The sequence below is a fragment of the Kitasatospora sp. NPDC057015 genome (assembly GCF_042673745.1).
Taxonomy (GTDB): Bacteria; Actinomycetota; Actinomycetes; order Streptomycetales; family Streptomycetaceae; genus Kitasatospora.
The window spans coordinates 212349-268363 of record NZ_JBHUSG010000007.1 but is presented as its reverse complement, the minus strand read 5'-3'; the positions used below and the strand labels follow the sequence as shown (position 1 = coordinate 268363).

50 protein-coding genes, 1 tRNA gene and 1 riboswitch (1 of these 52 only partly in view) are annotated in these 56015 nt (G+C 73.8%); of the genes, 23 read left to right on the top strand and 28 right to left on the bottom strand.

All coding sequences use genetic code 11. The features are described from left to right. From ACFTWP_RS10090 to ACFTWP_RS10075, 4 genes are all read right to left on the bottom strand, one after another. Window positions 1-725: the 5' portion of a tyrosine-protein phosphatase gene (locus tag ACFTWP_RS10090; RefSeq protein ID WP_380263866.1), read on the bottom strand. 34 nt of this gene lie to the left of the window's left edge; the window shows 725 of its 759 coding nt (coding positions 1-725); it begins with the start codon at window positions 723-725; its stop codon lies beyond the left edge, outside the window. 11 nt (window positions 726-736) lie between these two features. Next, window positions 737-1474 carry a hypothetical protein gene (locus tag ACFTWP_RS10085; protein WP_380263865.1) on the bottom strand — a complete coding sequence of 246 codons (738 nt, stop codon included), beginning with the start codon at window positions 1472-1474 and terminating at the stop codon, window positions 737-739. Between the two features lie 130 nt (window positions 1475-1604). Continuing rightward, on the bottom strand, window positions 1605-2345 hold the full coding sequence (locus ACFTWP_RS10080; RefSeq protein WP_380263863.1) for a sensor domain-containing protein: 741 nt from the start codon (window positions 2343-2345) through the stop codon (window positions 1605-1607). A 119-nt stretch (window positions 2346-2464) separates the two neighbouring features. Then, window positions 2465-3028: a GNAT family N-acetyltransferase gene (locus ACFTWP_RS10075; protein ID WP_380263861.1), complete on the bottom strand. Its 564-nt coding sequence runs from the start codon at window positions 3026-3028 to the stop codon at window positions 2465-2467. A 34-nt stretch (window positions 3029-3062) separates the two neighbouring features. On the opposite strand from ACFTWP_RS10075, the gene ACFTWP_RS10070 reads away from it, so the two are divergent. After that, complete coding sequence (locus tag ACFTWP_RS10070; RefSeq protein ID WP_380263860.1) at window positions 3063-4025, top strand: hypothetical protein; 963 nt, start codon at window positions 3063-3065, stop codon at window positions 4023-4025. Window positions 4026-4094: 69 nt separating this feature from the next. Here ACFTWP_RS10070 and ACFTWP_RS10065 read toward each other — a convergent pair whose 3' ends face one another. Continuing rightward, a complete protein-coding gene (locus tag ACFTWP_RS10065; RefSeq protein WP_380263858.1) occupies window positions 4095-4952 on the bottom strand; it encodes a M23 family metallopeptidase in 858 nt (285 codons plus the stop codon). A gap of 12 nt (window positions 4953-4964) precedes the next feature. Beyond that, window positions 4965-5127, bottom strand: a riboswitch (cyclic di-AMP (ydaO/yuaA leader). A 231-nt stretch (window positions 5128-5358) separates the two neighbouring features. On the opposite strand from ACFTWP_RS10065, the gene ACFTWP_RS10060 reads away from it, so the two are divergent. The 12 genes from ACFTWP_RS10060 to ACFTWP_RS10005 all read left to right on the top strand — a co-directional run bounded on the left by ACFTWP_RS10060 (window position 5359) and on the right by ACFTWP_RS10005 (window position 16779). Further along, window positions 5359-5649 (top strand): YiaA/YiaB family inner membrane protein, encoded by a 291-nt coding sequence (locus tag ACFTWP_RS10060; RefSeq protein ID WP_380263857.1) that lies wholly within the window; start codon window positions 5359-5361, stop codon window positions 5647-5649. Between the two features lie 192 nt (window positions 5650-5841). Further along, entirely contained in the window at window positions 5842-6669 is an 828-nt protein-coding gene (locus ACFTWP_RS10055; RefSeq protein ID WP_380263855.1) for an alpha/beta fold hydrolase, read from the top strand. 101 nt (window positions 6670-6770) lie between these two features. Next, window positions 6771-7340, top strand: a complete 570-nt coding sequence (locus ACFTWP_RS10050; RefSeq protein ID WP_380263853.1) for a TetR/AcrR family transcriptional regulator — start codon at window positions 6771-6773, stop codon at window positions 7338-7340. A gap of 221 nt (window positions 7341-7561) precedes the next feature. Further along, window positions 7562-8722: a PP2C family protein-serine/threonine phosphatase gene (locus ACFTWP_RS10045; RefSeq protein WP_380263851.1), complete on the top strand. Its 1161-nt coding sequence runs from the start codon at window positions 7562-7564 to the stop codon at window positions 8720-8722. Between the two features lie 75 nt (window positions 8723-8797). After that, window positions 8798-11071 carry a SpoIIE family protein phosphatase gene (locus tag ACFTWP_RS10040; protein WP_380263849.1) on the top strand — a complete coding sequence of 758 codons (2274 nt, stop codon included), beginning with the start codon at window positions 8798-8800 and terminating at the stop codon, window positions 11069-11071. Window positions 11072-11227: 156 nt separating this feature from the next. Further along, window positions 11228-12541, top strand: a complete 1314-nt coding sequence (locus ACFTWP_RS10035) for an ATP-binding protein (RefSeq protein ID WP_380263900.1) — start codon at window positions 11228-11230, stop codon at window positions 12539-12541. Further along, complete coding sequence (locus ACFTWP_RS10030) at window positions 12525-12938, top strand: roadblock/LC7 domain-containing protein (protein WP_380263847.1); 414 nt, start codon at window positions 12525-12527, stop codon at window positions 12936-12938. The genes ACFTWP_RS10035 and ACFTWP_RS10030 overlap by 17 nt, the downstream gene beginning before the upstream one ends. After that, complete coding sequence (locus ACFTWP_RS10025) at window positions 12935-13279, top strand: DUF742 domain-containing protein (protein WP_380263845.1); 345 nt, start codon at window positions 12935-12937, stop codon at window positions 13277-13279. Before ACFTWP_RS10030 ends, ACFTWP_RS10025 begins: the two co-directional genes overlap by 4 nt. After that, entirely contained in the window at window positions 13257-13874 is a 618-nt protein-coding gene (locus ACFTWP_RS10020; RefSeq protein ID WP_380263843.1) for an ATP/GTP-binding protein, read from the top strand. The genes ACFTWP_RS10025 and ACFTWP_RS10020 overlap by 23 nt, the downstream gene beginning before the upstream one ends. Next, the gene (locus ACFTWP_RS10015) at window positions 13871-15367 is read left to right on the top strand and encodes a cytochrome P450 (protein WP_380263841.1); all 1497 of its coding nucleotides are present in this window, start codon (window positions 13871-13873) and stop codon (window positions 15365-15367) included. Before ACFTWP_RS10020 ends, ACFTWP_RS10015 begins: the two co-directional genes overlap by 4 nt. Continuing rightward, entirely contained in the window at window positions 15256-16437 is a 1182-nt protein-coding gene (locus ACFTWP_RS10010; RefSeq protein ID WP_380263898.1) for a cytochrome P450, read from the top strand. Before ACFTWP_RS10015 ends, ACFTWP_RS10010 begins: the two co-directional genes overlap by 112 nt. Before the next feature lie 114 nt (window positions 16438-16551). Continuing rightward, window positions 16552-16779 (top strand): hypothetical protein, encoded by a 228-nt coding sequence (locus ACFTWP_RS10005; RefSeq protein WP_380263840.1) that lies wholly within the window; start codon window positions 16552-16554, stop codon window positions 16777-16779. Between the two features lie 13 nt (window positions 16780-16792). On the opposite strand, the gene ACFTWP_RS10000 is transcribed toward ACFTWP_RS10005, so the two are convergent. Next, the gene (locus tag ACFTWP_RS10000) at window positions 16793-17629 is read right to left on the bottom strand and encodes an isocitrate lyase/phosphoenolpyruvate mutase family protein (RefSeq protein WP_380263839.1); all 837 of its coding nucleotides are present in this window, start codon (window positions 17627-17629) and stop codon (window positions 16793-16795) included. Between the two features lie 119 nt (window positions 17630-17748). After that, a complete protein-coding gene (locus ACFTWP_RS09995; RefSeq protein ID WP_380263837.1) occupies window positions 17749-18246 on the bottom strand; it encodes a carboxymuconolactone decarboxylase family protein in 498 nt (165 codons plus the stop codon). A 50-nt stretch (window positions 18247-18296) separates the two neighbouring features. Here ACFTWP_RS09995 and ACFTWP_RS09990 point away from each other — a divergent pair, with 50 nt between their 5' ends. Continuing rightward, entirely contained in the window at window positions 18297-19724 is a 1428-nt protein-coding gene (locus ACFTWP_RS09990; protein ID WP_380263836.1) for a PLP-dependent aminotransferase family protein, read from the top strand. Between the two features lie 112 nt (window positions 19725-19836). On the opposite strand, the gene ACFTWP_RS09985 is transcribed toward ACFTWP_RS09990, so the two are convergent. From ACFTWP_RS09985 to ACFTWP_RS09950, 8 genes are all read right to left on the bottom strand, one after another. After that, window positions 19837-20820 carry a hypothetical protein gene (locus tag ACFTWP_RS09985; protein WP_380263835.1) on the bottom strand — a complete coding sequence of 328 codons (984 nt, stop codon included), beginning with the start codon at window positions 20818-20820 and terminating at the stop codon, window positions 19837-19839. Window positions 20821-20861: 41 nt separating this feature from the next. After that, entirely contained in the window at window positions 20862-21452 is a 591-nt protein-coding gene (locus tag ACFTWP_RS09980) for an RNA polymerase sigma factor (protein WP_380263833.1), read from the bottom strand. A 326-nt stretch (window positions 21453-21778) separates the two neighbouring features. Beyond that, window positions 21779-21970 (bottom strand): DUF6126 family protein, encoded by a 192-nt coding sequence (locus tag ACFTWP_RS09975; protein ID WP_380263831.1) that lies wholly within the window; start codon window positions 21968-21970, stop codon window positions 21779-21781. A gap of 73 nt (window positions 21971-22043) precedes the next feature. Beyond that, on the bottom strand, window positions 22044-22649 hold the full coding sequence (locus ACFTWP_RS09970; RefSeq protein ID WP_380263830.1) for a helix-turn-helix domain-containing protein: 606 nt from the start codon (window positions 22647-22649) through the stop codon (window positions 22044-22046). 78 nt (window positions 22650-22727) lie between these two features. Continuing rightward, window positions 22728-24476: a pyruvate dehydrogenase gene (locus ACFTWP_RS09965; RefSeq protein ID WP_380263828.1), complete on the bottom strand. Its 1749-nt coding sequence runs from the start codon at window positions 24474-24476 to the stop codon at window positions 22728-22730. Window positions 24477-24567: 91 nt separating this feature from the next. Then, window positions 24568-26979 (bottom strand): glycoside hydrolase family 65 protein, encoded by a 2412-nt coding sequence (locus tag ACFTWP_RS09960; protein ID WP_380263827.1) that lies wholly within the window; start codon window positions 26977-26979, stop codon window positions 24568-24570. After that, a complete protein-coding gene (locus tag ACFTWP_RS09955) occupies window positions 26976-27725 on the bottom strand; it encodes an HAD family hydrolase (RefSeq protein ID WP_380263825.1) in 750 nt (249 codons plus the stop codon). Before ACFTWP_RS09955 ends, ACFTWP_RS09960 begins: the two co-directional genes overlap by 4 nt. 141 nt (window positions 27726-27866) lie before the next feature. Continuing rightward, on the bottom strand, window positions 27867-28652 hold the full coding sequence (locus tag ACFTWP_RS09950; protein ID WP_380263824.1) for a VOC family protein: 786 nt from the start codon (window positions 28650-28652) through the stop codon (window positions 27867-27869). 692 nt (window positions 28653-29344) lie between these two features. Here ACFTWP_RS09950 and ACFTWP_RS09945 point away from each other — a divergent pair. The 6 genes from ACFTWP_RS09945 to ACFTWP_RS09920 all read left to right on the top strand — a co-directional run bounded on the left by ACFTWP_RS09945 (window position 29345) and on the right by ACFTWP_RS09920 (window position 37207). Beyond that, window positions 29345-30904: an ATP-binding protein gene (locus tag ACFTWP_RS09945; protein WP_380263897.1), complete on the top strand. Its 1560-nt coding sequence runs from the start codon at window positions 29345-29347 to the stop codon at window positions 30902-30904. Continuing rightward, on the top strand, window positions 30901-31308 hold the full coding sequence (locus tag ACFTWP_RS09940; RefSeq protein WP_380263823.1) for a roadblock/LC7 domain-containing protein: 408 nt from the start codon (window positions 30901-30903) through the stop codon (window positions 31306-31308). The genes ACFTWP_RS09945 and ACFTWP_RS09940 overlap by 4 nt, the downstream gene beginning before the upstream one ends. Next, window positions 31305-31664: a DUF742 domain-containing protein gene (locus tag ACFTWP_RS09935; RefSeq protein WP_380263822.1), complete on the top strand. Its 360-nt coding sequence runs from the start codon at window positions 31305-31307 to the stop codon at window positions 31662-31664. Before ACFTWP_RS09940 ends, ACFTWP_RS09935 begins: the two co-directional genes overlap by 4 nt. Continuing rightward, window positions 31645-32262 carry an ATP/GTP-binding protein gene (locus ACFTWP_RS09930; protein ID WP_380263821.1) on the top strand — a complete coding sequence of 206 codons (618 nt, stop codon included), beginning with the start codon at window positions 31645-31647 and terminating at the stop codon, window positions 32260-32262. Before ACFTWP_RS09935 ends, ACFTWP_RS09930 begins: the two co-directional genes overlap by 20 nt. Window positions 32263-32438: 176 nt before the next feature. Beyond that, window positions 32439-33878 (top strand): cytochrome P450, encoded by a 1440-nt coding sequence (locus ACFTWP_RS09925; protein WP_380263820.1) that lies wholly within the window; start codon window positions 32439-32441, stop codon window positions 33876-33878. Window positions 33879-34315: 437 nt separating this feature from the next. Continuing rightward, the gene (locus ACFTWP_RS09920; RefSeq protein ID WP_380263818.1) at window positions 34316-37207 is read left to right on the top strand and encodes a discoidin domain-containing protein; all 2892 of its coding nucleotides are present in this window, start codon (window positions 34316-34318) and stop codon (window positions 37205-37207) included. A gap of 144 nt (window positions 37208-37351) precedes the next feature. Here the strand turns inward: ACFTWP_RS09920 and ACFTWP_RS09915 are convergent, their stop codons facing one another. Beyond that, window positions 37352-38335 (bottom strand): helix-turn-helix transcriptional regulator, encoded by a 984-nt coding sequence (locus tag ACFTWP_RS09915; protein ID WP_380263816.1) that lies wholly within the window; start codon window positions 38333-38335, stop codon window positions 37352-37354. Window positions 38336-38397: 62 nt separating this feature from the next. Between ACFTWP_RS09915 and ACFTWP_RS09910 the strand changes: the two genes are divergently transcribed. Further along, window positions 38398-38877, top strand: coding sequence for a hypothetical protein (locus ACFTWP_RS09910; RefSeq protein WP_380263814.1), 480 nt, complete (start codon window positions 38398-38400; stop codon window positions 38875-38877). Continuing rightward, a complete protein-coding gene (locus ACFTWP_RS09905; RefSeq protein ID WP_380263812.1) occupies window positions 38874-39329 on the top strand; it encodes a hypothetical protein in 456 nt (151 codons plus the stop codon). Before ACFTWP_RS09910 ends, ACFTWP_RS09905 begins: the two co-directional genes overlap by 4 nt. Before the next feature lie 126 nt (window positions 39330-39455). Here ACFTWP_RS09905 and ACFTWP_RS09900 read toward each other — a convergent pair whose 3' ends face one another. The 10 genes from ACFTWP_RS09900 to ACFTWP_RS09855 all read right to left on the bottom strand — a co-directional run bounded on the left by ACFTWP_RS09900 (window position 39456) and on the right by ACFTWP_RS09855 (window position 53911). Continuing rightward, complete coding sequence (locus ACFTWP_RS09900; protein WP_380263895.1) at window positions 39456-43721, bottom strand: discoidin domain-containing protein; 4266 nt, start codon at window positions 43719-43721, stop codon at window positions 39456-39458. Between the two features lie 612 nt (window positions 43722-44333). Next, entirely contained in the window at window positions 44334-45971 is a 1638-nt protein-coding gene (locus tag ACFTWP_RS09895) for a glycoside hydrolase family 13 protein (protein ID WP_380263811.1), read from the bottom strand. Window positions 45972-46087: 116 nt separating this feature from the next. After that, on the bottom strand, window positions 46088-46978 hold the full coding sequence (locus tag ACFTWP_RS09890) for a carbohydrate ABC transporter permease (RefSeq protein ID WP_380263809.1): 891 nt from the start codon (window positions 46976-46978) through the stop codon (window positions 46088-46090). 13 nt (window positions 46979-46991) lie between these two features. Continuing rightward, complete coding sequence (locus ACFTWP_RS09885) at window positions 46992-47969, bottom strand: carbohydrate ABC transporter permease (protein WP_380263807.1); 978 nt, start codon at window positions 47967-47969, stop codon at window positions 46992-46994. 91 nt (window positions 47970-48060) lie between these two features. Beyond that, window positions 48061-49464, bottom strand: a complete 1404-nt coding sequence (locus ACFTWP_RS09880) for an extracellular solute-binding protein (protein WP_380263805.1) — start codon at window positions 49462-49464, stop codon at window positions 48061-48063. Between the two features lie 464 nt (window positions 49465-49928). Then, window positions 49929-51014 carry a LacI family DNA-binding transcriptional regulator gene (locus ACFTWP_RS09875; RefSeq protein WP_380263803.1) on the bottom strand — a complete coding sequence of 362 codons (1086 nt, stop codon included), beginning with the start codon at window positions 51012-51014 and terminating at the stop codon, window positions 49929-49931. Between the two features lie 185 nt (window positions 51015-51199). After that, window positions 51200-52099 carry a S8 family serine peptidase gene (locus tag ACFTWP_RS09870; protein WP_380263801.1) on the bottom strand — a complete coding sequence of 300 codons (900 nt, stop codon included), beginning with the start codon at window positions 52097-52099 and terminating at the stop codon, window positions 51200-51202. Window positions 52100-52186: 87 nt separating this feature from the next. Beyond that, entirely contained in the window at window positions 52187-52468 is a 282-nt protein-coding gene (locus ACFTWP_RS09865) for a hypothetical protein (protein WP_380263799.1), read from the bottom strand. Between the two features lie 129 nt (window positions 52469-52597). Continuing rightward, on the bottom strand, window positions 52598-53572 hold the full coding sequence (locus ACFTWP_RS09860; protein ID WP_380263797.1) for a hypothetical protein: 975 nt from the start codon (window positions 53570-53572) through the stop codon (window positions 52598-52600). Window positions 53573-53659: 87 nt separating this feature from the next. Continuing rightward, a complete protein-coding gene (locus tag ACFTWP_RS09855) occupies window positions 53660-53911 on the bottom strand; it encodes a hypothetical protein (RefSeq protein WP_380263796.1) in 252 nt (83 codons plus the stop codon). A gap of 553 nt (window positions 53912-54464) precedes the next feature. Here ACFTWP_RS09855 and ACFTWP_RS09850 point away from each other — a divergent pair. Continuing rightward, on the top strand, window positions 54465-54731 hold the full coding sequence (locus ACFTWP_RS09850; RefSeq protein WP_380263794.1) for a hypothetical protein: 267 nt from the start codon (window positions 54465-54467) through the stop codon (window positions 54729-54731). Between the two features lie 215 nt (window positions 54732-54946). On the opposite strand, the gene ACFTWP_RS09845 is transcribed toward ACFTWP_RS09850, so the two are convergent. Together ACFTWP_RS09845 and ACFTWP_RS09840 are read right to left on the bottom strand one after the other, a co-directional pair. Continuing rightward, a tRNA-Lys gene (locus ACFTWP_RS09845) sits at window positions 54947-55019 on the bottom strand. Between the two features lie 138 nt (window positions 55020-55157). After that, a complete protein-coding gene (locus tag ACFTWP_RS09840) occupies window positions 55158-55982 on the bottom strand; it encodes a DNA polymerase beta superfamily protein (protein WP_380263792.1) in 825 nt (274 codons plus the stop codon). Between the last annotated feature and the right edge of the window lie 33 nt (window positions 55983-56015).

Here is a 56015-nt window from a genome sequence, read left to right as displayed (position 1 = left end):
GCCAGGCCCTGCTCGCCGAGGCCGTGCTCGACCAGGAAGGCGGCCGGCGAGCCGTACCGCTCGCGCAGCACGGCGAGGACGCCGGTGATCAGCGCCGGGCCGACCACCTCGGTGACCCGGACGACGCCGTTGGCGTCCACGTACTCCTGCGGCACGCCGTCGAGCAGCCCGAGGCCCAGGTTGGAGAGCAGGTAGTCGTCGACGATGTCCTCGTCGGCGACCCCGAGCGCGCCGAGCAGCACGGCCACCGCGATGCCCGTACGGTCGCGGCCGACGGCGCAGTGCAGCAGTGCGGGCAGGGCCCCGGCCTCGGTGAGCCGGCCGAGCAGGGCGGGCAGGGTGTCGGCCGCGGTGTCGGTGATCAGCCGGTACGCCTCGGCGAGGGGCTTGCCGTAGTGGTCCTCGCCGTCCTGCGGGAGCAGCGGGTGGTGGGCGGTGGCCGGCTCCAGGCCGTGCAGGCGGTCCGGCCAGCGCTCGATCTCCGCCGGGTCCCGCAGGTCGAGGACGGTGCGGACGCCGAGCTTGGCGACGGCCAGGGCGCCCTCCGGGGTGAGCTCGGCGAGCCAGCCGGTGCGGTAGAGCAGGCCGGTGCGCACCCGCGCCCCCTGCGTGGTGGTGAATCCGCCGACGTCCCGGGCGTTGCGGACGCCGGGTATGTCGAGCAGTCGGTGGGCGCCGGGCACGGCGTCGGGGCCGGTCGCCGCGGGCGGGTCGGTGAGGTCCATGAGGAGACACGCTAACGGCTGGGAGAGCCCGGGGGTCGGCGGTTTCCGGCACCGGCGTGGGTGAGGACCAGGATCCGCCGGGTGCGGCCGTCGCCGGGGCGCGGGAAGGCCCGGATCTCGCTGGCGACCCGGTGCCGGCCGAGGGCCCGGCGGAGCTCGTCGAGGTGCGGGCAACGGCGGCCGGCGCCGTCGTGCAGGGGGTAGATCCGGGCCTCGCCGCCGTCGGCGGTGACCCGGACGAGTTCGAGGAGTCCGGCCAGCTGCCGGCGGGGGCCGAACAGGCCGGGGTACGCGAGCAGCAGGTAGGAGCTGAGGGTGAGCGCGAAGGTGCGGTCGGCGAAGGGCAGCCGGGGCAGCGCGGCGGCGACGTAGTCCTCGGGGTGGGCGGCCGTGTCGGCGGCGAACAGCCGGCGGGCGCGGTCCCAGCTGCGCAGGTAGCGCTCGGGCCGGAGGTGGCGGGGGTCGGGGTAGAGCTGCGGCGCGGCCAGCATCGCGCCGGCCATGGCGTCCCGGCCGGCCAGTGCGCGGGCGGTGACGGCTGGCAGCGGCGCGGCGTACGCGGGGTCGGCGGCGATCACGTGGCAGCCCAGCGCCCTGGCCTCCGCGGTGAGTCCGGCGGCGCCGCCCGGGCAGTCGAGGACGGGGCCGTCGACCGCGGCGAGGGCGGCCCTGGTGAGGCCGAAGAGTCCGCAGTACTCGTCCAGGGGGCGCGAGGTGAGCAGGATCTCGTGGTCGGCTGGTCGGGCCATGCCGATCATCGGACCACGGCCGCGGGCGGCCCGCACCCGGGGCGCCGCCGGACGCGCGAGACCCCGGCGGGGCCCGGCGTCGGGGCCCCGCCAGGGTCGGCGGGCGGTCGGCGGCGCGGTCGGCGGCCCGTCAGTACCCGACGGTCTTGCCGCCGCCGCCGAGCAGCCCGCGGATCGCGAGCCGGTTGACGTGGGTCAGGGCGCGGACCAGCTGCGGGGTGAGGAGGACCAGGGCGAAGCCGATCGCGGACATCGCGGCGATCTGGACCGGGGACTCGACGAAGTACCGGTGGCGCTCGCCGTCCTTGGTGAAGTCGAACACCTGGTAGCCCGGCCACGGCGTCCAGCGGGCGAAGACCCAGTGGTAGAGCGGGTAGGCGGCGACCACCCAGCCGGTGACCTGGAAGGTCAGCGACAGCACGAAGGTGACGATCGCCCACGGGAACATCAGGACCTGGTAGAGCACGGCCTTCCAGCCCGCCGGGTCGGCGAGGCGGGCGGTGGCGCCGGCCCAGAAGCCGGGCCGGGCCGGCACGACGGGGGCCGGGCCCCGGACGTCCAGGGCGAGCAGGCGCCGGGCCCGGGCGCGCTCGGCCGCGCCGAACCCGCGGGCGCCGCCGAGCAGGGCCGCCAGCACCGGCAGCCCGATCACGGTGACCAGGGTGCCAGCGCCGAGCGCGAACAGCGTGACCACGTAGACGAACCCGGCGACGGCCAGCGGCAGCCCGCCGAGGGTGAAGCCGAGCTCGCGGACGTGCGCACCGCTGAACGGCGCCCGCCAGAAGCCGGGGCCCCGCTCCGGGTGCCCGGCGCGGACCGGGCGGGGAGCCTCGTGGGTGTCGTACTCGCCGCGCTGCGCGGTGCTGCTCATGGCCGCCTCGGTCCCTCGGGGTGTCCTGGATCGCTTCCTGCTGACACCTCCACCGTCCCGCGGACGGCCGCCGGCGGGTATCCGGCCCACCGGCCGATCCGGGGTGGGGTTAACCCCCGTCAGCCGGCCGGCGGGGTCCACTCGTGCTCCAGCAGCGAGTACTGGAGGGCGTCGTGCCAGGTGCCGCGCAGGTAGAGGTCCTCCCGGATCCGCCCCTCCAGCTGGAACCCGGCCTTGGTGAGGACCCGGGAGGAGGGGGTGTTGGCCGGGTCCACCCGGGCGTACAGGCGGTGCAGTCCGAGGGTGGTGAAGCCCAGGCCGCAGAGCAGCTGGGTGATCTCACTGGCGTAGCCCCGCCCCCAGGTGTCGCGGCGCAGCGCGTAGCCGACGAAGCCGGCCCGCTGGGGTTCGACCCCGAGCACGGCGTTGCCGATCGGCACCGCGTCCTCGCCGTCCTCGTGGCGGGTCACGGCGAGCCGGTAGGTGCTGCGCGGCTCCTTCTGGGCTTCTTCGACGTAGAGCTCGATCTGGTCGGCGCAGGTCTCCCTGTCGCGCGGTTCGAAGGGGAGGTAGCGGGCCGTCTCGGGATCGCCGAAGACGGCGTGCAGCGCGTCGATGTCGCCGGGGGTGTGGTGGAACTCGCGGACGACCAGACGCGGGCCGGTGAGCAGTACGGGGACCATGTCCGCCAACGGTACAGCGGCTACCGTACGTCACATGAACGACGATGACCTGCGGCTCGCCCCTCGTACCCGGACCGCCGAGCTGACCGCCTGGGCGCGGGCCCAGGAACGTGAGCCGGTGGCCGAGGAGCCGCTGCGGGCGGTGCTGACGCTGCTGGAGCTGGGCGGCGCCAGGATGCACGACGGATGGCCGGAACTGACCTCGGCCGCGGTCGAGCACCTGCTGTACGAGCGGCTGTACCTGTACGCCCAGCCGGCTCCCGGAGCGGATCCGCTGGCCTACGGCGCGGCGGTGCGGCTGCTGACCGACCACCAGCGGGCGGCCAAGCGGCTCAACGCCAAGCGCCAGGAGCGGCTGCTGGCGGAGGCCGAGTGGCAGGGCGAGGTGGCGGCCGGCCTGCTGCGCCGGGCCGACCTGGTGACCTGGCCCCGGCTGTACGCGCTGCTGCTGCGGGCGGACGGGGTGGCGGTGTCGGACCCGGCGGCGGTCCGGGCCTGGCTGGACGCCTTCCGCGAGCTGGCTCCGCAGGAGCGGCTGGCGGCGTACGAGGCGCTGGAGGCCTCGGGCGGGCTGGACCGGGTGGACGGCGACGGCGGGTGGGGCCCGACCCGGCTGATGTCGGTGGGGATGGCCACCGACGGCGCCCGGATGCTGCTGGAGAACGGCCTGATGGAACGCAGCTACCGCAACCTGGCGGAGCTGAACGCCCGGGGCCTGCCGATGCCGCCGGAACTGTCCGGGGACTTCGAGTCCTTCGAGGCGGCGGCGGCCGCGGAGGCCCTGCGGCTGTACGGCGAGTGGACGGTGCCCGGGCTGCCGGAGCTGCTGGTCGAGGAGTACCCGGACCTGGCGCCGGAGCCCGGCCAGGAGGAGATCGACGCGTACCTCGCCCAGCTCCCGCAGGAGGCCGCCGAGGCCGGGTACGCCGGGTACGCCGGGGACGCCGCCGGCCCGGACGAGGACTCGGCCGAGGAGTGGGAGGAGTCCCGGAGCTGACGGCGCGGCGCCGACTGCACCGAGCTGACGGCGCGGCGGTCCCGGCCGGGGCCGGGACCGGGCGGTCCGTCAGGGGGTGAGGCCGCGCTGCTCCAGCCAGGTCTCCGGGTCGACCGGCGCGCCGCCGTCGGGGCGGACCTCCAGGTGCAGGTGCGGGCCGGTCACGTTGCCGGTGGCGCCGACCTTGCCGATCTGCTGGCCGGGGACGACCTTGCCCGAGGCCTTGATGATCGAGGAGAGGTGGCAGTACCAGATCTCGGTGCCGTCGGGCAGCGTCTGGATGATCCGGTAGCCGTACGAACCGGACCAGCCGGCCGAGGTGATGGTGCCGGAGCCGACCGCGTACACGGGGGTGCCGGTGGAGGCCGCGAAGTCGAGGCCGGTGTGCAGGTGGGACCAGTACGAGGCGCTCTGCCCGTAGTGCGCGGAGAGGTGGTAGTCGCGCACCGGCAGCTGGACGGCGGCGAGCTTGGCCTTCTCGGCCGCGGCGGCGGCCCGCTCGGCCTCCTGCTGCTGGGCGGCGCGCTTGGCCTCGGCCTCCTGGGCGGCCTGCAGGCGGGCGCCCTCCTCGGCGGCGGTGCGCTGGCTGTCGGCCTGCAGCTGGATCCGGGCGGCGAGCGCCAGGCCGGGGTCGGCGGAGATCACGGTGGTCTCGTCGGGCGAGACGACGGCCGGCGCGGCGGCGGGGGTGGCGGAGGCGAAGCCGGTGGCCCCGAGGGTGGCGGCGACGGCGGTGACGCCGAGCAGCGGTCCGCTGCCGCGGGTCTGACGCGGCATCCGGTGCCGGTTGTTGTCGGCCGGGCGTGCCGGGGCGCTCTCGTCCCGGCCTTCCCCGTACGAGCCGCCGTGCGCGGGAGGCCAGGGGTGGTCGAGCAGCTGGGTGCCGGTGGAACCGGGCAGGTATGCCGGAGAGTGCGACGACGCCACGGAGGCGCGCTCCTTTCCTTCCTTCGCGCCTACCGGGTTAGCTGACGGGTTCGGAGCAGGAAGGTCTCCTACGGCCGGGCCTGGGCCTGGCCGATTCACCCCAAGGAACGGTGGTTCCCCGGCTCCCTGACCTGCCCCGGAGGGCCGGCCGTGCGGGATTAGGCGAGCGCACGGTGCCGTGGATACGGCGTTGCCGACCGCGCTGCGTTATCAAACGTTAATCCTAGGAGCCCCTGATTCCAAGCCATTCGAGGGGGACAGTCACAATTCCATGGGTCGAAATGGGTGATTTGGCATGGTTACCTTGGGGTGCCACTACGGATCGTGAGCATGCGTCAACAAACCGCACCTGAATCTGAGTACTCGTACTCATGTGCGCGGCATGACGCCTCGCCATCCTGGCCGCATGAGCACCCCGATGCAGTCACGTACCACGGCGGCGTACTTCGTCCAGGCCGTGCTGTCCTTCGCCGTCTCCGCCGCCGCGCTCGCGGTCGGCATCGCCAACCTGCCGGTGGGCCCGTGGACCAGGGCGTTCCTCGGCGTCGGCCTGCTGTACACCGTGACCTCGTCCTTCACCCTCGCGAAGGTGATCCGCGACCGCCAGGAGAGCACCGAGATCGTCACCCGGGTCGACCAGGCGCGGCTGGAGAAGCTACTGGCCGAGCACGACCCCTTCAAGGTCGACGGGATCTGACCGGTCGGGCCCGCCCGACCGACGGCCCGACCGGCCGCCCCCGAGCGTGACCGGCTGGCCGTCGGGCCGTCGGGCCGTTGGCGGCGAACGGTCGACAGCGGGTCGCTCCTTGACGACTAAGGCTATTAGCCTTAGCTTTATGGCTATCGGCACCTCGCCGACGGCACGGCCCACAGGCCAAGGAGGCCCGCGATGTCCATGACCTCACTCGCGACCCGTTACCTCGACGTCCCCGGCGGGCGGCTCGCCTTCGACGACACCGAGCACGGCAGCGGCGCGCCCGTCCTCCTGCTCCCCGGCATGCTCGACTCCCGCGCCGCCTACCGCCACCTGCACCCGCTGCTGGTCGAGGCCGGCCACCGGGTGATCACCATGGACGTCCGGGGCTTCGGCGACTCCTCGATCGAGTGGGACGACTACTCCCCCGCCGCCATCGCCGCCGACGCGCTGGCCCTGCTGGACCACCTGGGCATCGACCGCGCCGTCGTGGTCGGCAGCTCCTACACCGGGGCCAGCGCGGTCAAGGTCGCCGGCGACGCCCCCGACCGGGTCGCCGGGATCGCCCTGCTGGACGCCTTCGTCGAGAACCTGCCGCAGACGGCCTTCCAGCGCGGCCTGGTCACGGTGCTCGGCTCGATCCTGATCCGGTTCCCCGCCTTCTGGGGGACGTACCAGAAGCTCGCCTTCCCCACCGCCAGGCCCGCGGACTTCGACGAGTACCGGGCCGCGCAGGTCGCCGCCCTGCGCACGCCGGGGCGCCGCACCGCCACCCGCGGGTACGTCCGCGGCGACTCCGCACCGGTCGGCTGGTCGGCCGCGGTGCGGTGCCCCGCGCTGGTCGTGATGGGCGGCAAGGACCCCGACTTCCCCAAGCCCGAGGTGGTCGCCGACCGGCAGGCCGCCGCGCTGAACGCCCGCAAGGTGATGATCGAGGGCGCCGGGCACTACCCGATGGCGGAGTTCCCGCAGGCCACCGCAGACGCGCTGCTGCCCTTCCTGGCCTCGCTCGCCCGGGGCTGAGGCGCTTTCACCCCGCTGCGACCGCCGCCCCTGCCGCCGCGCCCGTCCCTTCACCGCCCCTTCGCGCCCTTTCGCCGCCCCTTCGCCCCACGGGAGACCCCATGCCACGCGTCGGACTGACCCCGGACGGCGTGGTCACCCACGCCCTGCGCCTGATCGACGACCAGGGCCTCGACGCCCTCACGCTGGCCGCCGTCGCGGCCCGGGCCGGGGTCGCCACGCCGTCCCTGTACAAGCACGTCCCGGGCGGTCTGGCCGAGCTGCGCCGCCTGATCGCCGTCCGGGTCACCGAGGAGCTGGCCGAGCGGCTGGCCGAGTCCGCGGTCGGCCGCAGCGGGGACGAGGCGGTGGAGGCCGTCCTGCGCGGCTACCACGCGTACGCCCTCGACCACCCCTGGCGGTACCACGCGCTGCCGCAGGCCCCGCAGCCCGACGAGGAGCTCACCCGGGCGGCGACCAGGCTGGTCGAGGTGCTGGTCGCGGTGCTCCGGGGCTACGGGCTGCAGGGCTCCGAGGCGATCCACGCGGCCCGGACGCTGCGCTCGGCGGCGCACGGCTTCGCCGCGCTGTCGATCACCGGCGCCTTCCAGTTCTCCGAGGATCCGGCGGTCACCCAGGACCGGCTGATCAGGGTCCTCACCAGCGGGCTGCGGGCCTGGCCGAAGGACTGACGCGGGCCACCCGCTCACCCCGTCGGCACGGCCCGCGCCCGCCCGTCCGGGCAAGCCCCCACCGGCACGGCCGGCTCCGGGGCGGCTCAGCCGGGGGACCGCGGGCGGCGGCGGCGACGCCACCGAGTCACCCAAACGGGATCAAACGGTCGTATGGCATTAGATTGACTGATCAAACAGGCGGTGAGTACCGGCGACCGCCGAAGCCGGGGGAGGTCGCTGTGCCCGCAGCCGACGAGACGGCGCGCCGCCCGAGCGGCTCGCGGTGGTGGGCCCGGACGGTGCGTCGCGGGCCACTGGGCCGCCGGGGGAGCCGGCTGCTGGACGGCGACCCCGCGGCCGAGCGCGCGGTACTGCTCCTGCTGCTCCTCGCCTGCGTGCTCTTCACCGCGCTGTCCGTCGCCCTGCCGGGCAGCTGGCCCCCGTCCGCCCTGGTGCTCCCGCTGGTCTGCGGCGGTCTGGTGCTCAGCACCCGCCGGCAGCTGGCGCTGGTGGCCGCGGTGCTGGCCGGCAGCGCGCTCAGCGCGTACTGGCACGAGCCGCACGGCGTACGGGCCGGTGTCACGGTGGTGCTGGCGCTGACCGCCCTCGCCGGGCTGGTGACGGCGCGCTTCCGCAACCGGCTGGGCCTGCGCGGCCTGCGCGGCGACTCGATGCTGCTGGAGCTCTCCGAGCACACCCGCGCCCTCGGGCGGCTCCCGGACCGCCTGCTGGACTGGCACTTCGACCGGGCCCTCGCGCCGGTCGGCGGCAGCTCCTTCTCCGGGGACTTCCTGATCTGCGCCCACCGGCCCGAGGACGACCTGCTGGAGGTCGTCCTGGTGGACGTCTCCGGCAAGGGCAGCCGGGCCGCCGCCCGCTCGATGCACCTGTCCGGCGCGTTCGCGATGCTGCTCGGCTCCGTCCCGCCGGAGTCCTTCCTGCCCGCCGCCAACGACTACCTGCTGCGGCTCGGCTGGGAGGACGACTTCGCGACCGCCGTGCACCTCGCCCTGCGCCCGGCCAGCGGGCGGTACCGGTTGTTCAACGCCGGCCACCCGCCGCACGCCCACTACCGCCCGGTGGACGGCGGCAGCTGGCTGGTCGGTGACGGCGGCGGACCGGCGCTCGGCCTGCTGGCCGGCAGCGCCTACCCGGCCGCGCACGGGCGGCTGGCCTTCGGCGACGCGCTGCTGCTCTACAGCGACGGCCTGGTGGAGGTGCCCGGGCTGGACATCGACGCCGGGATCGGGCGGCTGCTGGCCGCCGCCGAGCCGGTGCTGCGGGTGCCGCGGGGCGCCGGCAGCCCGGCCGGGCGGTTGCTGCGCGCGGTGGCGAGCGACGTCCCCGACGACCGGACACTGGTCATGGTGCGGCGGCTCGGACCCCCATTCGCGAGTTGAGCAAATAGTATGAAGAAATTACGTTCGCCTTCAGGACGAAGCCCCCCTCACGGAACGGAAAGGCCGGGTAGCCCGATGGACCTGACCTCGCCGTGGCTCCCCCCCTCCGAGGACGACAGCCGCAGCCCGCTCGCCACCCCCGGTACCCGCAGCCCGATGCGGTGCGTGCGGTTATTGCTGAACTGCTCCAGCGCCGGGGAACTGCTCGGAACCGTCCTTTCCGAGGGCCCGGCCTGGATCACCGGTGAAGGCTGCGCGATATACCTGCTCGACTCCGGCGGAATGCTCCGGCTGACCGCCTCGCACGGCCTGCCCGACTGGGCCCACGAGCGCTACGGCACCGTCGACCCGGCCGGTGAGCTGCCCGCCGCGATGGCCCTGCGGCTGCGCCGCCCCTACCTGCTGAGCCCCGAGCGCACCAGCATCGACTACCCCAACCGCAACACCGGCATGGGCACCGGCATGGTCGCCCTGGTGACCCTGCCGATGATCGTCGACGACCGCCCGATCGGCGTCCTCGCCCTGGCCCTGGCCCACCGCGGCACCGTGCCCCGCCGTGACCTGGACGTCCTGGAGACCATCGGCGAGGCCTGCGCCCACCGGCTCTCCCACCTGCTGGACCACGTCCACGCGAGCACCCGCGCCCCCGAGGGGGTCCGCACCCACACCGCCGCCGGCGACCCCGCGCCGCTGGCCCACCCGCTGCTCTCGCTCGCCGTCCACGCGGCCGGCGCCGGCGCCTTCGAACGCGACCTGGTCACCGGCGAGACCTACTGGGACGCCCAGGCCTACCGGGTGGTCGGCCTGCCCCCGCCGCCCGAGGGAGCTCCCGGGGAAGCCCCCGACCTGTCCCGGATCGTGCACCCCGAGGACCTGCCCGACGTGCAGGCCGGCCTCGCCGACGCGCTCGCCGGCGGCGGGCCCTACCGGCTGGCCTACCGGGTGCTGCGCCGCGGCGGCGGCGCCATCCGGATCCGCGAGAGCGGCGAGGTGATGCTCGACGTCCACGGCCGGCCGGTGCGGATAGCCGGACTCCTGGTCGACCGGGACCGGACCGGCGCGCCCGAGGACCGGCCGCGGCCCGAGGCCGGTCCGGAGGCCCCCGTGGTCGGCGCGCGCTCGGCCCTGCTGCTCGCACTGACCCGCACGCTCTCGCGCGCGATCACCGTCCGGGACGTCACCACCGCCGTCACCGACGTGGCCGGACCGGCCCTGGGCGCCGCCAGCCTGGTGCTCGACCTGGTCGACGAGGGACGGCTGCTGCCCGTCTCGCACACCGTGTACGGAGGCCCGCGCCGCACCGAGCTGAACCGGCTGGCGGACCTGTCCGAAGGCGTCATGCAGCGCTCGCTGGCCCGCTCCACCCCGCTGTTCAGCGAACCGGGCCGCCGGGGCCCGGGCCCGACGGGCGGGGGCGGTCCGCTGACCCCGCCCGCCTGGGCGGTGCTGCCGCTGATCGCCTCCGGGCGGCAGGTCGGCTCCTGCCTGATCACCTTCGCCACCGAACGCGTCTTCAGCCGGGACGACCGCACCCTGTACTCGGCCTTCGCCGGCGTCCTCGCGCAGTCCCTGGAGCGGGCCCGGCTGTACGACACCCACCACCACCGGGCCACCGAACTGCAGCGCGCGATGCTGCCCCGCACCCTGCCGACCGTCCCCGGCATCGCCGCCGCCGCCCGCTACCTGCCGAGCACCGAGGGCATGCAGATCGGCGGCGACTGGTACGACCTGATCCGGCTGGCGGACGGCAAGGTCGGGCTGGTGATCGGCGACGTCCAGGGCCACAACGCCGAGGCCACCGCCGTGATGGGCCAGCTGCGCAGCGGCCTGCGCGCGTACGCCACCGACGGGCACGACCCGGCCGCGACCCTGGCGAGGACCAGCCGGCTGCTCGCCGAGCTGGACACCGAGCTGTTCGCGACCTGCCTCTACCTCACCCTCGACCCGGCGGACGGCACCCTGAGCGCGGCCCGCGCGGGGCACCCGGCGCCGGTCCGGATCGCCGGCGCGCGGGCGGTCGAGCTCGACCTGCCGGGCGGTCCGCCGCTCGGCGTCGACCCGGGCGCCCCGTACCCGCTGACCACGGGCCACCTCGCCGCCGGCGAGTCGCTGCTGGTCTACACGGACGGCCTGGTCGAGGACCGGGAGGAGGACTACGACGAGTCGGTGCACCGGATGCTCGGCGGCCTGGAGCTGTGGGCCGGCCGGACCGGCCCGTTCGACGGCCCGGCCGGGCCGGAGCTGGAGCGGCTCGCCGACCTGCTCACCCTCAACGTGACCGAGCGCCGCTCCCGCCCCGACGACGTGGCGCTGCTGCTGCTGCACCGGACGGCGCGGTCCGGCGGCTGAGCGGAGCCCGTCCCCCCGCTTCCGGGCGGGTGATTGCGCAGGCCGGCCGGCCCGCCCGGGCCCGCCGGGGCCCACGGAAGGAGCCGGTCCGCACAATTGACCGGGGATCTGTTCACATCACCGTAGGATCACCTGCCTAGAATTCGCCGCGTGACGATGACTCAGTGGTGCGCGACCGCGATCGGCGTTCTGGCCGTCCTATCGCTGGCCGCCGTCGCGCGCTACCGGTCGGTGACCCACGCCCAGCGGCGCCGGCTCACCGCCCAGCAGCGCGAACTCGACCTGCTGCGCGAGCGCCTGGACTCCGAACTGGGGCAGCGCGGCGCCGAGAACGCCGCCGTCCAGCGCGAACAGGAACTCAACTCCTCCACCCAACGGGCCTTCCTCAGCGTCGCCCGGCGCATCCTGGTGATGGCCCACGACCAGCAGGCCCTGCTGGACGAGATGGAGCGCACCCACCACGACCCCGAACTGCTGGACGGGCTGCTCAAGGCCGACCACGCGGCCGCCCAACAGGCCCGGCTGGCTCAGACCCTGGCCGTGCTCTGCGGCGCCCGGGCCGGCCGCCACTGGCCCGAGCCGGTCGCCCTGGAGGACGTGGTGCGCGGCGCCCAGTCCCGGATCCTGCCCTTCCAGCGGGTGGTCGTGCGCAGCCGGCTGGAGAGCGCCGTGATCGGCGCCGCCGCGGAGGCGCTGATCCACGCCGTCGCCGAGCTGCTGGACAACGCCACCCGCTATTCACCGCCCAGCACCCAGGTGTTCGTCACCCTGATGCCGGTGCACAACGGCGCCGTCATCGAGATCGACGACGGTGGCGTGGGCATGCCGGACCAGGCCGTCGCCAAGGCCGCCGCCGTACTGTCCGGCGGCAGCACGCTGGAGGTCTCCCGACTGGGGGAGGTACCGCAGTTGGGACTCGCGGCGGTCGGCCGGCTGGCCGACCAGTACGGCTTCCGGGTCACCCTCAGCTCGGCGCCGTCCCCGTACGGCGGTGTGCGCGTCGTGGTGCTGCTGCCGAACTCCCTGCTCACCGAACCCCTCCCGCCGACGGTGCCGACCCAGGGGGCACCCGCCGCGGTCGACCCGGGCCACACCCGGCCGGCCCACGCGACGCACCCCCGCCCGTCGCACGCCCGCCCGACGCACGCCCGGCCGGCCGACCCCGAGCCGGCCGCGGACGACCGACGCTCCCCCGCCCCGACGGTCGAGGGATCCCGGACGACCGGCGCCACCCCACCGCCGCTGCCCCGCCGCAGTCACCGGCGCGACCGGGCGGCCGAGGCCCCCCGGCCCGCCGAGCCGGCGCCGGCGGCACCCCGCTCGGCCCAGCAGGCGCAGAACTTCATGGCGCGCTTCCAGGCCGGCACCGCGACCGGCCGATCGGCAGCCCGCCCGGCGCAGCCGGGTCCCCCGCAGGCTTACCCCCGCCCTCCCCAGCGCTCCGGAGAAACCGATGACCACCAATCCTGACCTCGGTTGGCTGCTCGCCGACATCATCACCGTCCCCGAGGTCCAGCACGCCGTCGTGGTGTCCAACGACGGGCTGGAGATCGGCCGCAGCGCCGCCATCGCCCGCGAGGACGCCGAGCGCCTGGCGGCCGCCTGCTCCGGCCTGCAGTCGCTGGCCAGGGGCGTCGCCCAGGGCTTCGGCGGGCGGAACAGCTCGACCCGGCAGATCGTCGTCGAGTACGGCGGCGGCTACCTGTTCGTCGTCGCGGCGGGCGCCGGCAGCCACCTCGCAGTGGTGACCGGCGACGCGGTGGACGCCGGCCTGGTGGCGTTCCAGATGCAGGTCCTGGTGGAGCGGATCGGGGCCCACCTGACCAGCCCGCCGCGTGTGGAGCACGCGGCGGGGGGCCGACCGTGAGCAACCCCGTCCGGCCCTACGTGATCACCGGCGGCCGCAGCCGGCCGAGTCGTGAAAGCCTGGCCCTGGAAAGCCTGCTGAGCGTCCCGCCGGAGGCGCCCGAACTGCCCGACGGAGTGCTGAACCGCGAACACCTGCGGATCCTGGCACTCTGCCGGAGCCTGCTCTCGGTCGCCGAGGTCGCCGCCCACCTGGGCCTGCCACTGGTCGTGGTCAAGGTCCTGGTCGGCGATCTCTGGGACCTCGGCGCGCTCCAGGTCCTCCCGCCCGCCCCGCAGGCCGACCGCCTGCCCGCAACCCTCCTGGAAGAGGTGCTCGTTGGCCTCCGCCAACTCCGCTGAGCCGTCCGGACCCTCCCCCGAGTACCTGCCGTCCTCCGTCCAGGGCGCGGTGAAGATCCTGATCACCGGCCCGTTCGGGGTCGGCAAGACCACCCTGGTCGGCTCGCTGAGCGAGATCACCCCGCTGCGCACCGAGGAGACCATGACGGCGGCCAGCGCCGGCGTGGACGACCTCACCGGGCGCGCCGGCAAGCGCACCACCACCGTCGCCCTCGACTTCGGCCGGATCACGCTCAACTCCCGGCTGGCGCTCTACCTGTTCGGCACCCCCGGCCAGGAGCGGTTCCAGCCGCTCTGGGAGGACCTGTCGCGCGGCGCCCTCGGCGCGGTGGCCCTGGTGGACGTCCGCCGGGTGGGCGAGGCCTTCGACATCCTCGGCCGGCTGGAGGAGCAGCGCATCCCCTTCGCGGTGGCCGTCAACACCTTCCCCGACAGCCCGAGCTACCCCGAGGACGAGTTGCGCGCGGCCCTGGACCTGCTGCCCGACGTGCCGATCCTGCACTGCGACGTCCGCGACCGCACGGCCGCCTACGACCTGCTGATCGACTTCGTCGGCCACCTGCACTCCACCGCCGTCCTGGAGCTCCAGCCGTGACCGCCCCCGATCCCGGGCCGGCCGCCACCGCCGAGCCCGCGCCGCCCTCCCCGCCGCCCGGCTGCCCGATGCACGCCGGCTCGTCCCCGGCCGGCGCCGCGGCGCTGTACGGGGGCGCCGTCGCCGAGGACCCGCACGGCCTGTACGCCGCGCTGCGCGAGCGGCACGGGCCGGTCGCGCCGATCGAGCTGGAGCCCGGGGTGGAGGCCTGGCTGGTGCTCGGCTACCCCGAACTGCTCGAACTCACCCGCAACGAGCAGCTGTTCTCCAAGGACTCGCGCCGCTGGCGGGTCCCGGCCGAGGGCCGGCTGGCCGCCGACTCCCGGCTGCTGCCGATGACCTCCTGGCGCCCCACCCTGCTCAACCTGGACGGCGCCGAGCACCAGCGGCTGCGGGACGCGGTCGCCGACACGCTGGCCCGGATCGACCACCGCCGGCTGCGCGAGACCACCGAGGCCGCCGCCGACGGGCTGATCGACGCCTGGGGCCCGGACGGCACCGCCGACCTGATCGCGCAGTACGCCCGCCTGCTGCCGCTGCTGGTCTTCACCCAGCTGCTCGGCCTGCCCGCCGAGGCCGGACCCCGGCTGATCGAGCTGATCAGCCACTTCGTGGACAGCAGCGAGCGGTCCGTCCGGGCGGGCGTCGAGTTCCAGGGGATCCTGACCGAGCTGGTGCGCAGCCGCCGCGCCGCCCCCGGACCGGACCTGACCTCCTGGCTGCTGGCCCACCACGCCGCGCTGACCGACGAGGAGGTGGTGCACCACCTGGTGGTGATCCTGGTCGCGGGCAACGAGACCACCATCAACTGGACCGGGAACACGCTGCGGCTGCTGCTCACCGACCGCCGGTTCCGGGCCACCCTGAGCGGCGGACGGCTGACCGTCTCGGACGCGCTGGAGGAGGTGCTGTGGCGGGACCCTCCGACGCAGAACTTCCCCGGACGATGGGCCACCGGCGACACCGTGCTGGGCGGGCAGTACATCACCGCGGGCGACATGCTCGTCCTCGGCCTGGCCGCCGCCAACGCCGACCCGGCCGCCCAGGGGCCGACCCTCAGCACCGGCTCGACCCTGCGCGACGGCACCGGAGTGGCGGGCAACCGCGCCCACCTCGCCTGGGGCGCCGGCAAGCACGTCTGCCCCGCCCAGGAGCCCGCCCGGCTGATCGTCGAGACCGCCGTCGAGACCCTGCTGCACCGCCTGCCGGACCTCCAACTCGCCGTTCCGGCGCATGAGCTGGCCTGGCGTCCGTCCCCGTGGTCGCGGGCCCTGGTCAGCCTGCCGGTGCTCTACAGCGCCTTCACCCCGCCCCGCCCCGCCACTCCCGAGAGGTCCGTATGGACACCGTCGCCGCCGTCACCTCCGATGACCTCGAACCCATCGCCCTCGACCCCTTCGGACGGGACCAGCACGCCGAGAACGCCCGGCTCCGGGCGGCCGGGCCGGCCGTCCTGGTGGAACTCCCTGGCGGGGTGGTGGTCTGGGCGATAACCCGGCACGACACCCTGCAGCAGCTGCTGGCCGACCCCCGGGTCGGCAAGAACGCCCGGCTCTGGACCACCTTCACCGAGGGCCGGCTGCCCGAGGGCTGGCCGCTGCTGAACTTCATCACGGTGCCCGGCATGGTGACGGCCGACGGCGAGGACCACCGCCGGCTGCGCGCGCTGGTCACCCAGGCCTTCACCCCGCGCCGGATCGCCGAACTGCGGCCCGCCGTGGAGGCCCGCGCCGCCGCCCTGCTCGACCAGGTCGCCCTGCTGGAGGGCGAGTTCGACCTGCGCCGGCACTTCGCCTACCCGCTGCCGATGCAGGTGATCGGCGAGCTGCTGGGCCTGCCGCCCAGGCAGCAGGACGAGCTGCACGAGCTGTCCGACACCCTGGTCTCCAGCTCCGCCACCCCCGAGGCGGCCGTCGCGGCCCAGCAGGGCCTGTTCGCGCTGCTCGCCTCGGTGGTCGCGGCCAAGCGCGCCGAGCCCGGCGACGACCTGACCACCGACCTGATCGCGGCCCGCGCCGCCGACGACCGGCTGACCGAGCAGGAACTGGTCGGCACCCTGCTGCTGATGCTGGTGGCCGGGCACGAGACCACGCTCAACCTGATCACCAACGCCGTCCGCGCGCTGCTGGCGCACCCGGAGCAGCTGCGGCTCGTCCTCGACGGCGAGCAGCCCTGGTCGGCGGTGGTCGAGGAGACCCTGCGCTACGACTCCCCGGTCGGCCAGTTCCCGCTGCGCTACGCGACCGAGGACATCGAGGTCGGCGGCGTGCTGATCCGGCGCGGCGAGGCACTGATCGCCTCGTACGGATCGGCCGGCCGCGACGAGGAGCACTACCCGGACGCCGACCGCTTCGACATCACCCGCGGGGCCCGGCACCTCTCGCTCGGCCACGGCCCGCACTTCTGCCTCGGTTCGGGCCTGGCCCGGCTGGAGGCGGAGACCGCGCTGAGCGGCCTGTTCGGCCGGTTCCCGACCCTGGCGGCGGCCGACGGGCCAGCGCCGGAGCCGATCGGCTCCTTCGTCAGCAACAGCGTGCGGACCCTGCCGGTGCGGGTGCGCTGACCGCGGCGGGTGACGGCCCGTCCGGGCGTGCCGGCCGCGCCCGGGGGCGGACCGGCCGGGCGGACCGACGGCCCGGGTGGGTGACCGCCGGGCCGCCAGCTCGTTTGGCCTGCCATGAAGAAGCTCGCGGCACTCGCCGCCCTGACCATGGCGGGCCTCGCACTGGCCGCCCCCGCCCACGCCGCCGCCCCGGCCGGCGGTGACGCCCTCGGCGGGATCGCCGACGGCCTCAGCGTCTCGCCCGGCGACCTCGCCCTGCAGGAGGCCGCCGGCCTGCCCGTGGTCGGCGGCCCGGTGCAGGGCCTGCAGTCGCTGGCGCCCCGGCCGGGGGCGGGCGGCTGAGCCGCGGCGGGCGTCAGTCCGCGAGCAGGGCGTTCAGCTCCTGGTAGCCGAGGCCGCCCGCGATCGTGTCGTAGGTGTCGCGGCCGTAGGCCTCCTCGGCGGCGAGCCTGAGTGCGGCGTAGGCCGCCCGGGCCAGGCCCGGGCCGAGGCTGACCCTGGCCACCCCCAGCCGGGCGAGTTCGGACACCGGCGGAGCGCCCGGGCCGGCCAGGACGTTGAGCGGCGCGGGAACCGCCTCGACCAGCGCCGCGACGGTGGCCGGGTCGGTGACGCCGGGGACGAAGACGCCGTCGGCGCCCGCCTCGGTGTACGCCCGGGCGCGGTCGACGGCGGCGGCCAGGCGGTCGGCCGGGTCCCCCACGCCGAGCAGGAAGACGTCGGTGCGGGCGTTGACGAAGAGGCGCACGCCGGCCGCGTCGGCGGCCGCTCGCGCGGCGGCGATCCGGGCGGCGGCCTCGGCGACGGGGCGCAGCGGCCGGTCGCCGCCGTGCAGGCCGTCCTCCAGGTTGACCCCGACGGCGCCGGTGGCGAGCAGTGCGGTGACGGTCGAGCCGACGCCGTCGGCGGTGTCGGCGAAGCCGCTCTCCAGGTCCGCGGTGACCGGCAGGTCGCCGGCGGCGCGGACGATCCTGGCGGTCTGGGCGAGCACCTCGGTGCGGTCCGCGCGGTCGCCGTCGGGGTGGCCGAGGGTCCAGGAGACGCCGGCGCTGGCGGTGGCGACGGCGACCGCTCCGGCGGCGGCGACCAGCCGGGCGCCGGCCGCGTCCCAGACGTTCGCGAGGAGCAGCGGGTCGCCGGGCCGGTGCAGCGCGTGGAGGAGCAGGGCCCGGTCCTGTGGGGTGGTGGTCATGGCCGCCATGGTGTCCTGTCGGTGCGAGGGTCGTCCGGCGGATTCCGGACGTCGTACGCGACGTCCGACGGGTTCCGGACGCCGCACGGGTACGGGTACGGGTACGGGTGGGGCTGCGGCTACCGCGGCGCGGGGCTGAGCCGGCAGGTGACGCCGACCCGGTTCCAGGCGTTGATGGTGATGATCACCGCGATCAGGCTGGCCAGTTCCTCCTGCGCGAAGTGGCGGGCGGCCTCCTGGTAGACGGCGTCCGGCACGTGGCCCTGGGTCAGCAGGGTGACGGACTCGGTGAGGGCGAGGGCGGCGCGCTCGCGGGCGGTGAACCAGGGGGTCTCGCGCCAGGCCGGCAGGGAGCGGATCCGGTGCTCCTGCTCGCCGCCCTTGACGGCGTCGGTGGAGTGCATGTCGATGCAGAAGGCGCAGCCGTTGACCATCGACGCGTGGATCTTGACCAGTTCGGCGAGCTGCGGCTCGATCCCGGTCTTGGAGGTCCGCTCCAGGGCGCTCATCGCCCGGTAGAAGTCGGGGAGCACCTCCGGCAGGGAGATCCGCTGCTCGGGGGCGGGGACGTGCGCGTCGCGGGCGGCGGCCGGTGCGGTGTCGTTCGTCGTCGTCATGAGCGCCAGCCTAGGAGGGCACTGGCCTGCCGGTGTGGTTCATTGGAGGCATGGAATCCTGGTCCACTTTCGGCGGAGACCTGCACCTGGACCTCACCGGCCGGCGGGCCGGCGGCCTCGGTCTGCGCGCCGCCCTGGAGGACGCGCTGCGGACGGCGGTGCAGGACGGCCGGCTGACCCCCGGCACCCGGCTGCCGTCCTCCCGGGCCCTGGGCGGCGATCTCGGGATCGCCCGCAACACCGTCGTCGAGGCGTACGTCCAGCTCACCGCCGAGGGCTGGCTGACCTCCCGGCAGGGTGCCGGCACCACCGTCGCGGACCGGCCCGCGCCCCCGGCGCCGGCCGCCGCGCCCACCGCACCGGCGCCCGGGCCCGCCGTCCGGTACGACCTGCGGCCCGGGCGGCCGGACCTCTCGCTGTTCCCGCGCGCCGCCTGGCTGGCCGCCGCCCGCCGGGCGCTGACCGCGGCGCCGAACGAGGCCTTCGGCTACGGCGGCCCGCTGGGCCGGATCGAGCTGCGGCGCGCCCTCGCCGGCCACCTGGCCCGGGTGCGCGGGGTGCGCACCGACCCGGAGCGGATCCTGGTCTGCTCCGGGCACACCCAGGGGCTGGGCCTGCTCTGCGGCGCCCTGCGCGAACGCGGCGCCACCGCCCTGGCCGTGGAGGCGTACGGGCTGGCGCCGCTGCGCGGCGTGGTGGCGGCCTCCGGCCTGCGGCGGGTGGCGCTGGCGCTGGACGAGGGCGGCGCCCGGACGCGGCTGCTGGACGGCTCCGGGGCCGGCGGTGTCCTGCTGACCCCGGCCCACCAGTTCCCCACCGGCGTACCCCTGCCGGCGAGCCGCAGGTCGGCGGCGGTGGAGTGGGCCCGGCGCACCGACGGGTTCGTGATCGAGGACGACTACGACGGCGAGTTCCGCTACGACCGGCAGCCGGTCGGGGCGATGCAGGCGCTCGACCCCGAGCGGGTGGTCTACTCGGGCACGGCCAGCAAGAGCCTCGCACCCGGCCTGCGGCTGGGCTGGCTGGCGCTGCCGCGCGAGCTGGCCGCGCCGGTGGCCCGGCTCAAGGTGCTCGCCGACACCCACTCCGGGGTGCTGGACCAGCTCACGCTGGCCGAACTGATCACCTCGGGCACCTACGACCGGCACGTCCGGCGCTGCCGGCTGCACTACCGGCGCCGCCGCGACCGGCTGGTGGCGGCGCTCGCCGAGCGGGCCCCGGGGGTCCGGGTGACGGGTGTCGCGGCCGGCCTGCACGCCGTCCTGCTGCTGCCGCCGGGCGGGCCCGCGGAGGCGGAGCTGATGGCCCGCGCCGGGGCGGCGGGCCTGGCCGTGGGCGGGCTGGCCGAGTGCCGCGACGAGGCGGCCGGCCCCGGCGACGGCTCCCCGCAGGGCCTGGTGATCGGCTACGGCACGCCGCCCGAGCACGCCTTCGAGGGGGCGCTCGACGCCCTCTGCGGACTTCTCGGACGGCTCTGACGGCTCTGACTGCCCTGACTGCCCTGACGGGCCGCCGCACGCCGACGACGGCGGCCCGGGGAGGGCCTCGGCCGGCCGCCGGACCGGCCGAGGCCCTCCCCGGGCGAGCAGGTCAGCCGCCGATCTTGTCGACCAGGCCCACGGACAGGTAGGTGAGGGGCTGGTCCGGCTGTCCGGGCGTCGACTGGAGGGTCTCCAGGACGGTGGACGTCGCGGGGTCCACGATCATCGAGTCGACCGCGACGCCGAAGTCGTCGATCACCAGCTTGGTGCCGGTGCGGCCGGCGCCGTCCCGGGCCGTCCCGACGACCTTGACCCCCGCCACCCGGGCCAGCGCCTTGAACAGCGCGGCGCGCTGCTCCGGGCCGGTGGGCGCCCCGCCGAGCAGGGTGCCCACCTGCTGGAAGACGCTCGCGCCCGGGTACTGCGACGAGCTGTTCATCAGGGCCAGCAACTGGGCCGGGTCGGTCGGCAGCCGCTCCACGCCCTTCCAGTCGAGCTTCACCGGCCCGAGGCCCCAGCTGAGGCCCGGCTTGGTGCCCACCTGCCTGCCGTCCTTGACGATGGCGATCGTCATGTCGTGCGACATGTACAGGGTGGTCACCGAGGGCTGGTAGGTGGTGCCGTTCCACTCCGCCGCCTTGACCTCGGTCCTCCAGTAGGACCCGGCCCCGGCCGGCTGGGCGGCGGCCACCGTCGCGACGTCGTCCAGGAAGGTCGCGGCGGTGACGTCCCGGGCCGGCTGCGCGGCGGTCGGCGACACCCCCGTGCCCGCCGCCCCGGTACCGCCGGTGCCGTCGGTGCCGCCGCCGGTGAGCACGACGCCGGCCGCGACGGCCGCCGCCACCAGGGCGGTCGCCAGGATCCGGCGGCCGGACGCGAGGCGGCGGCGCATCGGCAGCACGGCGGCGGCCCCCGCGCCCACCGGCCGCCCGACCGGCTCGTTCGCGGCAGCCGCCGCGGCCTCCCGGTCGGCCGCGGCCCGGACCGCCGCCCTCGCCCGGGCGAGCGCCTGCGCGGAGGGCGGCTGCACCCGGCCGGCGGCCCGCAGGGCGTCCGCACCGGGGAAGTCGAGGAGGTCCTGCTGCTCGGTCATCGGTGTTCCTTCCGGCCTCAACGTCGTGTGGTGCTGCTCGGTCATGCCGGGTCCCCCGTCATGGTCAGGTTCCGCAGGGCCGGGCGGGCCGGCGCGAGGCGTTCGCGCAGCCGGCCGCGGGCCCGGTGCAGGCGGGAGCGGGCCGTGCCCGCGGGGATGCCGACGGCGGCCGCCGCCTCGGTCGGGGTGAGCTGCTCCCAGCTGACGAGCAGCATCAACTCCCGTTCCTCGGGGGGCAGTCCGTCCAGTGCCCGGCGCAGCTCGGGGGCGAGTGCGGCGGCGTCCAACCGCTGGTCGACCGCCTGCCAGGGGTCGTTGGCGGCGGGGGCGGGCGCACCGGCCTCGCGCCCGGCCCGCCGGGCGTGCCCGGCCAGGACGTTGCGGGCCACCCCGAAGAGCCAGCCCCGGGCGGAGCCCCGCGCGGCGTCGAAGGTGCGGCGGGCGGCGAAGGCCTGCAGCCAGGCCTCGGCCAGCAGGTCGTCGGCGGCGCCGGGCACGCGCCGGGCGAAGTAGCCGTGCAGCGCGGGGGAGTACTTCTCCACCAGGGGCGTGAACGCCTCCGGTCGGGTGGCCGAGCGGGTCAGCTGCGCGTCGCTCGCCCGCTCGTCCTGATCATCGTGATCGGGTTCCACGGAGTCTCCGTCTCCGACCGCCCGACGGCGGTCTCACCCCGTACTTGTCGCCCGCCGCCGGGAGCGTTCGCGCGCCACCGCCGAGCCGGGTGCGCCGGGCTCGGCGGACCGCCGGCGAGGAGGGGCGCCGGCGAGGAGGGGCGCCGGGCCCGCCGCCGAACCCAGTGTTGCCGTCCCGGCCGGTGGACGCGGGGGCCTTCCGCGAACCGGGCGGGAACGCGGGCGGCCCCGGCCGCGTTCCCGCCCGGCGCGTACCGGGGCGCGTTCGAGGACGCGCCCCGGGGCATCGGGGGAACGGACCGGGGCCGGGTGCCCGGGCGGTGGGCTCAGCCCTTCCGCGAGCCGATCTCGAAGAGCAGCATGATGAAACCCGCGAAGGCGTGCGTGGCGACCATGTAGATCAGGACCCTGATGCCGACCCGGCGGTTGGCCCGCTTGCCGGCGTCGATGGTGGCGGGGGCGGGCAACTCGGCCGCGGGGGCGGCGGATCCGGCGGGGACGGCGACGGAATCGCTCATGGGAGACCTCCTTCGTTCCCGGGCGGCCGGGCCGCGCGGGTCATGGCGGGTGTCGGTGCTGGGGTGCCGTCGCTCAGTGCGGCACCGGGCCGCCGCCCAGGCAGAGTTCGCCGCCGGGGCTCTGCAGCAGGGTGTGCAGGAAGAGCAGTTCGACGCCGTCCGCCGAGTCGGCGGCGATGCAGTGCGGGGTGAGCGAGTCGAAGTGCGCGCTGTCGCCCTCCGCCAGCAGGTGCACGCGCTCGCCGAGGGTGAGTCGCAGGCGCCCGCGCACCACGTAAAGCCACTCCTCGCCCGGGTGCACCCGGACGACCTCGTCCTGGACGCCGGGCGGCACCTGGACGCGCAGCGCCTGCATGGCCCGGCCGGGGGCGCCGGCCCGCCGGTAGCCCCAGCCGCCGGCCCGGCCGGGCTCGATCGCACCGCCCCGGACGATCGGGTCGAGGTCGCCCGGCGTCTCCCCCAGCAGGCCGGAGACCGAGCTGCCGTACGCCCGGGCCAGGCCCAGCAGGACGGGCAGCGAGGGCTGCCGTCGGCCGGTCTCCAGGCGGGAGAGATAGGCTGGGGAGAGCCCGACCCGGGCGGCCGCGGCCTCCAGGGTGAGCCGGCTGCCGAGTCGGTGCTCACGCAGGCGGGCGGCGAGGCCGACGACCTCCTGGTCGTCCGGCGGGCTGGTGGTCATGACTCCAGTGGACACCCGCCGTGCCTCGTGGGCAAGAAATTTGCCTCAGAGGCAAATCCCCTCGGGTGCGGCCCAGTCTCAGGGCCGGGGGATGTTCCGGAGGTTGCTGCGCGCCAGGTCGATCATCTTGCCGACGCCGCCGGACAGCACCGTCCGGCCCGCCGCGAGCGCGAAGCCCTTGAGCTGGGCGGCGGTGATGTGCGGCGGGATGGAGAGCGCGTTCGGGTCGGTGACCACGTCCACCAGGGCCGGGCCGGGCCGCTCCAGCGCCTCCGCCAGCACCTCCCGGACCTTCGCCGGGTCGGTGACCCGCTTGGCCGGGATGCCCGCCGCGCGGGCGATCGCCGCGTAGTCCACGTCGCCGTTGTCGATCTCGTACTCGGGATAGCCGGAGACCAGCATCTCCAGCTTGATCATGCCGAGCGCGCCGTTGTTGAAGACCACCGTCTTCACCGGCAGCCGGTGCCTGGCCACCGTGAGCAGCTCGCCGAGCAGCATCCCGAGCCCGCCGTCCCCCGACATCGAGATCACCTGCCGCCCGGGGCAGGCGAGTTGGGCGCCGATCGCGTGCGGCAGCGCGTTGGCCATCGAGCCGTGCAGGAAGGAGCCGATCACCCGGCGGCGCCCGTTGGGCGTCAGGTAGCGGGCCGCCCAGACGTTGTTCATGCCGGTGTCCACGGTGAACACCGCGTCCTCGGCGGCGACCTCGTCCAGCACGGCGGCCACGTACTCCGGGTGGATCGGCAGATGCCGCTCGATGTCCCTGGTGTACGCGCCGACCACGCCGTCCAGCGCCCGGTAGTGCTTCTCCAGCATGCCGAACAGGAAGGACCGGTCGGTCTTCTGCTCCAGCAGCGGCAGCACCGCCCGCAGGGTCGCCGACACGTCACCGTGCACCGCGAGCTCCAGCGGGGTCCGGCGTCCCAGCCTGGTCGCGTCGTGGTCGACCTGGATCGTCCTGGCCTGCGGCAGGAACGAGTCGTAGGGGAAGTCGGTGCCGAGCAGCAGCACCAGTTCGGCCTCGTGCAACGCCTCGTGGCAGGCGCCGTAGCCGAGCAGGCCGCTCATCCCGACGTCGTACGGGTTGTCGTACTGGATCCACTCCTTGCCCCGCAGCGAGTGGCCGACCGGCGACTGCAGGGCCGCCGCCGTCTCCATCACCTCGGCGTGCGCGCCGCGCACGCCCGCGCCGCAGAACAGCGCCACCTTCCGGACCGAGTTGAGCGCCTTGGCCAGCTCCTGCACCTGCGACCAGGGCGGGGCGGCCACCGCCTGCTCGGTCAGGAACCGGCCCTCGCCGGTCGGGCCGGCGGCCGGCTGGGCGGCGACGTCGCCGGGGAAGACCAGCACCGAGACGCCGTGCGCGCCGAGCGCGTGCTGCACCGCGATCCGCAGCAGCCGCGGCAGCTGGGCGGGCGTGGAGACCATCTCGCACCAGCTGCTGCAGTCGGTGAACACCCGCTCGGGGTGGGTCTCCTGGAAGAACCCGGTGCCGATCTGACCGGACGGGATGTGCGAGGCGAGGGCCAGCACCGGCAGGCCGCTGCGCTGCGCGTCGTACAGCCCCTGCAGGAGGTGGGTGTTGCCCGGGCCGCAGGAGCCGGCGCAGACCGCGAGCCGGCCGCTGAGCTCCGCCTCGGCCGCCGCCGCGAACGCGCCCGCCTCCTCGTTGCGCACGTGCACCCAGCTGATGCCCTCGGTCCGGCGGATGGCGTCCACCACCGGGTTGAGGCTGTCGCCGACCACGCCGTAGACCCGCTCGACCCCGGCTTGCCGGAGCACCTCCACCATCTGCTCGGCCACACTCACCACGGGGCGCTCCCTCATCGGCCGCCGGTCACAGGACACCAGCACCCTGCGACGGCGGCGGGCCGCCCGCACCCCCGGCGGGCCGCCCGGGTGAACCCGGGCGGCCCGGCTACTCCGCCGCGAGGTGGTCGGGTGCCGAGCCGGCGGTGCCGCCGTGCACCACGCCCGCGTGCGGCTGCCGACGGGCGGGTTCGCGCCCGGGCGGCTGGGCGCAGCGCTCCTGCGCCTGCGGCTTGACGATCGGGCGGGTGACCGGCGTACCCGCCCTGACCACCACGTCCTCGCCCTCGTGGGTGAGCGGCAGCGCCTCGCCCCGGCGCAGCGTGTACGTCGTGCCGGAGTGGGTGATCCGGACCTGCAGCAGGCAGCTGCGGATCCGCATGGTGAAGGTCAGCCGCCGCAGCCCCGAGGGCAGCCGGGGCCGGAACGCCAGCGTCCCGTTGTGGTCGCGGAGCCCGCCGAAGCCCGCCACCAGGGCGATGCAGGCCCCCGCCAGCGAGGCCATGTGCAGCCCGTCGCGGGTGTTGCCGCCCAGGTCGTGCAGATCCATCAGGGCCGCTTCGGCGGTGTAGTCGTACGCGAGGTCGAGCTGCCCGACCTCGGCCGCCATGACGGCCTGGGTGCAGGCCGACAGGGAGGAGTCGCGCACGGTGAGGCGCTCGTAGTAGGCGAAGTTGCGGGCCTTCTCCTCGTCGGTGAAGGCGTCGCCGCGCAGCTGCATGGCGAGCACCAGGTCGGCCTGCTTGACGACCTGCTTGCGGTACAGGTCGAAGTAGGGGAAGTGCAGCAGCAGGGGGTACTTCTCCGGCGGGGTGCCCTCGAAGTCCCAGAACTGGTGGTCGGTGAAGCCGTCGGCCTGCGGGTGCACGCCCAGCTTCTCGTCGTAGGGGATGAACATCGCGCTCGCGGCGTCCCGCCAGGCGGCCATCTCCTCGGTGTCGACGCCGAGTTCGGAGGCCTCGGCCTGGTGCCGGGTGGCGGCCTCGGCCGCGTTGCGCAGGTTGCTCTGCGCCATCAGGTTGGTGAAGACGTTGTTGTCGGCCACCGCGCTGTACTCGTCCGGCCCGGTGACGCCCTCGATCCGGAACCGGCCCTCCGCGTCGTGGTGGCCGAGCGAACGCCACATCCGGGCGGTCTCCACCAGCAGTTCGAGCCCGTACTCCTTCTCGAAGGCGACGTCCCCGGTGGCCCGGACGTAGCGGACCACCGCCGAGGCGATGTCCGCGCCGATGTGGAAGGCCGCGGTGCCGGCCGGCCAGTAGCCGGAGCACTCCTCGCCGCGGATCGTCCGCCAGGGGAACACGGCGCCGGCCAGGCCGAGCTGGGCGGCCCGCTCGCGGGCCAGCGGCAGGGTGGTGTGCCGCCAGCGCAGGGCCTGGTTCACCGCGCTCGGCAGGCAGTAGGTGAGCACCGGCAGCACGAAGGTCTCGGTGTCCCAGAAGCTGTGGCCGTCGTAGCCCGGCCCGGTCAACCCCTTGGCGGGGATGGCCCGTTCCTCGCTGCGCGCACCGGCCTGCAGCACGTGGAAGATCGCGAACCGGACGGCCTGCTGGAGTTCGATGTCGCCGTCGATCTCGATGTCGCTGGAGTCCCAGAACTCCTTGAGGTAGGTGCTCTGCTCGGCGACCAGGCCCTCCCAGCCGGTGTACCGGGCGGCGGTCAGCGCGGCCTCGACCTGGTCCCGGACGGCGGGCAGCGAGCGGGTCGCCGACCACCCGTACGCGATGAACTTGACCACCCGCAGCCGCTCGCCCGGGCGCAGCACCGTGGTGACGCTGACCCGGCCCTGGTCCTCGTGGCTCTCGGCGGTGGTGTCGAAGCCCTCGGGGCCCTCGATGATGTGGTCCATGCCGGCCGCCACCCGGATCCCGCTGAACCTCGTCCGGTGCACCAGGACGGCCTTGCCGTGCTGCGCGTGGTGCGCCTCGGAGATCAGCGGGGCCTCCAGGACGGCGGCCGCCCGCGGGTCGCCCCCGGCGCCGCCGGGCAGTTGCTCGTTGGCGACCAGCTCGGACTGGAGCACGATCCGCACCGGGCCGTCCACCGCCTCGACCTCGTACTCGACGGCCGCCACCGCGCGCTGGGTGAGCGAGACCAGCCGGGTCGAGTTGACCTTCACCGTCCGGCCGGCGGGCGAGGTCCACTCCGCCGCACGGCGCAGCAGGCCGTCCCGGAAGTCCAGGCTGCGGCGGTGGCTGCGCAGTTCGCCGTAGCGCAGGTCGAAGGGCTCGTCGTCGACGAGCAGCCGGATGATCTTCCCGTTGGTGACGTTGATGACGCTCTGGCTGGACTCGGGGTAGCCGTACCCGCCCTCGCCGTAGGGCAGCGGGCGCAGCTCGAAGACGCCGTTGAGGTACGTGCCTGGCAGGCCGTGCGGCTCCCCCTCGTCGAGGTTGGCGCGCAGGCCGACGTGCCCGTTGGAGAGCGCGAAGACGGACTCCGCCCGGGCCATCGCGTCCGGGTCCAGCCCGAACTCGGCGACCTGCCACGGGTCGACGGTGAAGGTGTCCTGTCCGGTCATCGCGGATCCTCCCCGATCAGCTCGGCCAGGTCGGCCACCACGACGGTCGCGCCGTGCCGGCGCAGCTCCTGCGCCTGGCCCGTCCGGTCGACGCCGACCACCGCGCCGAAGCCGCCGGCCCGGCCGGAGGCGACCCCGGCGAGCGCGTCCTCGAAGACGGCGGCGTGCCGCGGCTCGACGCCCAGCAGGCGGGCGGCGGCCAGGTAGGTGTCGGGCGCCGGTTTGCCCGGCAGGCCCTCGCGGGTGGCGACCAGGCCGTCCACGACCACGTCGAAGAGCTCGTCGATCCCGGCGGCCCGCAGGACGTCGTGGCAGTTGGCGCTGGAGGAGACCACCGCCCGCGGCAGGCCGAGGTCCCGCAGCCGGTGCACGTACTCCACCGAGCCCCGGTACGGCTGCACCCCCTGGTCGTGGATCATGCGCAGCACGGTGTCGTTCTTCGCGCTGCTCACGCCGTTCACGCTGCGGGCGCCGGGCGGGTCGGCGGGCGAGCCCTCGGGCAGCTCGACGCCGCGGCTGTGCAGGAAGGCCCGGGTGCCGTCCAGCCGTGGTCTGCCGTCCACGTAGGCGTCGTAGTCGGCGACCGCGTCGAAGGGGACGAACTCCCCGCCGTCGCGGGCCGCCTCGGCCCGCAGGAAGGCGTCGAAGGTGTCCTTCCAGGCCGCGGCGTGCACCGTGGCGGTCTGGGTGAGCACTCCGTCGAGATCGAAGAGGAATGCGCGGATGTCGTCCGGAAGACCCAACATGAGGGCAGTCTTACCCCGGATTCTCAACAAAACCGCCCATTCACGGCACTTTGGCGCGTCGTGAACGGACGGTCACGGGGAGTGCCCGGCGCCGTCCGTCCACGACCGGACGGCGCCGGGGCGGGACGGGGGCGGGCCGGATCAGGGCGCCCCGGGTGCGGCGATCACCGCGAACACGGCGCCCTGCGGGTCGGTGACGACGGACATCCGGCCGGCCGCCATGTCGAACGGCGGCTGGATCACCGAACCGCCGGCCTTGACGAGGGCGTCGACCACGGAGTCGCAGTCGTCCACGGCGAAGTACGTCATCCAGTGCGGGGGCGTGCCGGCCGGCAGGTAGTCGGCGAGCCGCTGCATGCCGGCGACGGATCGCCCGCCGACCTCCAGCGAGACGTAGCCGGGCACGGCCTCGACGGCGGCCGGCCGCAGCCCGAGGGCCTGCTGGTAGAACCGGCCGGCCGTGTCGGGGTCGGTGGTGTTCAGCTCGTTCCAGGTCAGTGCGCCGGGCTCGTTGACGACGTGGGCGCCGAAGAAGTCGAGCGGCTGCCAGACGCCGAACACGGCGCCGCCCGGGTCCGCGGCCACCAGCATCCGGCCGGTGGTGCCGACCTCGGTCACCGGGAACATGATCGAACCGCCGCTGTCGGTGACCGCCCGCGCCGTGGCGTCGGCGTCGTCCGAGGCGAGATAGGTGGTCCAGACGTTCGGCGGCTCCGGCTGCCCCTCCGGCGCCATCGCGGCCATGATGCCCGCGACCGGCCGGCCGTTCAGCGCGCAGACCGCGTAACCGCCGAACTCGGCCGGACCCACCTCCCCCTGCCAGCCGAACAGGTCCCGGTAGAAGTCCAGCGCGGCCTGCTGGTCCTTGACCATCAGGTCCACCCAACAGGGGGTGCCGGGCTTGTAGGCGGTGGTGACTTCGGGCATCGCTGACCTCCAGACGACGGTCCGCCTCGGGTCCGGACCGGGCGGCACGGTTCACCGCCCACCATGGTCGCGCCGCCGCCATCCCGCCACCCGGCGGGCCGCGCCCGCCGGCCGGTCACCCGAGCGGGTGGCGTCCGGCCGGCGGCGCGCAGCCGGGCCCACGGGCGGCACCGGCTCGGACGGCACCCGCCCCGACGGGCACCCGCTCCGGCGGCCGGGCCCGGTGACCGGCCCGACCGGCCCGACCGGTGGGCCCGACGGATGGTCCCGGCCGGGCGCCCCCGTAGCACGGCCGCACCACCACGCGTGGCGAATTCCGGTACAGACCCCTCTCATGGGCGAACCCGCCCCGGACGCCGGTACGACAAGCCCGGGGCGGGGCAAGCCTGGTGCCAGCACCACCCCGGCCGACCCCACGGCAGCCCGGACTTGAGCCTCCCGTCGATCCGCGCGACCCCCGGCGAATCGGCAGGAAGTCGGTAAGTGCACCGTCGTACCGGCTTGTTGAGGTTTCGTCAGAAACGTCCGGAAAACCGGCTATGCTACTTCCGGCTCAGCCCCCTGCACCCCCGACGCGCCGGCCCGGCGACGGCCGGTGCGGGGATCCGGGCCGCACGCGCAACGCAGTCCCCACGCCGCCGGAGCCGGCCCCACTCGTCCTTCCGTACTCTTTCGATCGTTTGAGGATGCTGATGCTTCGTGCTGGATCGTCACCCGGAGGCCGGCGCTCCGCTCCCGTTCTCGTGTGGCTCCTGCCCACGGTGGTGACGGCGGCGGCCGCCGTCGCCGCCGCGTCGGCGGCCTCCGCCGGCGCCCGGGCGGGAGTCCTCTGGTGCGGGGTGGTGGGCACCGCCGCGGTGGCGGCGGTGGCCGCCGAGGCGGCCCGCCGGGGGCGGGCGCTGGCGACCCTGCGCCGGCGGTACGCCGAGCAGGAGGGCGAACTGCGCCGCCGGCTGGCCCGGCAGGAGGCCGAGACGGTCCGGCTCGCCGAGGTGGCCCTGCCCGAGGCCGTCGCCCGGCTCCAGCGCGGCGAGTTCACCGAGGACGTGCTGAAGGCGTACGAGTCCCACGACGGCGTCACCGGACCGGAGTTCCAGGCCGCCCGGCAGGCCGTGCTGCGCACCGTGCTGGAGGCCGTCGACAACGAGGAGGGCATGCGCGAGTCCGCCCAGCGGGCCTTCGTGAACATCGCCCGCCGCGTGCAGGCGATCGTCCACCGCCAGGCGCAGGACCTGCGCGAGATGGAGGACCGGCACGGCAACGACCCGGCCGTCTTCGACGACCTGCTGCGCCTGGACCACGGCAACGCGCTCGTCGGCCGCCTCGCGGACAGCATCGCCGTGCTCGGCGGCGCCCGCCCCGGCCGGCAGTGGAGCCGCTCGGTGCCGCTCTACAGCGTGCTGCGCGGCGGCATGTCGCGCATCCTGGACTACCAGCGGGTGGAGCTCCACCCGGTGTCCGAGGTCGCCGTGGTCGGGCCCGCCGTCGAGCCGCTCATCCACGCGGTCGCCGAACTGCTGGACAACGCCACCCGCTACTCCCCGCCGCACACCAACGTGCACCTGACCGCCGTCGAGGTGCAGACCGGCATAGCGATCGAGATCGAGGACGGCGGGCTCAGTCTGACCGAGGAGGGCCGGGCCCGGGCCGAGCGGATGCTCATGGAGGCGCAGGCCGGCATCGACCTCAACGACCTCGGCGAGACCCCCCGGCTCGGCCTGGCCGTGGTCGGCCGCCTCGCGCAGGCGTACGGGTTCCAGGTCTCGCTGCGCCCCTCCGCCTACGGCGGCGTGCGCGCCGTGCTGATCGTGCCGCAGGAGCTCATCACCACGGCCCCCGCCACCGGCCGGGCCCACGGCATCGGCATCGCCTCCGGCCCCAGGCCGGTGACGGCCACCGTTCCCCGGCCGTCCGGCGGCCCCCGGCCGTGGGGGTCCAGGACGATGGCCGGCATCCCGGCCGGGTCCTCCTTCGGCTCCGCCGCCGGGGCGCTCCCCGGCCGGGCTCCCGCCGACGACGAGATCCCGGTGGTGAGCGAGCGGACCGCGGGCGGCCTGCCGCAGCGCCGCCGGCACGCCGCACCCTCCCGGACGGGCGCGGCCAGGGCCCCGGGCGTCCCCCGGCCGGCCCAGGCACCCGTACAGCCCGGTATGTGGCTGGCCGCGTTCAACGAGGGGGTGAACGGCCACGCGCCGTCCACCGGCGCGGCCGGCCACACCAGTGACGAGTCGGCAGGGAAGGGCGAGCAGTGATTCAGCAGCGGACCAACATGGACTGGATGCTCAAGGAGCTGGCGGACGGCGTGCCGCACGCCCGGCACGTCGTCGTGCTCTCCGCCGACGGACTGCGGATGGCCCAGTACGGCACCGACGACGACACCGCCGACCGGCTCGCCGCCGCCTGCGCCGGCCTGCAGAGCCTGGCCGCCGCGGTGGGGCACGAGTTCCCGCACGGCGACGGCCGGATGCGGCTGGTCGTGATCGAGATGGGCGGCGGCTTCTTCTACCTGATGGCGGCCGGCGCCCGGGCCTACCTCGCGGTGCTGGCCGACGAGGGGGTCGACGCCGGACTGGTGGGCCAGCGGATGCGGGACCTCGTCGCCCGGATCGGCGAACATCTCAGCACGCCCCCGCGCAACGGCGAGCAGGTCGCATGAGCGCACCCGGCCAGGAGTGGGACGAGAACAGCCCCGAACGTCTCTACGTGATCACGCGCGGCCGCAGCGGTCTGGCCGAGCAGACCACGTTCGACCTGGTCACCCTGATCGTCTCGCTCTCGGAGCCGGAACCCTCGATGCAGCCGGAGCACGCGGCGATCCTGCGGCTCTGCGGCGCACCGCTGTCCGTGGCGGAGATCTCCGCCTACCTGCGGCTGCCGATGAGCGTGGTGACCGTGCTGCTGGCGGACCTGCTCGCCGACGAGCGGATCGAGGTCCGCTCCGCCGTCCCGCAGGCGATCCTTCCCGACCGTGCCCTGATCGAGGCGGTGATGCATGGACTTCAGAAGCTCTGACACGGTGGTGGGGCCGCGGAGCGCGGACCTGCTCCCGGCCTCGGCCACGACGGCGGTCAAGGTGGTGATCGTGGGCGGCTTCGGCGTCGGCAAGACGACGCTGGTCGGCTCGGTGAGCGAGATCCGACCGCTGACCACCGAGGAGACGATGACGCAGGCCGGCGCCGGCGTCGACGACACCGCCGGGGTCGAGCGCAAGACCTCCACCACGGTGGCGATGGACTTCGGCCGGATCAGCATCAGCGACGAACTCGTGCTGTACGTGTTCGGCACGCCCGGCCAGGAGCGGTTCTGGTTCCTCTGGAACGGCCTGTTCGAGGGTGCCCTCGGCGCCGTCGTGCTGGTGGACACCCGCCGGCTCGAAGTGAGCTTCGACGTGATCGGGCGGCTGGAGGACCGCGGCGTGCCGTTCGTCGTCGCCCTCAACACCTTCCCCGAGTCGCCGACCTACCCGACCGAGGAGCTGCGGACCGCCCTGGACCTGCCCCCGGAGGTGCCGATCGTCGCCTGCGACGCCCGGACCCGCGAGTCCGGCCGGGACGTCCTGATGACCCTGATGCGCTACCTGTACCGGCTCTCCGCCCCGCCCGCGGGGTGACACCGCCACCCCTGGGCGCAACCCGCTGTTCTCCCGGCCGACACCCCGAGCACGCCTGGCCGCCCTCCAACCGACCGACCGCCCCCGCACGATGGGTCCCTCGGACCGACCGCTCCTGACGACCGTCCACGGCGACCGCCCCACGATGACCGCCTCCCGCCGACCCCGGAGACACCTTGACCACCCCAGCCCCTGACGACGCCTCCCTCACCCCCCCGCCCGGCTGCCCCGCCCACGGACTCGGCACCGAGGGCCTGCGGCGCATCTACGGGCCGGAGGCCGAGGCCGATCCCGCGGGCCTGTACGAGAAGCTCCGCGCCGAACACGGCGAGGTGGCGCCCGTCCTGCTGCACGGCGACCTCCCGGCCTGGCTGATCCTCGGCCACTCCGCGAACCTCACCGCCATGCGCACGCCCTCCCGGTTCTCCCGGGACTCCCGGCGCTGGACGGCGTTCCAGGAGGACCGGGTCGCCCCCGACTCGCCGCTGATGCCGGTGATCGCCTGGCAGCCGCTCTGCGTGTTCGCGGACGGCGAGGAGCACAAGCGGCTGCGCGGAGCCGTCACCGACAGCCTGAACCGCTTCGACCGGCGCGGGATCCGGCGCTACGTCACCCGGTTCGCCGACCAGCTGATCCAGGACTTCGGGCCCTCGGGCCGGGCCGAACTCGTCGCCCAGTTCGCCGAGCACCTGCCGATGCTGGTGATGACCCAGGTGGTCGGCATGCCCGAGGAGTACGGGCCCCGACTGGTCGAGGCCGCCCGGGACTTGATGAAGGGCACCGAGACGGCCATCGCCAGCAACGACTACGTCGTGGCGACCCTGCGCCGGATGATGGAGCGCAAGCGGACGGCACCCGGCGCCGACCTGGTGTCCTGGCTGATGCAGCACGGCGCCGGGCTGACCGACGACGAGGTGCTGGAGCACCTGCGGGTGGTGCTGCTCGCCGCGAACGAGACCACCGTCAACCTGATCGCGGACACCCTGAAGCTCGTCCTCACCGACCGGAGGTTCCGCGCCCACCTGTCCGGCGGCCACATGACCCTGCCCGACGCGCTGGACCAGGTGCTCTGGGACTCCGCGCCGATGTCGCTGGTCGCCGGCCGCTGGGCCACCGGTGACACCGAGCTCGGCGGCCAGCAGATCAAGGCCGGCGACATGCTCCTGCTCGGCCTCGCGGCCGGCAACGTCGACCCGGCCGTCCGGCCCGACCTGTCGACCCCGCTCTACGGCAACCGGTCCCACCTGGCCTTCGGCGGCGGCCCGCACGAGTGCCCCGGCCAGGACATCGGCCGGGCCATCGCGGAGACCGGCATCGACATCCTGCTGACCCGCCTGCCGGACCTCCAGCTCGCCGTCCCCGAGGAGGAGTTGACCTGGACCTCGGCCTGGATCTCCCGGCACCTGAGCGCGCTGCCGGTGCGCTTCTCGCCGCGGACGTCCGAGGAGGAGGCCGCCGCCGCGGGCACCGCGCCCGGCACCCCGCCGCCCGTCGCGGCCGGTCCCGTGCCCGCCCAGCCGACGGCGCCGCCGGCCGTTCCCGCCGCCGCGGCCGCCATCCCCCGGCAGCGGCGGAGCTGGTGGAGCACCCTCACCGGGAGGCTGCGCCGCCGCTGACCGGCCCCTCCTCGGCGGCCCCTGCCGCGCTCCACCGGCACCACCACCGACACGGCCCGGCCCCCTGAGGGGTCGGGCCGTCGGCATGCCTGCTTCCGGAGCGCTCTGACGATCCGTCGGCGCTGTCGGGGTGTCGGCGCCGGGCGGCCGGCCGGCTGTCGGATCTCCACCGGTTCCCCCCGGGCGTGACACATAACCCTCAGTCCTTGAACGAAACTTGCGTTGTTAGTGTCAGATTTTTGCTCTTTCATATGGACTTCATGCGGCGCCGCCCATAGTCTCTCCTCGCTCGGCGGAAACCACCGCGTCACACGCTCGAAGCCCCTGCGCAATCCGATCGTCCGCAGCGCCGCAGAGTCCCTGCCGGTGCCGACTGCCCTGCCGCCTGGTCCCCACCCCTGGCACACCCCCACGACCAGCAAGGATGTGTAACCGACATGCAGTCACCACCCATTCGCCGGCTACGGAGCAGCGTCGCCGCGCTGACCGCGGTCGCGCTCGGCAGCGCCGGCCTGTTCACGGCCGCCGTCATCGGCAACGCCACCCCGGCGAGTGCCGCAGGAGTCCCGACGCTCTCGCCGCTGAACGTCTCCGGACGCGGCGCCACCGTCCCCTTCAAGGAGCAGGAGGCCGAGTACGCGGCCACCAACGGGTCGGTGATCGGCCCTGACCGGCTCTACGGCCACCTGCCCTCGGAGGCCTCCGGCCGCCAGGCGGTGACGCTCAACTCGGTCGGCCAGTACGTGGAGTTCACCCTCACCGCGCCGGCCAACTCGATCGACTTCCGCTACAGCCTGCCCGACACCGGGGACGGCAAGGGGCGGGACGCCTCGATCGACCTGCTGGTCAACGGCAGCAAGCTGAAGAGCGTCGACGTCACGTCCAAGTACAGCTGGTACTACGGCGGTTACCCGTTCAACAACAACCCGGGCGACACCAACCCGCACCACTTCTTCGACGAGACCCGGACGATGTTCGGGACGAGCTACCCGGCCGGGACGAAGATCCGGCTCCAGGTCTCCTCGACCGCGCAGTCGCCCAGCTTCACCATCGACCTGGCCGACTTCGAGCAGGTCGGCGCCCCGATCGCCAAGCCCGCCGGGGCACTGGACGTGGTCGCCGACTTCGGAGCCGACCCCAGCGGCGCCACCGACTCCACCGCCAAGTTCCAGGCCGCGGTCAACGCCGGCCAGGCGCAGGGCAAGACCGTCTACATCCCGCAGGGCAACTTCACCCTCTACGACCACGTGGTGGTCGACGGGGTCACCCTGGCCGGGGCCGGCCCCTGGTACAGCGTGCTCGGCGGACGCGACCCGAACAACCGCGCCAAGGCGGCCGGTGTCTACGGCAAGTACGTCGGCCAGGGCGGCCCGAGCCAGAACGTCACCCTCAAGGACTTCGCCATCATCGGCGACATCCGCGAGCGGGTCGACGAGGACCAGGTCAACGCCGTCGGCGGTGCGATGTCCAACTCCACCCTGGACAACCTCTGGCTGCAGCACACCAAGGTCGGCGCCTGGATGGACGGTCCGATGGACCGCTTCACCGTCAAGAACAGCCGCATCCTGGACCAGACGGCCGACGGCGTGAACTTCCACACCGGCGTGACCAACTCGACCGTCACCAACACCTTCGTCCGCAACACCGGTGACGACGGCCTGGCCTCCTGGCCCGAGCGGGTGCCGAACGTCAACGACAGCTTCACCCACAACACCGTGGTGCTGCCGATCCTGGCGAACAACATCGTCACGTACGGCGGCAAGGACTTCACCATCTCCGACAACGTCATGTCGGACACCATCAGCAACGGCGGCGGCCTGCACATCGCCAACCGCTACCCCGGGGTCAACTCCGGCAGCGGCACCGCCGTCGCGGGCACCATCACCGCCGCCCGCAACACCCTGATCCGCACCGGCAACAGCGACTTCAACTGGCAGTTCGGTGTCGGCGCGATCTGGTTCGACGGCCTGAACGAGCCGATCGCCGGCGCGACCATCAACATCACCGACACCGACATCCTGGACAGCTCCTACGAGGCCGTCCAGACCATCGACGGCTCGTCCAGCGGCATCAACTTCACCAACGTGAACATCGACGGCGCCGGCACCTACGCCATCCAGGCCCAGGCCAACGCCAACATGAAGTTCACCAACGTCAAGGCGAAGAACATCGCCCAGGCGGCCACCCCGATCCACAACTGCGTCGGCAGCGGCTTCGTGATCGTCGACGGCGGCGGCAACTCCGGCTGGAACAACGGCACCACCTGCAGCGGCACCTGGCCGACCCCGCAGTGGACCTACGGCGGCCAGCCCTCCACCGGCGGCGGCACCTCCTCGCCGAGCCCGTCCCCGTCGCCCAGCACGCCGACCACCCCGCCGGCCAGCCCCTCCCCCTCGCCGACCACCCCGACCACGCCGCCGGCGTGCAACCCGGGCACCGGCAACCTGGCGCAGGGCAAGTCGGCCACCGCCACCAGCACCAACCAGACCTACACCGCCGCCAACGCGGTGGACGGCAACGCCGCCAGCTACTGGGAGAGCGCCAACAACGCCTTCCCGCAGTCGATCACCGTCGACCTGTGCGCCGTGACCGCGGTCGGCAGCGTCACCGCCAAGCTCCCGGCCGGCTGGGGGACCCGCACCGAGACCGTCTCCGTCCAGGGCTCCACCGACGGCGTCTCGTTCAGCACGCTGGCCCCGTCGACCGGCATCACCCTGGACCCGGCCACCGGCAACACCGCCACCGTCGGGTTCACCCAGACCAACACCCGCTACGTCCGGGTGACCGTCACCGGCAACACCGGCTGGCCCGCCGCCCAGCTCTCCGAGCTGGAGATCCGCGCCACCGGCCCGACCACGCCGCCCACCACCACCCCGCCCACCACCACCCCGCCGACCACGCCGCCGGCCACCACCAACCTGCTGGCGGGCAAGTCCCTGAGCGCCACCAGCACGGTGGACGTCTACGGCGCCAACAAGGCGAACGACGGTGACGCGAACAGCTACTGGGAGAGCGCCGCGAACGCCTTCCCGCAGTCGCTGACCGCCGACCTCGGCGCCTCGACCGCCGTGGGCCGCCTCGTCCTGAAGCTGCCCCCGGCCACCGCCTGGGCCACCCGCACCGAGACCCTGAGCGTCCTGGCCAGCACCGACGGCACCAACTGGACGACGGTCAAGGCCTCGGCCGGCTACACCTTCGACCCGGCCACCGGCAACACCGTGACGATCTCCGTCCCGGGCACCACCGCCCGCCACCTGAAGCTCTCGTTCACCGGCAACACCGGGTGGGCCGCGGCCCAGCTCTCGGAGTTCGAGGCGTACACCTCCTGACCCCCGGGTGACACCGGGCCCCCACCGAGGCCCCTCCGGCCCGCCCCTCGCGGGCCGGAGGGGCTTCGGCCTGTCCCCGGGCGCACCGCGGCACGCTCCGGGCGCTCGCGCCGGCCCCGCGGGCCGTCTCCCGGGGCGGCCGGTTCAGCGGACGGCCGGCTCCGGCGACCCGGCGGGGCCGGCGTGCAGGGCGGCGATCGCGCGGGCCGTCGCGGCCATCCGCTCGCGCAGCTCCGGCGGTTCGAGCACCTCGATCTCGGCGCCCAGGGCGAGGAACTCCCGGCAGGTGTGCTCCGGCGACTCGACCGGGAGGACGGCGCGGGTCCAGCCGTCGGGCTGGGGCTCGCCGGTGGCCCGCAGGGCCAGGGCCGCCGGGCCGGTCAGGCGGGCGGCGCCCTCGGGCGACACCCGGACCACCGCGTCCGCGGTGTGCAGCCAGCCGTGGAAGCGCTCCTGGTGGGCCTGCCAGTACGCCGCCAGGTCGAAGTCCTCGGGGACGACGGCCTCGTCCTCCAGGAGGTCCAGTTCGAGGATCTGGTCGACCCGGTACACCCGCGGGCCGGGCGCCGCGACCAGGTACCAGCGGCCGGCCTTCAGCACCAGCCCGTACGGCTCCAGCCGACGCTCCACCTCGGTGGGCTCCTTCCAGCGGCGGTAGCGCAGCCGCAGCGCCCGGCCGTCCCACAGCGCCCGGGCGACCTCGGGCAGGTACGGGACGGGATCGACCTGCGCGTACCAGCCGGGCGCGTCGAGGTGGAACCGCCGCCGGATCCGGCCGGCCTGCTCCCGCAGGGCGGGCGGCAGCGCGGCGCTCACCCTGAGCTGCGCCGCGGCCAGTGCGGCGCCGAGCCCGAGCTCCGCCGCCGGGCCCGGGACGCCGGAGAGGAACAGGGCCCGGGCCTGCACCGGGTCGAGCCCGGTGAGCCGGGTGCGGTAGCCGTCGAGCAGCCGGTAGCCGCCGCGGTGCCCGGCGTCCCCGTACAGCGGGACACCGGCCGCGTGCAGGGCCTCCGTGTCCCGGTAGACCGTCCGGACGGACACCTCCAGCTCGGCGGCGAGCTCCGCGGCGGTCATCCGGCCGCGGGTCTGGAGCAGCAGCAGGATCGAGAGCAGTCGGCCGGCGCGCATGGGGGGATTCTCCGGCACTCCACTGACAGCAGGTGTCAGTGGAGCGGCCCTAGCGTGCGGCCATGGCTTTCGAGGAGAAGTTCCTGCGGACCCCGCCGCCGATCGAGGTGGGCGGGCGCCGCTTCAAGCGCTACCACGTCAGCGCCGACCCGGCGGGCATCGCGCCCGAGGTCGAGCGGGCGGCCTACGCCCTGCTGCCCGAGCTGGTGCCGGCACCGGACGGCACGCCGGCCGCCGGATTCGTGGTGCTGCACCGCGGCGCCGACACCGGCGCCTACCTGAACGTCTACACCTGGGTGTGGGACAACGTGCTGCACTTCCGCGGCGCCGCCGCGGGCCAGCCCGCGCTGGACTGCCCCGACCTGGACCCGACGCACTTCCGGGTGCAGAGCCGGCCGTGGATCGGCTGCGTGTGGGAGCTGGCGCCGATCGGCCACGAGCGCGAGGCCTGGGTGCGGCACGTGCTCGCGCCGGAGCGGCCGGATCCGGACGCCTACCTCGCCGACTCCCTGGCCGAGGGCACCACGGGCGGCCGGGCGTGACCGGGTTCGACTTCCTGGTCGGGGAGTGGGACGTGGCCAACCGCCGGCTGCGCGACTTCCTGGACCCGGGCAGCGGCTGGGACCACTTCGGCGCGACCAGCCGCTGCTGGAGCCTGTTCGAGGGCGCGGCGAACGTCGACGAGATGGACTGCCCGGAGCGCGGCTTCCGGGGGATGACCCTGCGGCTGTTCGACCGGGAGACCCGGGAGTGGTCGCTGAACTGGTCCACCGGCGGGTCTGGCCGGCTGGACCCGCCGGTGCGGGGCCGGTTCCGGGCGGACGGCACCGGTGAGTTCCGCGGGGAGGACGCGTATGCGGGCACGGGGGTGTGCGTACGGTACCTCTGGTCCGGGATCGACGAGCGGTCCGCCCGGTGGGAGCAGGCCTTCTCGGTGGGCGACGAGCGCGGCTGGGTGACGAACTGGGTGATGGACTTCACCCGCCGGAACTGACCCGCCGGAACTGACCCGCCGGGGCTGACCGGCCGGGGGCGACCGCCCGCGGCCGGCGGGCATGGCGGTGCCGCCGGGAGGCGTGGCCTCCCGGCGGCACCGGGTCTGCTGACTAGCCTGCGAACACTACGGGTTGACGGTGATGGTGAACGTCGACGTGGTGTTCTTGATGTTCTGGAAGTTGTTGCTCAACCGGAGGTTGTTGAAGGTCACCGAGCCGACCGCCGGGCCCTGGCCGGCCTCGGCCGCCTCGTTGGCCCAGACCCCGATGCCGGACTTGGCGTCGAAGGCGTCGCCGCTCTTCTGGGCCCCGGTGATCGAGATGTTGGTGAAGACCGTGTCGGTGATCGGGTTCTGCGGCTGACCGCCGGAGTAGTTCGTCTGGAACATGATGCCGTGGTACGTCGGGTCGACGATGTCCACGTCGCTCACCCGGATGCCCTGGAACACCTTGGAGGCCGAGAAGACCCAGATGCCACCGAAGGTCTGGGAGCCCCAGAAGTGGCCGCCGGCCCGGACGATGGAGATGTTCTGCAGGTTGGTCGGGATGGTGCCGAAGCCGTTCATGGCGTACCCGAAGTCCAGCGAGCTGATGGTGATGCCCGAGTAGACCAGGGTGTCGGCGATGTAGATGTTGCGGAAGGTGTTGTCGTACCCGCCGTAGACCGCGACACCCGCCGCACGCCAGGTCAGGATGGTGCTGAGGTTCTCGAAGATGTTGTTCTTCTCGTCCGCGCCGCCGGCGTCGATGGCGGAGAAGAGCGCGAAGCTGTCGTCACCGGTGGACCGGGCCTCGTTGTTGCTGACCAGGTTGTCGGTGCTGCCGTTGGTCATGTTGATGCCGTCGGCGAAGGTGTCACGGATCCGCGAGTTCTTGATCACCATGGAGTCGGTGTTGGCACCCCAGTACATGCAGATCATGTGCTCGGTCCAGATGTTGTCGATCGTGATGCCCGAGACGTTCGCGAAGTCGAACACCTTGCCGGGACCGTCGATCCGGGACGTGTAGTTCCCGAAGTAGCCGAATCCGGAGAAGGTGGAGCCGTTGGCCGTCGACTGGGCCCGGAAGCCCACGTCGGTGTTGGACTGGTCGGTCGGCGCGTAGAAGCGGGTGAACCACGGGCCCGCCCCGACGACCTTGACGGCCTTGCCGTAGACCTGGAACTTGTTCGCGGTCTGGTAGTCGCCGGCCGGCAGGTAGACGCCCACCAGGTTGCCGGTGGTGTCCATCCGGACCTTGTCCAGGGCGGCCTGGACGTCGCCCTGCGCGAAGCCGGTCGGCACCACGTACTTGGCCGGGTCCGGGTTGGGGATCGCGGTGGCCTGCTCCAGGCTCACGAAGTCGATCGCGTAGTTGGTGGTGTTGGCGGCGTCCTTCTGCAGCTTGATCTTGCTGCCGGCCGGGACGGTCGTCCCGAGCAGGATGTTCGCCTCGTCGTAGATGTGGCGCGGGCCGCCGGCACCCGGCGAGTTGCCCGGGCCGGTCTCGTTGCCGTACAGCCACGCGTACTTGGAGGTCAGGTCGATGGCCTTGAGGAAGCTGCCGTTGACGTAGACGTTCAGCGTGGAGTTGATGCCGTCGCCGCCGGCCGCGTCCGGGATGGAGAACCGGGTGACCAGCGTGTTGGTGCTGGCCTTGGTGGTGAACTCGACCGAGCTGCCGGTCGAGTTGAGGGTGACGGCCTTGCGGCCGGACGCCTCGCCCGCCAGGTCGCCGACGGTGCGGTTCGGGCCGACCACGGCCGCGCCGCCGCCGAGGACGCCGTCCTCCGCCTCGTACGTGTCGTACGGCATGTTGGCGCCGCGGCCGACGTACAGGGGCTGGCTGCTGGTGTTGTTGGCCTGCTTGACCGGCAGCTCGTTGGCGTCGGTCGCGATCACCGTCTTCACGGTGTACTTGCCGTTGCCGGCGGTCCAACTGCCCAGGTTCACCGGGGTGCTGGTGGCGCCGGGCGCGATGGCGCCGGTGTAGGAGCCGGTCAGGGTCTTCACCACGCTGCCGGTGGTGGCGTCCGCGACGGTCAGGGTGACGCTGTGCGCGCCGCCCGCCGAGGCGACCGTGCCCTGGTTCTTGATCGCCGCCGTGAAGGTGACGTTGTTGCCGGCCGCCGGGTTGCCCGGGGTCCAGCTGACCGGCGCCGCGACCAGGTCCGAGCTGGCGACCTGGGCGACCACCAGCGCGGCCGGGTTGGTGTAGGTGTTGTTGGTCTCGTCCTGCTCGATGACGGCGTTGGCCTCGTCGACCTTGGCGATCACCTGGTAGCTGCCGGCGTTCTGCAGCCCGGCGGAGACCGAGACGGTGCTGGACGCGCCCGCGGCCAGCGCGCCGACCTGGGCGGTGCCGACCTTGGTGGCGCCGAGGTACAGGTTGACGCTGGTCGCGCCGGAGGCCGCGGTGCCGTTGTTCTTCACGGTGGCGGACAGCGTGACCGGGTCGGTCTCGACCGGCGAGGCGGGCGAGGCCGAGGTGGCGGTGACCAGCAGGTCCGGGTTGGGCGCCGGGGTGCCGATCACCTGGAACTCGGCGACCTGACCGGCCGAGGAGCCCGAGTTGGCGGTGATCTTCAGCTGGACGTCGGCCACCGTCGCGGAGACCGGGATCGTCACCGTGTTGCCCGAGGCCGGGTCGAAGGTGTACGACTTCGCCGCCGAGATGCTGGTGAAGCCGCTCGCGCTCTGCTCGCGGCCGAGCACCTCGATGGTCTGGGTCCGGGTGGACCAGGCCGCCGCCGGGTTGAGCTTGACCACGACCGAGTTCACGATCGCGTTCGAACCCAGCTGGGTGGTCAGGGTGTTGGGGTAGCTGCCGCCCGCACCCTCCCAGTAGGTGGCGGTGTCGTTGTCGTTGGCGTTCGCCGCCACGAAGGTGAAGACGCTGGAGTTGGCCGAGATCGGCTTGCCGCCGGCCAGGTTGGTCCCGCCGCCACCGCCGTTGCCGGTCCGCACCACGGTGTTGCTGCTCGCGGACTGGTTGCCGGCCGCGTCCTTCGCCTTCACGAAGTACGAGACGGTCGCGGTGTCGGGCTGGCTGTCCGTGTAGGTCAGGACGTTGCCCGCCACGCTGCCGCGCAGGGCGCCGTTGGCGTACACGTCGTAGCCGGTCACGCCCACGTTGTCGGCGGACGCGCCCCAGGTCAGCTTGACCTGGCCGGCGGCCGGCTGGGTGAACGCCAGCGTCGCGGGCGCGGACGGCGCCTGGGTGTCACCGGAGGCACCCGTGCGGGTGACGGTGTTGCTGCTCGCGGACTGGTTGCCGGCCGCGTCCTTCGCCTTCACGAAGTACGAGACGGTGGCGCTGTCCGGACGGCTGTCCGTGTAGGTCAGGACGTTGCCCGCCACGCTGCTGACCAGCGTGTTGTCGGCGTAGATGTCGTAGCCGGTGACACCGGTGTTGTCGCTCGCGGCGTTCCAGGTCAGCTTGATCTGACCGGCGGCCGGCTGGGTGTAGGCCAGGCCCGAGGGCGCGGTCGGCGCCTGGGTGTCGCCGGTGGCCGGGCCGTAGATCTCGAACTCGGACAGCTGGGCGGCCGGCCAGGCGGTGTTCGCGGTGACCTTCAGCCGGACGAACCGGGTCGTGGTGGTGTTCAGGTTGAGCGTCACCGTGTTGCCGGACGCCGGGTCGAACACGTAGGCGGCGGAGGCCACCAGGTCCGAGAAGGTGGTGCCGTCGGTGCTGGTCTGCACGGTCAGCGTCTGGGTGCGGGTCTCCCAGCCGGTGGGCAGCTTCAGCACCAGCTTGTTGACCGGCACGGCCGAGCCGAGGTCGGCCTGGATCCACTGCGGGAGCACGTTGTTCGCGCTCTCCCAGTAGCTCCCCTGGTTGCCGTCGTTGGCGTTGGCCGCCGTGTAGCTCTGCGAGGTGCTGCTGGACGAGAGAGTCCGGCCCAGCGCCAGGTTGCCGCTGGTGCTGGTGGTGCCGTGCACCTCCAGCTCGGAGATCTGCGCGGCCGGCCAGCCGGTGTTGGCCGAGATGGCCAGCCGGACGTACCGGGTGTTGGTCGCCGGGAAGGAGATCTTCACCGTGTTGCCGTTGCCCGGGCTGAAGGAGTACGCCGCGGAGCCGGTGATGGTGGTGAAGCTGGTGCCGTCGGCGCTGCCCTGGACGGCGAGCGTCTCGGTGCGGGTCTCCCACCCGCTGGGGAGCTTCAGCACCAGCTCGTCGATGCTGGTGCTGCTGCCGAGGTCGACCTGGACCCACTGCGGGAGCGCGTTGTTGCTGCTCTCCCAGTAGGAGTTCTGGTCACCGTCGTTGATGAAGCCCGCGGTCCGGCCGTCGGTCGCGCTGCTCGCGGCGACGGCCTTGCCTGCCGCCAGGTTGGGGCCGCCGGCGGCGTGCGCGGGCAGGAGCGGGCCGGCGACGATCAGCAGGCTGGCCGAGGCCAGCGCGGCCATCAGCCGGGGGATGGGAGCTGTCGATCTCACTGGGGTCCTCTGGATCTCGTCAGGATGACAGGGTGGGGGGCGCGGAGACCTGGGGAGGGCCTCCTCGTGTGCCGATCCGTGAGTGCCGTCCGGGCGCCGGGGGACATGGCGATGCCCGGGTGTCCGGCGGCGTGAGGGGGACCCGAGGGGTGGTGCGCGAGCCGAGATCATCTGGAGCCTCCGGTGGAGGGGCCGACGTACTCATGGCGGGTGGCGGCGCGCCGCCGGTGCGGGGGCGCGGTCGAACAGCGGCGCGGTGGTGCGGCCGGCGCGGTGGAACAGCGGCGCGGTGGTGCGGGGCGCGACGGCGGAGCGGGGTGACCCCGCGGTCCAGCGGTACAGGCCGGCGGCAGTGCGGCGGTGCGGCGGAACGGCGGTACGACGTACGGGCGTTACGGCGGAGCGGCGGTGCGGCGACACGGCGGTACGGAGCGTGCGGAGGGTTCGGAGCGTGCGGCGGGGGAGCCGCGCCGTCCCCCCTCAAGGACGACGCGGCCTGCGGTGGGCGGCGGCGCTGTCAGGCGGCCCTGCTCCCACCGCGTACGCGGAGCCGGCCGGGCATGCCCCGCGCACGCCGGCCGGTCATGCCCCGCGCAGCCAGACGGCGGTGTCCGCCGGGAGGTGCCCGTCCGCGAGCGGACCGCTGGCCAGCAGGACGGTGGAGCCGGCGGGCAGCGGCGCCGGGTCGGAGGAGAGGTTGACGACGCAGCTGAAGCCGGTGCCCCGGCGGAAGGCGAGCACCCCGCTGTCGCCGGCCAGCCACTCGAACTTGTCGCCCCGCAGGCCGCTCTCGGCGCGGCGGATGCCGAGGGCCGTGCGGTAGAGCGCCAGCATCGAGTCCGGGTCGGCGGACTGCGCCTCGACGGTGAGCGCCGCCCAGTCGGCGGGCTGCGGCAGCCACGGCTCGACGCCCTCCGGCGAGAAGCCGTACGGCGCCACCGCACCCGACCACGGCAGCGGGACGCGGCAGCCGTCCCGGCCGGGGTCGGTGCCGCCGGAGCGCAGGTGCATCGGGTCCTGGAGCCGATCGATCGGGAGGTCCTCGACCTCGGGCAGGCCGAGCTCCTCGCCCTGGTACAGGTAGACGGCGCCGGGCAGCGCGAGCGACAGCAGCGCCGCCGCGCGGGCCCGGCGCAGGCCGAGGTCCAGGTCGGTGGGGGTGCCGAAGGCCTTGGTGGCGAAGTCGAAGCGGGTGTCCCGGCGCCCGTACCGGGTGACGGTGCGGGTCACGTCGTGGTTGCAGAGCACCCAGGTGGCCGGCGCGCCGACCGGGGCGTGCAGGGCCAGCGTGGAGTCGATCGAGGCGCGCAGCCCCTCGGCGTCCCAGGGGCGGGCGAGGAAGTCGAAGTTGAAGGCGGTGTGCAGCTCGTCCGGGCGCAGGTAGCGGGCGAACCGCTCGGCGTCGGGCAGCCAGACCTCGCCGATCAGGATCCGGGTGCCGGGGTAGGAGTCGGCGATCGCCCGCCAGCTCCGGTAGATGTCGTGCAGCTCTTCGAGGTCGGCGTACGGGTGCGGGTCGACGTCCTTGACGAAGTCGGGCAGCGCCGGGTCCTTGGCGAGCAGCGCCGCGGAGTCGATCCGGACACCGGCCGCGCCGCGGTCGAACCAGAACCGGAGGATCGACTCGTGCTCGTGGCGGACCTGCGGGTGCGCCCAGTTGAGGTCCGGCTGCTGCACGGCGAAGAGGTGCAGGTACCAGTCGCCGGGCGTGCCGTCGGGGTCGGTCGTGCGGGTCCACGGGCAGCCGCCGAACTCGGACACCCAGTCGTTGGGCGGCAGTTCACCGGCCGCCCCGCGGCCGGGCCGGAAGTGGAACAGCTCGCGTTCCGGGCTGCCGGGGGCCGCCGCCAGCGCCTCCTTGAACCAGGGGTGCTCGGAGGAGACGTGGTTGGGGACGATGTCCACCACGGTGCGGATGCCGTGTTCGAGCGCCTCGCCGATCAGCTTCTCGGCCTCGTCCAGCGTCCCGAACAGCGGGTCGACGTCGCGGTAGTCGGCCACGTCGTAGCCGCCGTCGGCCATCGGGGACGGGTACCAGGGGTTGAACCAGATGGCGTCGACGCCGAGTTCGGCGAGGTACGGGAGGCGGGAGCGCACCCCGGCCAGGTCTCCGGTGCCGTCGCCGTTCCCGTCGGCGAAGCTGCGCGGGTAGACCTGGTAGATCGCCGCGTCGCGCCACCAGTCCGACTGCTCGGACGGGTGCCTGGGGTTCTGTCCCACGGTGGGGGGTCCTTTCGACCGGAAGCGGAGAGGAGCGTGGTGGTCCGGGCCGCCGACCCGCTCGCGGGGATGGGAGTCCTGGCCGGCGGCCGTCTGGGTGCGGGGCTCGGGGCTGGTCAGCCCTTGAGGCCGCCGGAGGTCAGCCCGGACATGATGCTGCGCTGGAAGATCAGGAAGAACACGATGGTCGGCGCCGAGGCGATGGCCAGCGCGGCGATGATGACGTTCTGCGGGAGGCCGGTGGCGAGCGACCGGATGCCGATGTTGAGCGTCTGGTTGGCCGGGTTCGGCTGGACCAGCAGCGGCCAGAGGAAGTCCTTCCAGACGTTGACCACCGCGAAGATCGACACGACGCCCAGGATCGGCCTGGACATCGGCAGCACGATCGAGCGCAGGGTCCGCAGCGGGGAGGCTCCGTCGATCGCGGCGGCGGCCAGCAGGTCCTGCGGGATGGAGTCGAAGAACCGCTTCAACAGGAAGATGTTGAAGGCGTTGGCGACGGTGGGCAGCCAGATCGCCCACGGGGTGCTGATCAGGTTCAGGTGCAGGATCGGCAGGTCCAGGACGGTCAGGTACTGCGGCACGATCAGCACGGCCGACGGGATCATCAGCGTCGCGAGCATCATGCCGAGGATGACGTTGCCGAGCACCGGCCGCAGCTTCGACAGCGAGTAGGCCGCGGCGACGTCGAAGACCAGCTGGAAGGCGAGCGCGCCGAACGCGTAGTAGACGGTGTTGAAGAGCAGCCGGCCCATCTTGAGCTGGTGCCACGCGGTGGCGTAGGTGCCCCAGTGGATCTTCGACGGGAAGAACGTCGGCGGGCTCTGGACCACCTCCTGGGTGGACTTCAGACCGCCGGTCACCAGCCAGTACAGCGGGCCGATGAAGACCAGGGTGAAGACGACCACCACGACGGTCAGGACCGTCCAGTAGACGGCCTTCCCGAGCGGCCGGTTGAGCTGGGTCTGCGCGACGAGCGTCCGCATCTGGGGTTCTTTCGCTGCCATGGTCGGCTCCTTCCTAGTCGTTGTCGCGGCTGAGGCGCGCGTAGAGGGCGGAGAATCCGGCGAGCACCACGAGCATGACCAGGCCGAGCGCGGAGGCGACGCCGTAGTTGTTGCCGCCCAGGTCGAAGGCGTACTCGTAGACCAGGTAGACGACTGTCATGGTGGAGTTCTGCGGGCCGTTGCCGCCGGTCAGCAGGAACGGCTCCACGAAGACCTGCATGGTCGCCACGATCTGGAGCAGCAGCAGCAGCGACAGGATCAGCCGGGTCTGCGGGATGGTGACGTGCCAGATCTTGCGCAGCAGGCCGGCGCCGTCCAGGTCCGCCGCCTCGTACAGCTCGCCCGGGATGCCCTGCAGGGCCGCCAGGTAGATGAGCGTGGCGCCGCCCATGTTCATCCAGGTGGCCGCGATCACCACCGAGACCATCGCGGTGTCCGGGGAGTTGAGCCAGGCCGAGGTGGGCAGGTGCAGCGTCTTCAGGATGTCGTTGAACAGCCCGTAGTCGGGGTTGTAGAAGTACTTGAACAGCAGCACCGCCGCGACCGGCGGCATCATCACCGGGATGTAGACCAGGATCCGCAGGTACGCCTTGGCGTGCCGCAGTTCGTTGAGCAGGACGGCGACGAAGAACGGCAGTGCGAAGCCGAGCACCAGCGCCAGCGCGGTGAACAGGAAGGTGTTGCGCCAGGCGTGCCAGAAGTCCGGGTCGTTGAAGATCCGGTCCAGGTTGTCGAGGCCGACCCAGGTGGTCTTGCCCCGCTTGGTCTTCTGGAAGCTCATGATCACTTCGCGGACCATCGGGTACCAGGTGAAGAACCCGAAGCACAGCAGGGCGCCGAACAGGAAGCCGTGGGCGGTGATGTTGCGGCGGACCTTCTGGCCGAACCCCGTACGGTCCCGGTCCCCGGAGCTGTCCCGGCCCCTGCCGGGGCCACGGCCCGCCGGCGCGGGCCGGCGGTTGGTCTTGTAGGGGGAGATGGTCCCGGCCATCGGTTCTCCTGGTGTGCTGGCGCTGCTGGCTGGTCGGTGGACGGTTGCCAGGGGTACGGGGGCCGGCGCGGTGGCCGGCCCCCGTCCGCTGCTACTGGAGGCTGCTCAGGACCTGGTTGGCCTGGCTCTCGGCGTCGGTCAGCAGCTTGCTGATGTCCGCGTTCTTGTCGGTCAGCACGGCGGACACCGCGGCGTCCAGCACCTTGTAGAGCTGCTGGGCGTTCGCCGGCTCGGTCCGGCCGGGCACCGGGGTGGAGACGTACGGCGCGTAGTTCTTCACCGGGACGGTCGCGCTGGCGGCCTTCGCGGTGTTGTCGGCCGCCAGGGAGGCGCCGGTGAAGAAGCTCGGCTGCGGGATGCCGACGGGCAGGCCGTCACCCTTGTTGCGGGAGTAGTCGAACTGGCCCTTGCCCATGGTGAGGTACTTGAAGTTCACCCAGGCGACGCCCGCCTTGATCTGGTCCGGGGTGGAGCCCTTCTTGAAGAAGCGGCCGTCACCGCCGAGCAGCGCGGCCTTGCCGCCGGGGACGGGGCCCATGCCGTAGTCCTCGTAGTTGCCCTTGAGGGTCTGCACCATGTACGTGATGTCGTCCGGCGCGCCGACGTACATGCCGAGCTTGTCGGTCGAGGTCAGCGTCATCAGGTCCGGCCACTTCAGGCCCTGGGTGGCGCCCATGGTGTTGTCGGTCCAGCGCATGTCGTACAGGTTCTGCAGGACCTGCTTGCCCTCGGGGCTGTTGAAGGCGACCTTCTTGCCGTCGTCGGAGAGCATCTTGCCGCCGACGCCGTACAGCTCGGCGGTGAAGTGCCAGCCGCCCTGGTTGGTGGCGCTGTAGTCGCCGTAGCCGTTGACGCCGTTGCCGAGCGCGGCGATCTTCTTGGCGTCCTCGCGGATCTCGGCCCAGGTGGTCGGCGGCTTGTCGGGGTCCAGGCCGGCCTGCTTGAAGAGCTTGCGGTTGTAGATCAGGCCCATCTTGTAGTTGGTGACGGGCAGGCCGTAGAGCTTGCCGTCACTGTCCTTGAGGGTGCTCAGGACGGACGGGTCGATGTCCTTGAGCGCCGGGACGGTCTTGTCGTTGACGTAGGCCGAGATGTCCTGGGCCGCACCGGCGTCGAGGATCTGGTTGGTGTCGGTGAAGTACGCGTAGAAGAGGTCCGGCTGGGTCTTGCCGGCGAGCTGCGCGGTGAACTTCGCGGGCTCCTCGCACGGCGAGCCGTCGGTGGCCTTGATCGTGACGTTCGGGTAGATCTTGTTGAACGCCGCGATGTCGTCGTCCCACTGCTTGCGCTCGGCGGGCTTGGTGGTCGGCGGCTGGCAGTCGGCGGTGATGGTGACCTTGGTGGCCGGGTCCAGCGGGGCCGCGGCGTCGCTCGCCTTGCCGTTGTCGCCCGACGACGATCCGTCGCCGGAGCTGCTGCACGCGGCGGCCGAGAAGGCCAGGCCGGCGACGACGACCGCGACGGCCGATCTGTGGAGAAGCCCGTTTGTCTTCATGTTCGGGTGGACCCTTCTACAAGCACGGTGGGCACGGTTGGCGCTCGGGGCGCAGGAGAGCCCATGTGTTTCCGGTGGGGGCCGCGCCGTCCTGAGGACGGCGCGGGGACGTGCGACGTGCGGGTGAGGTGATGCACCTGGTTGCGCGGCTCTTGGCGCCTCCGGGGGGCATCCGTCACGGACCCTGTGCGGGCCCGGCTCCGGGTGCCCCCTGGCGGCGCCGCTCACTTAACCACTCCTCGACAGATGACCACAAGATGTCTACAGGATTTCGCAAAAACACGATGCTTAGTCGTGACTTTGCGAACCGGTCGGCCGTAACCGGCCGATCCCGGACATGACAGAAGGGTGCGAGCCGCAGCTCGCACCCTCCTCGAAACCCTCCCGCCGGCGGCCCCGCGGGCCCCGCCCGCACCCGGCTCCGCGGCACCCCGCGGCGCCCGGCCGGGCGGGCCGGCCGCTCGCTAGGACACCCGTGACCGGCCCTGCGGCTCCTGCACGGGAAGAGCAGGCTGACCCTGCCACGACCCGGATCCGGCACCGTGACCCGGCGCCGGACCGCTGGACGCCCGCACCACCAGATCCGGCTCGAAGGACACCTCGTCGTGGTCCACCCGGGCCCCCGCGATCTCACTGACCAGCAGGTCCACCGCGGCCTTCGCCATCGCCTCGATCGGCTGACGGACGGTGGTCAGCGGCGGATCGGTGCAGGTCATGAAGGAGGAGTCGTCGTAACCGATCACCGACAGGTCCTCCGGAACGGCCAGCCGGTGCCGGCGCGCCGCCCGGATCGCCCCCAGGGCCAGCGGATCGCTGGCGCAGACGATCCCGGTCACGCCGTGCCGCAGCAGTCGCCCGGCCGCCGCCTGGCCGCCCTCGATGGAGAACAGCGCCCGCTCGACGAACCGCTCCGGCAGCTCGACCCCGGACCGCGCGGCGAAACCGCGCGCGGCGGCGAGCTTCCGGTTCGACGGGACGTGGTCCTGCGGCCCGAGGATCAGGCCGATCCGCTCGTGCCCCAGCTGCCGCAGGTGCCCGAAGGCCTGCTCCACCGCCACCGCGTCGTCGCAGGAGACCCGGGGGAAGTCGAGCGCGTCGGTACCGGCGTTCAGCAGGACGGTCGGCACGCCCCGCTCGAAGAGCTGCGCGTAGTGCCCGTGCGGGGCGTCGTCCTGGGCGTACAGACCGCCGAAGAACACCACCCCGGAGACCTGCTGCTGCAACAGCAGGTTCACGTACTCCGGCTCGGACACCCCACCGGCCGTCTGGGTACAGAGCACCGGCGTGAAGCCGTTCTGCGCCAGCGCCGCGCCGACGCTCTCCGCGAAGGCCGGGAAGATCGGGTTCTGCAGCTCCGGCAGGACCAGGCCCACCAGCCGCGACCGCTGCCCGCGCAGCTGCGTCGGCCGCTCGTACCCCAGTACGTCCAGTGCCGTCAGCACCGCCACCCGGGTGCTCTCCGACACGCCGGGCCTGTCGTTGAGCACCCGGCTGACCGTCGCCTCGCTCATCCCGACCTTCTTCGCCACTGCCGCAAGTCGTCGAGTCATGATTGCGATCCTAGGGCAGAAAGTCCGCAATAATTTTCACTTCGGCGTCTATGATTTCCGACTGCATGTCAGGGAACTCGGCCGACCCGTGCAGTCACCCGCACCACGGATGCCGGCCGGCCCGCACCGGGGGCCGCCGACCGGCCCACCCATCGCCGCGGACCACCCCCTGCCGGGCGACCTGATCAGCCGCGCCGGCGCGGATCCCCCGCCACCGCCGACAGGGCGGTGTACGCGGCCCCGGCCGCCAGCAGCGGCGGCACCACCCGCCCGCGCGGCCCGGCGGCGCCGACGAGGGCCGCCCGCACCTGGGCCGGCGAGGCCGCGGGGAACGCCGACAGCAGCAGCGCGACGGCGCCCGTGACGAAGGGGGTTGCGGCGCTGGTACCGGTGAGGACGAGCGGGCGGCGCCCCGCACCCAGGCTGGCGACGGCCTCGCCCGGGGCGCCGAGGCCCCGCTCCCCGATCGCCCGCCCCAGGTTGGAGAGGTCCATCGGCCTGCCCCGCCGGTCGTAGGCGACGACCGGGATCGTCCACGGGTGCCGGGTGATCGCGGTACTGCCGAGGGCGCCCTGGTTGCCCGCCGCCACGACGGTGACGACCCCGCGGCCCGCCGCGTGGTCCAGGGCACCCTCCAGCGCCCGGTTCGCCGCGCTGGACGGCTGCTCCGGCGCGACGCTCAGGTTCAGCACCCGGGCCCCCGCGTCCACGCACTCCACGACCGCGTCCGCCAGCTCCTCCGCCCGCGCGGACGGCTCCGCCCGGCGCCCGGGCCGGTCCGCGGCGAAGATCGGCCGGACCAGCAGCGTGCAGCCCGGGCAGACGCCGGGCGCCCCGGACGACCGTCCGCCGCTCAGCACACCCGCGACAAAGGTGCCGTGCAGACACGGGGCCTCCCCGCCCGCCGCGTCGCAGGCCCCGGCGCGGCGTCCGCCGCCACCCCGGAGCACCACCACCCGCCGGCCGGCCAGCCCGGGATGGCCGACCGCCACCGGGCCGTCGATCAGTCCGACGAGGACCTCCGGCCGCCCCGCGGAACGCGCCATCACGGAGGTCAGCCCGACCAGGTCCAACGGCCCCGCCATCGCCTCACCCTCCTCCGGCCGCGGCGGTGCGGCCGGCAGCACGCCGCCGGCTCGCTCCGCCACCCGGTTCCGGCATCGCCGGCCCGCTCATCTCGGGGGCAGCAGGCACTCGTGCAGACAGACCTGCCGGCAGGTCCGGCAGGCGCTCCCACCGGGGTACCGGGTGCAGAGGTCCCGGCAGATCTGCCGGCACTCCAGCAGGCAGTACGCCAGCGGGACGTCGGCCGCCTGCGGGACGACCCGTCGACCGGACGAACCGCCGATCGAACGACCGGGCGGACGCCCGGACGGACGCCCGGACGGCGCGGCCCGGTAGTGCCCGCTCGCCCGGTACAGCGCCGACTCCGCCGTGAAGCCCGGAATTCTCATCGCTGTTCACCTCTCGCTCTTCTCCCCCCTCCTCTCCCGAAGGCTTCCCGAGCTCTCCTCCTCATCTCGCGGAAGCCTCCCGGCCCTCGCCAGCAGCCGTCAGTGGTCGTCAGCGGTCGTCAGTACTCGTCATCGGTCGTAGTAGGGCGACAACTTGGTCACCAGGAAGGGGAATTCCTCAGTGACATCGACGCGTACGAAGAACTTCTCCGTGACATCCGTGCGTCGGCCCGTGAAGGAGAGCAGGACGTCGATGATTCTTCGGGTACCGCTCAACCGCGACTCACAGAACCCGACCGCGCTCAACGAGGAGTCGTCCGCGTGGGCCTCCACGGTCTTCTCGTAGATGCGCGGGTAACGCACCGCGAGGTAGTTCAGCGCCCGGTGCTCGTCGGTGTCACCCGCGTTGTCGCCCAGTTGCATGATCCTTCTGAGCAGCTCGTGGGAGGCGGGTTCGAACTGCTCCGCGCTCATCCGCTCGGGCCGTTCGATGGCCCGCACCAGGTCCCCGCTGTCGAAGGAGTAGATCTGGTCGACCCCCACCACGGGCAGGGTCAGCCCGTTGCAGAGGCCGGGCGGCGCCAGCGGCCCGCGAAGCCCGATCACGACGTCCAGGTCGCTCGCCCGGGGCTCCGCGCGTACGGCCTCGACCAGCAGGTCGAAGTCGAGTGGATCGCGCGGGCGCAGGATGTACGTCTCGATCCCCTGGACACTCAGGACGTAGCACAACTGCCGTGCCAGATAACGGTTCTCGCGCTGGGCTATGACGGACCGGACGGCCTGGCGGTCGGTCCGCTCCCGGGTGTCGGCGCGGGCCACGTTCTGCGCGATCTCCTTCTCGACCCCCAGGCTGGGGATCCGGAAGTCGATCTGGCCCAGCACGTACACGTAGGAGGGCTCCGCGGCCGCCTTGCCGTCCGTCTCCGCCGCCGAATGCCCGCCGCAGCAGCCGCGTTCGGCGCGACAGCCGCAGCCCGACGCCGCCGCAGGCGCGGAGGCGACCGCCGCCGGGGTGAGCAGGTCCGGCTCGTCCGCCGGCCGGCCCTGCGGCTGCTGCTCCCCGACCTGCTCCCCGTACTCCTGTTCCCCGTACTCCTGCTCCATCAGTGACTCCTAGAACGAGCAGTGACTCCTCGGACGAGCGAACGCGCGGCTCGGGAGCACGCGCTCCGGGCGCCCGGCGCCGGCCTGTCACCGGCCCCGCCTGCCACCCGCCCCCCTCACCAGCAGCACCCGGCGGTTGAGGGCCGCCGCTCGCCGCTCGCAGCCGCCGCAGGGCCGCCGGACCCCCAGCGCGTAGGTCACCTGCCGCACGGCGTCACCGAGTCCGACCTCCTCGTCCGTGACGAACCCGGGTAAGCGCACCCGGCGCTGGCGGACCCGACCCTCCTCGGCCGGACCGTCGCGCTCGGCCGGACCGTCGCGCCGCTCGTCCTCGGTCATCGCGCCTCACTCCTCGCCCTTTCCGCACCACCGGCACTACCGGCACCACCGCCCGGACTCCCCGTGTCGTGTCGGACGGCATCGCATCGGGCCCCTCGGCCGCCGGCCGGGCGGACTCGTCCGGGCCCGGACGGCGCCGATGACGTGCGGGTGCCCCGGGCGCTCGGTCCGTCGGGTTCCGGGTGCCCGCGATCCGCGGCCCGCGCGGGTGACCCGCGCACGCTGCTCCGGGTGTCGGGCCGGAGAGCCGCGGGTCGTCCGTCTCCTTCCAGCCTGCTCCGCCTCGGCCCGCTCGGCACCTCGGGGCCGAGGGCCAGCGGGCACCCCGGCGGCGCGGCATCCGGCGCCGTGCCGCCCGCGGTCACAGGGCGTCAACCCCCGGCGCGGGGCGGGCCCGACCACCGTCGCGAGCAGGTCGGAACCGGCCGGCGAGCGTAGTCTCGAAGAGAGGGCCGGCAGCCGCGACGGCCTTCCGGGAGGCCCGCACGGGGGCACCGGCCGACCGGTGGTCGACGGCCTCCGGGCCCCGGACCACCCAGACGGGAGCGGCATCATGACCATGCCCGGATTCCAGGCCGAGGCGTCCCTCCAGCGGAGCCCCGGGCCGTACGCCAGGACACCGCGGCCGGCCACCGCCGGTGCCCTGATCGTTCCCATGTGGACCGAGGAGGAGCGGCAGCGGCTGATCGAGTGCGACCGGCGCTGGAGCAACTGCGAGTACTGGTGCGACGTCCAGTTCCCCGACGGCCCGTACGAGCTGCGGCAGCAGTGCAACGTCGAGTGCAACGACCAGTACGACCAGTGCGTCGCGGCGGGATAGCCCCACGGCCGAACGGCCGGACCGCCGCCGCTCGCCCTGCGGAGGTGTCAAACCGCCGTCCTGCACGGGCCGTTCGGGGCCGCCCGGGCACCGCTCCCGGTGGCACAGCGGCTGCACGGCCCGGCCGGGGAGCCCCGTCACGGGGAGTCCGGTCGCACGGAGCCGGGCCGAACGCGGGCGACCCGGTCCGCTGGTCGCGGACCGGGTCGTCGAGGTGGGCCGCCAGGGGCTCGAACCCTGAACCTACGGATTAAAAGTCCGCAGCTCTGCCAATTGAGCTAGCGGCCCGCCGGCCTGCGCCCGCCGTTCTCAGCGGTACGGCACCTGCCGAGGTGATCCTACCCGGTGGCACCCAGGCATCCGCCAGCGGATTGCCGGGGCGCGTCGGTCGGCCGGGGAGAACCGGGCACTGCGGGTGGCGCGGGCTCAGCGGCCGGCGGCGACGGCGTCGCCGGCAGGGACGGCGTGCCCGGCGGGCGGTGTGTAGTGGGCTGCGCGGACCCGGCGCAGCCACGCCTCCGCGGGTGCCCGGTCCGGGGCGGCCGGCAGGACGCCGGGGCGGGCGAACCGCTCCTCGGCGCGGGCCAGCAGGTCCACCGCCAGATCGGGGCGGTCGGCGAAGCGTTCGCCCAGCTCGCGCACCCGCTCCGGGTCGGTGATGCGCAGCACGATCTCGCCGCTCTCGTGCAGGCGCACGCCCTGCTCGACCAGCCGGACGAGGTGCCGGGCGTGTTTGGCGGCCCGGGCGCGGGTACCGGACTCGTTCGGGTCGCGTGCCTGCAGCTTCCTGAACTGCTGCTGTGCGTAACCGAGATAGGACCCGCGGACGGCCGCCGAGCTCAGGAAGGAATCGCGGATGCCGATCAGTTCCTCGCCGAGCGGGGTGCGGACCTCGTAGAGCTCGGCCGGCAGCCAGACCAGCTCGGAGGCGGTCGGATTGCAGCCGAGTGCCAGCCGGCACCACTTGGCGGCCTCGTGCAGGGTGAGGTCCGGGTCGGTGCGGACCCGGGACTCGGCCGGGCGGTCGAGGCCGTGCAGCTCCTCGGTGGGCACGGCGAACAGGCCGAGGCGGTCGAGGTCGGACCCGGCGTGCGCGAGCCCGTACGCGGTGGAGCCCACGATGCCGGAGAGCAGCACCCTCCCGGGCAGGTCCGGTCGGCCGGGGTCCGTGTTCCGGGGCCCGGCGACCGGGAGTGCGGGCGCGGCCCCGGGTACGAGGACGGATGCGGATGCGGATGCGGGATCGGTCATGGCGGCTCCTCGGTCGGCCCCGGGCCGGGGTGC

Bases quoted from the DNA above. Each gene is read 5' to 3' on its own strand.
- ACFTWP_RS10085 (WP_380263865.1), bottom strand. From the start codon at position 1,474: ATGGCCCGACCAGCCGACCACGAGATCCTGCTCACCTCGCGCCCCCTG.
- ACFTWP_RS10080 (WP_380263863.1), bottom strand. From the start codon at position 2,345: ATGAGCAGCACCGCGCAGCGCGGCGAGTACGACACCCACGAGGCTCCC.
- ACFTWP_RS10075 (WP_380263861.1), bottom strand. From the start codon at position 3,028: ATGGTCCCCGTACTGCTCACCGGCCCGCGTCTGGTCGTCCGCGAGTTC.
- ACFTWP_RS10070 (WP_380263860.1), top strand. From the start codon at position 3,063: ATGAACGACGATGACCTGCGGCTCGCCCCTCGTACCCGGACCGCCGAG.
- ACFTWP_RS10060 (WP_380263857.1), top strand. From the start codon at position 5,359: ATGAGCACCCCGATGCAGTCACGTACCACGGCGGCGTACTTCGTCCAG.
- ACFTWP_RS10055 (WP_380263855.1), top strand. From the start codon at position 5,842: ATGTCCATGACCTCACTCGCGACCCGTTACCTCGACGTCCCCGGCGGG.
- ACFTWP_RS10050 (WP_380263853.1), top strand. From the start codon at position 6,771: ATGCCACGCGTCGGACTGACCCCGGACGGCGTGGTCACCCACGCCCTG.
- ACFTWP_RS10040 (WP_380263849.1), top strand. From the start codon at position 8,798: ATGGACCTGACCTCGCCGTGGCTCCCCCCCTCCGAGGACGACAGCCGC.
- ACFTWP_RS10035 (WP_380263900.1), top strand. From the start codon at position 11,228: ATGACTCAGTGGTGCGCGACCGCGATCGGCGTTCTGGCCGTCCTATCG.
- ACFTWP_RS10030 (WP_380263847.1), top strand. From the start codon at position 12,525: ATGACCACCAATCCTGACCTCGGTTGGCTGCTCGCCGACATCATCACC.
- ACFTWP_RS10005 (WP_380263840.1), top strand. From the start codon at position 16,552: ATGAAGAAGCTCGCGGCACTCGCCGCCCTGACCATGGCGGGCCTCGCA.
- ACFTWP_RS10000 (WP_380263839.1), bottom strand. From the start codon at position 17,629: ATGACCACCACCCCACAGGACCGGGCCCTGCTCCTCCACGCGCTGCAC.
- ACFTWP_RS09995 (WP_380263837.1), bottom strand. From the start codon at position 18,246: ATGACGACGACGAACGACACCGCACCGGCCGCCGCCCGCGACGCGCAC.
- ACFTWP_RS09990 (WP_380263836.1), top strand. From the start codon at position 18,297: ATGGAATCCTGGTCCACTTTCGGCGGAGACCTGCACCTGGACCTCACC.
- ACFTWP_RS09985 (WP_380263835.1), bottom strand. From the start codon at position 20,820: ATGACCGAGCAGCAGGACCTCCTCGACTTCCCCGGTGCGGACGCCCTG.
- ACFTWP_RS09975 (WP_380263831.1), bottom strand. From the start codon at position 21,970: ATGAGCGATTCCGTCGCCGTCCCCGCCGGATCCGCCGCCCCCGCGGCC.
- ACFTWP_RS09970 (WP_380263830.1), bottom strand. From the start codon at position 22,649: ATGACCACCAGCCCGCCGGACGACCAGGAGGTCGTCGGCCTCGCCGCC.
- ACFTWP_RS09965 (WP_380263828.1), bottom strand. From the start codon at position 24,476: ATGAGGGAGCGCCCCGTGGTGAGTGTGGCCGAGCAGATGGTGGAGGTG.
- ACFTWP_RS09960 (WP_380263827.1), bottom strand. From the start codon at position 26,979: ATGACCGGACAGGACACCTTCACCGTCGACCCGTGGCAGGTCGCCGAG.
- ACFTWP_RS09955 (WP_380263825.1), bottom strand. From the start codon at position 27,725: ATGTTGGGTCTTCCGGACGACATCCGCGCATTCCTCTTCGATCTCGAC.
- ACFTWP_RS09950 (WP_380263824.1), bottom strand. From the start codon at position 28,652: ATGCCCGAAGTCACCACCGCCTACAAGCCCGGCACCCCCTGTTGGGTG.
- ACFTWP_RS09945 (WP_380263897.1), top strand. From the start codon at position 29,345: ATGCTTCGTGCTGGATCGTCACCCGGAGGCCGGCGCTCCGCTCCCGTT.
- ACFTWP_RS09935 (WP_380263822.1), top strand. From the start codon at position 31,305: ATGAGCGCACCCGGCCAGGAGTGGGACGAGAACAGCCCCGAACGTCTC.
- ACFTWP_RS09930 (WP_380263821.1), top strand. From the start codon at position 31,645: ATGGACTTCAGAAGCTCTGACACGGTGGTGGGGCCGCGGAGCGCGGAC.
- ACFTWP_RS09920 (WP_380263818.1), top strand. From the start codon at position 34,316: ATGCAGTCACCACCCATTCGCCGGCTACGGAGCAGCGTCGCCGCGCTG.
- ACFTWP_RS09915 (WP_380263816.1), bottom strand. From the start codon at position 38,335: ATGCGCGCCGGCCGACTGCTCTCGATCCTGCTGCTGCTCCAGACCCGC.
- ACFTWP_RS09910 (WP_380263814.1), top strand. From the start codon at position 38,398: ATGGCTTTCGAGGAGAAGTTCCTGCGGACCCCGCCGCCGATCGAGGTG.
- ACFTWP_RS09900 (WP_380263895.1), bottom strand. From the start codon at position 43,721: ATGGCCGCGCTGGCCTCGGCCAGCCTGCTGATCGTCGCCGGCCCGCTC.
- ACFTWP_RS09890 (WP_380263809.1), bottom strand. From the start codon at position 46,978: ATGGCAGCGAAAGAACCCCAGATGCGGACGCTCGTCGCGCAGACCCAG.
- ACFTWP_RS09885 (WP_380263807.1), bottom strand. From the start codon at position 47,969: ATGGCCGGGACCATCTCCCCCTACAAGACCAACCGCCGGCCCGCGCCG.
- ACFTWP_RS09880 (WP_380263805.1), bottom strand. From the start codon at position 49,464: ATGAAGACAAACGGGCTTCTCCACAGATCGGCCGTCGCGGTCGTCGTC.
- ACFTWP_RS09875 (WP_380263803.1), bottom strand. From the start codon at position 51,014: ATGACTCGACGACTTGCGGCAGTGGCGAAGAAGGTCGGGATGAGCGAG.
- ACFTWP_RS09870 (WP_380263801.1), bottom strand. From the start codon at position 52,099: ATGGCGGGGCCGTTGGACCTGGTCGGGCTGACCTCCGTGATGGCGCGT.
- ACFTWP_RS09865 (WP_380263799.1), bottom strand. From the start codon at position 52,468: ATGAGAATTCCGGGCTTCACGGCGGAGTCGGCGCTGTACCGGGCGAGC.
- ACFTWP_RS09860 (WP_380263797.1), bottom strand. From the start codon at position 53,572: ATGGAGCAGGAGTACGGGGAACAGGAGTACGGGGAGCAGGTCGGGGAG.
- ACFTWP_RS09855 (WP_380263796.1), bottom strand. From the start codon at position 53,911: ATGACCGAGGACGAGCGGCGCGACGGTCCGGCCGAGCGCGACGGTCCG.
- ACFTWP_RS09850 (WP_380263794.1), top strand. From the start codon at position 54,465: ATGACCATGCCCGGATTCCAGGCCGAGGCGTCCCTCCAGCGGAGCCCC.
- ACFTWP_RS09840 (WP_380263792.1), bottom strand. From the start codon at position 55,982: ATGACCGATCCCGCATCCGCATCCGCATCCGTCCTCGTACCCGGGGCC.